The organism is Amycolatopsis sp. NPDC023774 (genome assembly GCF_040639695.1).
Lineage (GTDB): Bacteria > Actinomycetota > Actinomycetes > Mycobacteriales > Pseudonocardiaceae > Amycolatopsis.
Genome location: NZ_JBFAAJ010000010.1, coordinates 1 through 56,614, shown reverse-complemented (window position 1 = coordinate 56,614; position 56,614 = coordinate 1). Strand labels below are relative to the sequence as shown.

51 protein-coding genes and 5 pseudogenes (1 of these 56 cut by a window edge) are annotated in these 56,614 nt (G+C 71.1%); 17 read left to right on the top strand and 39 right to left on the bottom strand.

All coding sequences use genetic code 11. The features are described from left to right. From AB0F91_RS21880 to AB0F91_RS21775, 22 genes are all read right to left on the bottom strand, one after another. Positions 1–1,307, bottom strand: the 5' portion of a protein-coding gene (locus AB0F91_RS21880) for an MFS transporter (protein ID WP_360599853.1). Its footprint begins 670 nt before the window's first position; only the first 1,307 of its 1,977 coding nucleotides appear in the window; the start codon lies at positions 1,305–1,307; its stop codon lies beyond the left edge, outside the window. Further along, the gene (locus AB0F91_RS21875) at positions 1,304–1,738 is read right to left on the bottom strand and encodes a MarR family transcriptional regulator (RefSeq protein ID WP_360599851.1); all 435 of its coding nucleotides are present in this window, start codon (positions 1,736–1,738) and stop codon (positions 1,304–1,306) included. Before AB0F91_RS21875 ends, AB0F91_RS21880 begins: the two co-directional genes overlap by 4 nt. A gap of 358 nt (positions 1,739–2,096) precedes the next feature. Further along, on the bottom strand, positions 2,097–2,909 hold the full coding sequence (locus tag AB0F91_RS21870; RefSeq protein ID WP_360599849.1) for an alpha/beta fold hydrolase: 813 nt from the start codon (positions 2,907–2,909) through the stop codon (positions 2,097–2,099). 60 nt (positions 2,910–2,969) lie between these two features. Beyond that, positions 2,970–4,028, bottom strand: coding sequence for an NAD(P)-binding domain-containing protein (locus AB0F91_RS21865; RefSeq protein ID WP_360599847.1), 1,059 nt, complete (start codon positions 4,026–4,028; stop codon positions 2,970–2,972). A gap of 44 nt (positions 4,029–4,072) precedes the next feature. Beyond that, positions 4,073–5,368: a GGDEF domain-containing protein gene (locus AB0F91_RS21860; protein ID WP_360599845.1), complete on the bottom strand. Its 1,296-nt coding sequence runs from the start codon at positions 5,366–5,368 to the stop codon at positions 4,073–4,075. 535 nt (positions 5,369–5,903) lie between these two features. Next, complete coding sequence (locus AB0F91_RS21855) at positions 5,904–6,686, bottom strand: SRPBCC family protein (RefSeq protein WP_360599843.1); 783 nt, start codon at positions 6,684–6,686, stop codon at positions 5,904–5,906. 99 nt (positions 6,687–6,785) lie between these two features. Then, positions 6,786–7,640 (bottom strand): xanthine dehydrogenase family protein subunit M, encoded by an 855-nt coding sequence (locus tag AB0F91_RS21850; RefSeq protein ID WP_360599840.1) that lies wholly within the window; start codon positions 7,638–7,640, stop codon positions 6,786–6,788. After that, on the bottom strand, positions 7,637–10,075 hold the full coding sequence (locus AB0F91_RS21845; RefSeq protein ID WP_360599838.1) for a molybdopterin cofactor-binding domain-containing protein: 2,439 nt from the start codon (positions 10,073–10,075) through the stop codon (positions 7,637–7,639). Before AB0F91_RS21845 ends, AB0F91_RS21850 begins: the two co-directional genes overlap by 4 nt. Further along, complete coding sequence (locus tag AB0F91_RS21840) at positions 10,075–10,590, bottom strand: (2Fe-2S)-binding protein (protein ID WP_360599836.1); 516 nt, start codon at positions 10,588–10,590, stop codon at positions 10,075–10,077. The genes AB0F91_RS21845 and AB0F91_RS21840 overlap by 1 nt, the downstream gene beginning before the upstream one ends. A 476-nt stretch (positions 10,591–11,066) precedes the next feature. Further along, entirely contained in the window at positions 11,067–12,179 is a 1,113-nt protein-coding gene (locus AB0F91_RS21835) for an XdhC/CoxI family protein (RefSeq protein ID WP_360599834.1), read from the bottom strand. Continuing rightward, positions 12,172–13,287: a VWA domain-containing protein gene (locus AB0F91_RS21830; RefSeq protein ID WP_360599832.1), complete on the bottom strand. Its 1,116-nt coding sequence runs from the start codon at positions 13,285–13,287 to the stop codon at positions 12,172–12,174. Before AB0F91_RS21830 ends, AB0F91_RS21835 begins: the two co-directional genes overlap by 8 nt. A 939-nt stretch (positions 13,288–14,226) precedes the next feature. Then, entirely contained in the window at positions 14,227–15,147 is a 921-nt protein-coding gene (locus AB0F91_RS21825) for a MoxR family ATPase (RefSeq protein WP_360599830.1), read from the bottom strand. Next, positions 15,144–15,743: a nucleotidyltransferase family protein gene (locus AB0F91_RS21820; protein WP_360599828.1), complete on the bottom strand. Its 600-nt coding sequence runs from the start codon at positions 15,741–15,743 to the stop codon at positions 15,144–15,146. Before AB0F91_RS21820 ends, AB0F91_RS21825 begins: the two co-directional genes overlap by 4 nt. A 487-nt stretch (positions 15,744–16,230) precedes the next feature. Then, positions 16,231–17,037, bottom strand: coding sequence for an IclR family transcriptional regulator C-terminal domain-containing protein (locus AB0F91_RS21815; protein ID WP_360599825.1), 807 nt, complete (start codon positions 17,035–17,037; stop codon positions 16,231–16,233). Between the two features lie 10 nt (positions 17,038–17,047). Next, the gene (pcaC, locus tag AB0F91_RS21810) at positions 17,048–17,461 is read right to left on the bottom strand and encodes a 4-carboxymuconolactone decarboxylase (protein WP_360599823.1); all 414 of its coding nucleotides are present in this window, start codon (positions 17,459–17,461) and stop codon (positions 17,048–17,050) included. Beyond that, the gene (gene pcaD, locus AB0F91_RS21805) at positions 17,461–18,240 is read right to left on the bottom strand and encodes a 3-oxoadipate enol-lactonase (protein ID WP_360599821.1); all 780 of its coding nucleotides are present in this window, start codon (positions 18,238–18,240) and stop codon (positions 17,461–17,463) included. The genes pcaC and pcaD overlap by 1 nt, the downstream gene beginning before the upstream one ends. Positions 18,241–18,271: 31 nt before the next feature. Beyond that, positions 18,272–18,823 (bottom strand): protocatechuate 3,4-dioxygenase subunit alpha, encoded by a 552-nt coding sequence (gene pcaG, locus AB0F91_RS21800; RefSeq protein ID WP_360599819.1) that lies wholly within the window; start codon positions 18,821–18,823, stop codon positions 18,272–18,274. Then, on the bottom strand, positions 18,823–19,557 hold the full coding sequence (gene pcaH / locus AB0F91_RS21795) for a protocatechuate 3,4-dioxygenase subunit beta (protein WP_360599817.1): 735 nt from the start codon (positions 19,555–19,557) through the stop codon (positions 18,823–18,825). Before pcaH ends, pcaG begins: the two co-directional genes overlap by 1 nt. A 39-nt stretch (positions 19,558–19,596) precedes the next feature. Beyond that, positions 19,597–20,778: a thiolase family protein gene (locus AB0F91_RS21790; protein WP_360599815.1), complete on the bottom strand. Its 1,182-nt coding sequence runs from the start codon at positions 20,776–20,778 to the stop codon at positions 19,597–19,599. Then, complete coding sequence (locus tag AB0F91_RS21785; protein WP_360599813.1) at positions 20,775–21,530, bottom strand: CoA-transferase subunit beta; 756 nt, start codon at positions 21,528–21,530, stop codon at positions 20,775–20,777. Before AB0F91_RS21785 ends, AB0F91_RS21790 begins: the two co-directional genes overlap by 4 nt. Continuing rightward, the gene (locus AB0F91_RS21780; protein WP_360599811.1) at positions 21,527–22,336 is read right to left on the bottom strand and encodes a CoA transferase subunit A; all 810 of its coding nucleotides are present in this window, start codon (positions 22,334–22,336) and stop codon (positions 21,527–21,529) included. The genes AB0F91_RS21785 and AB0F91_RS21780 overlap by 4 nt, the downstream gene beginning before the upstream one ends. Positions 22,337–23,170: 834 nt before the next feature. Next, positions 23,171–23,629, bottom strand: a complete 459-nt coding sequence (locus AB0F91_RS21775; protein ID WP_360599809.1) for a carbohydrate ABC transporter permease — start codon at positions 23,627–23,629, stop codon at positions 23,171–23,173. Positions 23,630–23,664: 35 nt separating this feature from the next. Here AB0F91_RS21775 and AB0F91_RS21770 point away from each other — a divergent pair, with 35 nt between their 5' ends. The 5 genes and pseudogenes from AB0F91_RS21770 to AB0F91_RS21750 all read left to right on the top strand — a co-directional run bounded on the left by AB0F91_RS21770 (position 23,665) and on the right by AB0F91_RS21750 (position 28,505). Beyond that, complete coding sequence (locus AB0F91_RS21770) at positions 23,665–24,021, top strand: hypothetical protein (RefSeq protein ID WP_360600216.1); 357 nt, start codon at positions 23,665–23,667, stop codon at positions 24,019–24,021. Then, positions 23,946–24,146, top strand: a pseudogene (locus AB0F91_RS21765) (ROK family protein); the annotation flags it as partial. The gene AB0F91_RS21770 and the pseudogene AB0F91_RS21765, both read left to right, overlap by 76 nt. 101 nt (positions 24,147–24,247) lie before the next feature. Next, a pseudogene (locus tag AB0F91_RS21760) lies at positions 24,248–26,260 on the top strand (alpha-galactosidase); the annotation flags it as partial. A 30-nt stretch (positions 26,261–26,290) separates the two neighbouring features. Further along, complete coding sequence (locus AB0F91_RS21755; protein WP_360599807.1) at positions 26,291–27,247, top strand: D-glycerate dehydrogenase; 957 nt, start codon at positions 26,291–26,293, stop codon at positions 27,245–27,247. 97 nt (positions 27,248–27,344) lie between these two features. Then, positions 27,345–28,505, top strand: a complete 1,161-nt coding sequence (locus AB0F91_RS21750; protein ID WP_360599805.1) for a glycerate kinase — start codon at positions 27,345–27,347, stop codon at positions 28,503–28,505. A gap of 201 nt (positions 28,506–28,706) precedes the next feature. On the opposite strand, the gene AB0F91_RS21745 is transcribed toward AB0F91_RS21750, so the two are convergent. Beyond that, entirely contained in the window at positions 28,707–29,006 is a 300-nt protein-coding gene (locus tag AB0F91_RS21745; protein WP_360599803.1) for an iron-sulfur cluster biosynthesis protein, read from the bottom strand. 300 nt (positions 29,007–29,306) lie between these two features. Between AB0F91_RS21745 and AB0F91_RS21740 the strand changes: the two genes are divergently transcribed. The 4 genes from AB0F91_RS21740 to shbA all read left to right on the top strand — a co-directional run bounded on the left by AB0F91_RS21740 (position 29,307) and on the right by shbA (position 31,414). Next, the gene (locus tag AB0F91_RS21740; RefSeq protein WP_360599801.1) at positions 29,307–29,795 is read left to right on the top strand and encodes a GtrA family protein; all 489 of its coding nucleotides are present in this window, start codon (positions 29,307–29,309) and stop codon (positions 29,793–29,795) included. A gap of 56 nt (positions 29,796–29,851) precedes the next feature. Next, positions 29,852–30,190 carry a DUF202 domain-containing protein gene (locus AB0F91_RS21735; protein WP_360600197.1) on the top strand — a complete coding sequence of 113 codons (339 nt, stop codon included), beginning with the start codon at positions 29,852–29,854 and terminating at the stop codon, positions 30,188–30,190. Further along, the gene (locus AB0F91_RS21730) at positions 30,187–30,492 is read left to right on the top strand and encodes a DUF202 domain-containing protein (RefSeq protein ID WP_360599799.1); all 306 of its coding nucleotides are present in this window, start codon (positions 30,187–30,189) and stop codon (positions 30,490–30,492) included. Before AB0F91_RS21735 ends, AB0F91_RS21730 begins: the two co-directional genes overlap by 4 nt. A 253-nt stretch (positions 30,493–30,745) precedes the next feature. Next, positions 30,746–31,414, top strand: a complete 669-nt coding sequence (gene shbA / locus AB0F91_RS21725; protein WP_360599797.1) for an RNA polymerase sigma factor ShbA — start codon at positions 30,746–30,748, stop codon at positions 31,412–31,414. A 4-nt stretch (positions 31,415–31,418) separates the two neighbouring features. Here the strand turns inward: shbA and AB0F91_RS21720 are convergent, their stop codons facing one another. From AB0F91_RS21720 to AB0F91_RS21710, 3 genes are read right to left on the bottom strand one after another with little or no spacing between them, the layout of a single operon-like run. Next, a complete protein-coding gene (locus AB0F91_RS21720; protein ID WP_360599795.1) occupies positions 31,419–32,249 on the bottom strand; it encodes an amidohydrolase family protein in 831 nt (276 codons plus the stop codon). Then, positions 32,246–33,226, bottom strand: coding sequence for an aldo/keto reductase (locus AB0F91_RS21715; protein ID WP_360599793.1), 981 nt, complete (start codon positions 33,224–33,226; stop codon positions 32,246–32,248). The genes AB0F91_RS21720 and AB0F91_RS21715 overlap by 4 nt, the downstream gene beginning before the upstream one ends. Then, positions 33,223–33,561: an L-rhamnose mutarotase gene (locus AB0F91_RS21710; protein WP_360599791.1), complete on the bottom strand. Its 339-nt coding sequence runs from the start codon at positions 33,559–33,561 to the stop codon at positions 33,223–33,225. Before AB0F91_RS21710 ends, AB0F91_RS21715 begins: the two co-directional genes overlap by 4 nt. Before the next feature lie 80 nt (positions 33,562–33,641). On the opposite strand from AB0F91_RS21710, the gene AB0F91_RS21705 reads away from it, so the two are divergent. Continuing rightward, positions 33,642–34,373 carry a FadR/GntR family transcriptional regulator gene (locus AB0F91_RS21705; RefSeq protein ID WP_360599789.1) on the top strand — a complete coding sequence of 244 codons (732 nt, stop codon included), beginning with the start codon at positions 33,642–33,644 and terminating at the stop codon, positions 34,371–34,373. A 104-nt stretch (positions 34,374–34,477) separates the two neighbouring features. Here AB0F91_RS21705 and AB0F91_RS21700 read toward each other — a convergent pair whose 3' ends face one another. From AB0F91_RS21700 to AB0F91_RS21675, 6 genes are read right to left on the bottom strand one after another with little or no spacing between them, the layout of a single operon-like run. Further along, entirely contained in the window at positions 34,478–35,494 is a 1,017-nt protein-coding gene (locus AB0F91_RS21700; protein ID WP_360599787.1) for an ABC transporter permease, read from the bottom strand. Beyond that, on the bottom strand, positions 35,487–37,010 hold the full coding sequence (locus AB0F91_RS21695) for a sugar ABC transporter ATP-binding protein (protein WP_360599785.1): 1,524 nt from the start codon (positions 37,008–37,010) through the stop codon (positions 35,487–35,489). The genes AB0F91_RS21700 and AB0F91_RS21695 overlap by 8 nt, the downstream gene beginning before the upstream one ends. Further along, a complete protein-coding gene (locus AB0F91_RS21690; protein WP_360600195.1) occupies positions 37,007–38,044 on the bottom strand; it encodes a sugar ABC transporter substrate-binding protein in 1,038 nt (345 codons plus the stop codon). The genes AB0F91_RS21695 and AB0F91_RS21690 overlap by 4 nt, the downstream gene beginning before the upstream one ends. A gap of 43 nt (positions 38,045–38,087) precedes the next feature. Next, positions 38,088–38,846, bottom strand: coding sequence for an SDR family oxidoreductase (locus tag AB0F91_RS21685; RefSeq protein ID WP_360599783.1), 759 nt, complete (start codon positions 38,844–38,846; stop codon positions 38,088–38,090). Further along, on the bottom strand, positions 38,843–40,144 hold the full coding sequence (locus AB0F91_RS21680; RefSeq protein ID WP_360599781.1) for an enolase C-terminal domain-like protein: 1,302 nt from the start codon (positions 40,142–40,144) through the stop codon (positions 38,843–38,845). The genes AB0F91_RS21685 and AB0F91_RS21680 overlap by 4 nt, the downstream gene beginning before the upstream one ends. A 1-nt stretch (position 40,145) precedes the next feature. Continuing rightward, entirely contained in the window at positions 40,146–41,006 is an 861-nt protein-coding gene (locus AB0F91_RS21675; RefSeq protein WP_360599779.1) for a fumarylacetoacetate hydrolase family protein, read from the bottom strand. Between the two features lie 358 nt (positions 41,007–41,364). Here AB0F91_RS21675 and AB0F91_RS21670 point away from each other — a divergent pair, with 358 nt between their 5' ends. Further along, entirely contained in the window at positions 41,365–42,408 is a 1,044-nt protein-coding gene (locus AB0F91_RS21670) for a DUF2235 domain-containing protein (protein ID WP_360599777.1), read from the top strand. 193 nt (positions 42,409–42,601) lie between these two features. Here the strand turns inward: AB0F91_RS21670 and AB0F91_RS21665 are convergent, their stop codons facing one another. Further along, positions 42,602–43,828, bottom strand: a complete 1,227-nt coding sequence (locus AB0F91_RS21665) for an FAD-dependent oxidoreductase (RefSeq protein ID WP_360600193.1) — start codon at positions 43,826–43,828, stop codon at positions 42,602–42,604. Between the two features lie 202 nt (positions 43,829–44,030). On the opposite strand from AB0F91_RS21665, the gene AB0F91_RS21660 reads away from it, so the two are divergent. Continuing rightward, positions 44,031–44,234: a hypothetical protein gene (locus AB0F91_RS21660; protein ID WP_220237697.1), complete on the top strand. Its 204-nt coding sequence runs from the start codon at positions 44,031–44,033 to the stop codon at positions 44,232–44,234. Positions 44,235–44,315: 81 nt separating this feature from the next. Here the strand turns inward: AB0F91_RS21660 and AB0F91_RS21655 are convergent. Further along, positions 44,316–44,552 (bottom strand): annotated as a pseudogene (locus tag AB0F91_RS21655) (SDR family oxidoreductase); the annotation flags it as partial. A 167-nt stretch (positions 44,553–44,719) separates the two neighbouring features. Between AB0F91_RS21655 and AB0F91_RS21650 the strand changes: the two are divergent. Both AB0F91_RS21650 and AB0F91_RS21645 read left to right on the top strand, forming a co-directional pair. Next, positions 44,720–44,926, top strand: coding sequence for a hypothetical protein (locus tag AB0F91_RS21650; protein WP_360599775.1), 207 nt, complete (start codon positions 44,720–44,722; stop codon positions 44,924–44,926). A 491-nt stretch (positions 44,927–45,417) separates the two neighbouring features. Continuing rightward, positions 45,418–47,166, top strand: a complete 1,749-nt coding sequence (locus AB0F91_RS21645) for a hypothetical protein (RefSeq protein ID WP_360599773.1) — start codon at positions 45,418–45,420, stop codon at positions 47,164–47,166. Positions 47,167–47,170: 4 nt separating this feature from the next. On the opposite strand, the gene AB0F91_RS21640 is transcribed toward AB0F91_RS21645, so the two are convergent. Continuing rightward, complete coding sequence (locus AB0F91_RS21640) at positions 47,171–48,508, bottom strand: PLP-dependent aminotransferase family protein (protein WP_360599771.1); 1,338 nt, start codon at positions 48,506–48,508, stop codon at positions 47,171–47,173. A 126-nt stretch (positions 48,509–48,634) separates the two neighbouring features. On the opposite strand from AB0F91_RS21640, the gene AB0F91_RS21635 reads away from it, so the two are divergent. Together AB0F91_RS21635 and AB0F91_RS21630 are read left to right on the top strand one after the other, a co-directional pair. Then, positions 48,635–49,462: an ABC transporter ATP-binding protein gene (locus AB0F91_RS21635; RefSeq protein WP_360599769.1), complete on the top strand. Its 828-nt coding sequence runs from the start codon at positions 48,635–48,637 to the stop codon at positions 49,460–49,462. Between the two features lie 285 nt (positions 49,463–49,747). After that, positions 49,748–50,404, top strand: a complete 657-nt coding sequence (locus AB0F91_RS21630; protein ID WP_360599767.1) for an O-methyltransferase — start codon at positions 49,748–49,750, stop codon at positions 50,402–50,404. Between the two features lie 507 nt (positions 50,405–50,911). Here AB0F91_RS21630 and AB0F91_RS21625 read toward each other — a convergent pair. After that, positions 50,912–52,255: pseudogene (locus AB0F91_RS21625) on the bottom strand (transglycosylase domain-containing protein); the annotation flags it as partial. 241 nt (positions 52,256–52,496) lie between these two features. Further along, a complete protein-coding gene (locus AB0F91_RS21620) occupies positions 52,497–53,204 on the bottom strand; it encodes a GntR family transcriptional regulator (protein WP_360599765.1) in 708 nt (235 codons plus the stop codon). Between the two features lie 85 nt (positions 53,205–53,289). Here AB0F91_RS21620 and AB0F91_RS21615 point away from each other — a divergent pair, with 85 nt between their 5' ends. Next, the gene (locus AB0F91_RS21615; protein WP_360599763.1) at positions 53,290–53,889 is read left to right on the top strand and encodes a helix-turn-helix domain-containing protein; all 600 of its coding nucleotides are present in this window, start codon (positions 53,290–53,292) and stop codon (positions 53,887–53,889) included. Positions 53,890–55,118: 1,229 nt separating this feature from the next. Here the strand turns inward: AB0F91_RS21615 and AB0F91_RS21610 are convergent. Together AB0F91_RS21610 and AB0F91_RS21605 are read right to left on the bottom strand one after the other, a co-directional pair. Continuing rightward, positions 55,119–56,489: an L-serine ammonia-lyase gene (locus AB0F91_RS21610; protein WP_360599761.1), complete on the bottom strand. Its 1,371-nt coding sequence runs from the start codon at positions 56,487–56,489 to the stop codon at positions 55,119–55,121. Between the two features lie 17 nt (positions 56,490–56,506). Beyond that, positions 56,507–56,614 (bottom strand): annotated as a pseudogene (locus AB0F91_RS21605) (lipoyl synthase); the annotation flags it as partial.

Sequence of the window (56,614 nt, the reverse complement as noted above, 5' to 3'; positions counted from 1 at the left end):
AGGAACCAGGCCAGGTGATGGAGGCCGTCGGAGTCGGCCTGTGGGCCGTAGAAGCCGCCTTGGGCCGCGGAGGAGACGATGGCGCCGAGGTAGCCAAAGGTGCGCAGCAGACCCGCGGACGCGCCGACGTCGCCCGGGTTCGCCTGCCGGTACACCGCGTTCTGCAGCGCGAGGCTGTTGAGCCCTTGCGGAATGCCGAAGATCAGCACGATCCCGACGATCGTCCACAACGGACTGGTCGGCGCCAGGGTGAGCAGCAGCACGCACGCGACGAGCTGCGCGACCGCGGCGACGAACAGCTTGCCGCGCAAGCCTTGCCGACGTCTGGTGATCGCCGAGACGACGATGCCGGCGGCGAACATCGGCAGAGTGAGCAGGCCCGTGGTGCTCGCCGGCAGACCGCGGCCGTCCTCGAGCCACTGGGTGACGCCGTAGAGGAAGCTGTACGACACGACGTACGCGAGCAGGGCGCGGCCGTACGTGAGCAGCAGCGGGACGTTGCCGCCGAGCACGCGTAGGTCGATGAAGGGCCGAGGATGGCGCAACTCGCGCACCGTGAAGGCCGCCGCGGCGAGGACGGTGATCACGAGCAGGTACCACGAGCCGGCGTCCGGGTTCATGAGGAACAGCAGGAGCGCGACCAGCGTCGCCGCGAACAGGGCCATGCCGGGGTAGTCGAGGTTGAGCTCGCCCGGCGCGCGTTCGTCGCGCGGGAACCGCCGCCACCCGAGCACGAACGCCACGACCGCGATGGGGATGTTGACCGCCAGCGTGGTGCGCCAGCCGCCGAGGCCGATCAGCAGCCCGCCCAGCGGCGGGCCGATCACGGCGATGGTCTGCGTGGCGATCGCCAGGATGGTGAGCACCCCGGCGGGGCTGTCCTTGCCCGTGCGGCGGCCCTCGTCGCGGATCAGCCGCATCGCCGCGGGATAACCGGCGCAGGTGCCGAAGCCGAGGATCACGCGGGCGGCGATCAGCACCGCCAGGTTCGGGGCCAGCGCGCCGAGCACGCCCGCGACCCCGACCAGTGCCGCAGCGGGGAGGAACAGCCGGCGCGGACCGTAGATGTCGATCAGGCGCCCGACCACGGGCTGGCCGACCGCCGTCGCGAGATACAGCGCGGAGATCAGCCACGCCGTCTGCGCGGGCGGCGCGCCGAACGCGACGCCGATCGGCACCAGCGCGACCGAGACGATCGTGGAGTTGATCGGGTTCAGGATCGCGCCGGACACGAGCGGTGCGATGAGCCTGCGGTTGAACCCGTCGCCCGCGCCGGACCGCTCGCGCGCCTTCACGGGTGCGCTCATTCTTCGACCACGCGCTCCAGCAAGGTCAGCGCCTGGGCCAGCACCTGGCGCTCGGCCTCGGTGAAACGCTGCTCGAACGCGTTGGCCAGCCACTCTTCCCGGCTGGCGCGGGCCCCTTGGGCGACGGCGCGGCCCTCGTCGGTCAGGAAGAGCAGCTGGCGTCGCGCGTCCTCGGCGTCGGCCTCACGCCGGATCAGGCCCTGTTCGTGCAGCGCCGCGACCGTTTTGGCCATCGACTGCGGCCGGACCCGCTCCGCGCCCGCCAGCTGGCTGGCCGACGACGGTTCGGAAATCGCCAGCCGAGCCAGCGCCGACGCCTGCGGTGCGCTCAGGCCACGCACGGAAGACGCGTCCTGCAACCGCCGCCGCAGCCGGCCGAAGACGATCCGCAACCGCTGGGCCACGGCATCGGGAGAGCTCTGTTCGTTCACGATAGACAGCCTATACTGATCAGCCTTGGCTGTCTATTTTCGATCTACGCCAACCCCACGGCCACAGCACGCAGGAGCGGGCCGAGTTCGGGCTCGAAGTCGAGGCCCCGGTTCCAGCTCGGATTCGCGGCAGTGCTGAGGTTTCGGAGTTACTCGGTGGTCATGGTGCTCGCGAGGACGGCCGCGACCTGGTCCGGCCCCAGCCCGGCTCGGTCGAGGACTGCTGCGGTGACGGCGTCACGCCATTGCCTCCACCCGCGTACGGCCGGCTCCAGCAGCAGTTCCTCTGTGTTCGCGCAGGAGCGCCGCACCCCGGTCCGCCGCAGGCCCGTTCGGCAATTACGGCGTCCGGGGGAACTCAGCGTGGCCTGATGGCCGAGATCATCCGGAGCACGACCTTGGCCTGCATGGCAGACAGGTGGTCGAGCCCGTCGAGCAGCTCGACGATCCAGCCGTCGCGTTCCAGGGCCGCGCGATTGCGCACGAGCGGACCCGCGATGTCGACCGTGACGCCACCCCAGCGTTCGCCGTATTCGATGCGGTCTTCGGCGCCCGCGAAGCACAGGCGGGGGCACGTCAGGTGCACGGCGTGGTCGTCGAAGCCTTGCAGGGCCTCGTAAAGCGTGACGAACTGGCGGGTCTGCGCCGTGGACATCGTGAAGTCGACGGAGTCCCAGTCGCCCGGTGTCGCGGCGCCGCCTTCGGTACGGGGCATCATGTGCGTCGCCCGGGTGACGGCGAGCATCGCGTCGTACGGGCCGTCGAGCGGCGGGTAGCCACCCATCACCAGCGCGCTGAGGCGGTCGGTGCGCAGGGCGAGCTGCAGGCCGGCGAGGGCGAGCCAGGAGTAGCCGTAGTAGGCGAATCGGTCGGCGTTCACCGCTGCCGCGATCGCCAGCAGGTCGGCTGAGATTTCTTCCGGCGTAAGGGTTTCCGGCCGCGGATGGGCGAGGGTGTGCCCCTCGTAGTCGAAGGCGATCACGCGGAAGCCGGCGAGACCGTCGATGAGCGAGCGGCCCAGCGCGGGGTCGCCGCCCCACTGGCGCACGGACTCGGCCTGCTCGCCTTCCAGCGGGCGCGGGTTCACGGGTAGCAGCAGTGCCGGTCCGTCGCCGTGCACCTCGACGTCGATCGTGGCTCCCCCGGGCAGCGTGACCATGTCGGCCCCCATCTCTTTACGATGTAAGCGATTAGCGGGGACGATACTTTACGTCGTATGGAGTTGTCGAGCTCAGAGGCCGAGGTACCGGCGGATCTCCTGCACGGCAGCGCGTCCGGCGCGGTTGGCGCCGACGGTGCTGGCCGAGGGTCCGTAGCCCACGAGGTGCAGGCGCGGTTCGGCGACCACGCGCGTGCCGTCCATGCGGATGCCGCCGCCCGGCGCGCGCAGGTGCAGGGGGGCGAGGTGGTCGATCGAGGCGCGGAAGCCGGTGGCCCAGAGGATCAGGTCGGCGGGTTCGAAGGTGCCGTCGGCCCAGACGACGCCTTCCGGCACGAGGTGGTCGAACATCGGCTTGCGGTCGAGGTAGCCGGCGGCCTCCGCGGCGCGCACCTCGGGCGTCACGGCGAGGTCGGTGACGCTCACGACGCTCTGCGGTGGCAGCCCCTCTCGCACACGCTGCTCCACCTTCGCCACGGCCTTGCGGCCCCAGTCCTCGGTGAAGTCCTGGTCGTGCCAGATTGGCGGACGGCGCGTGACCCAGGTCGTGGACTTCGCGACGGGCCCGATCTCCATCAGCAGCTGCACGGCCGAAGTGCCGCCGCCGACCACGACCACGCGGCGGCCGCGGAACTCTTCGGCACCGGTGTAGTCGGCGGTGTGCAGCTGGCGTCCGGTGAACGTCTCCTGCCCCGGGTAGTGCGGCCAGAACGGGCGGTCCCAGGTGCCCGTCGCGCTCACCACACCGCGCGCGGCCCACGTCTCGGCGGGGGTCTCGACCAGCAGGCGGTCACCGGTTTTGCGCACGGCCGTGACGTCGACCGGGCGGTGCACCGGGAGGTCGAAGGTCTTTTCGAAGCGGCCGAAGTACTCGGACACGACCTCGCTGGCGGGCTTGGTCGTGTCGGGCGTGCCGAAGGCCATGCCGGGCAGGTCGTGGATGCCGTGGACCTTGCCGACGACGAGCGAGGGCCAGCGGTACTGCCATGCGCCGCCGGGGCGTTTGCCGTGGTCGAGGACCACGAAACCGCTCTCGTTGGCAAGGCCCGCGCGGCGCAGGTGGTACGCCGCCGTCAGCCCCGCCTGTCCCGCCCCGATCACCACGACATCAGTCTCGTGATCCGCACTCATACAACGTTCAACAACTTGGCGGAGCACCTATTTCGAGCGGTGACTCACACGGCGACGCGGTTGCGTCCGGCGTCCTTGGCTCGGTAGAGGGCGGCGTCGGCCGAGCGCAGCACCTGGTCGAGCGTGTCACCCGCCTCGGGGTAGCCGGCGACGCCGACGGACACCGACAGGCCGCTGACCCGCACCGTCCCGCCGACCACCACGCTCAGCTCCCCCACCGCGACGCGCACGCGCTCGGCGATGGCGAGCACGGGCGTGCCGCCGGTGGCCGGCAACAGCACCACGAACTCCTCGCCGCCGAAGCGCCCGACGGTGTCGCTCTGGCGCACGGCGTCCGAGATCGCCACGGCGACGGCGGCGAGGACCTCGTCGCCGGTGAGGTGGCCGTAGGTGTCGTTGATGCGCTTGAAGTGGTCGAGGTCGATCATCAGGACGGCGAACTCGCTGCCGGGGCCCCTTCGCCGGGCGCGCGTGAACTCGCGGGTGGCGAGGTCGTGCCAGCCGGCGGTGTTGAGCAGCCCGGTCTTCTCGTCCGTGACTGCGGCGACCTGCAGCTGCTGCTTCAGAAGCAGGTAGCGGTGCAGGAGAAGCAGCGGCGCCACCACGAAGACGACGAGCACGGGTTGCGCCACGAGCGCGAGCGAGGCGAGGCCGCCGAGGCACAGTGTCGCGATCTCGAAGGCGTTGTCCTCCCACGTGCCGATGAGGTCCGCGGCCTGGCGGCTGCCCGTGTAGAGGTAGATCCCGGCGGCGACGAGCGCCATGTTGACCACCTCGAACACGGCCGCCGCCGCGACGAGGGCGAGCACGCCGTGCCACGTGTTGAGCGTCGCGTCGTTGAGATGGTCGATGGTGAGCACGGAGGACGCCGCGAAGCAGCTGAGCATCGCCCACGCCGTGCTCGCGAGGAACCGGTGCGCGGGCCGCGTGCGGACGCTGCGCCACACCCTCAGCCACAGGTGCAGGTAGAGGACCAGCGCCAGCAACGCGACCCAGGCCGGCGGCAGCAGGAAGGCGCCTGCGAGGTACCAGACGGAGGTGACGTTGATGTGCGTCTGGCCGCTCATCCACCGCCGTAGCCGCTCGCTCCGCCGCGACATCTCCGCCTGCGCGATGCCGAGCACAACGAGCGTCGCGAACCACCCGAGCTGGACCCGGCCGCCGAAATCGGTCGCGAACCCGACCGCCACGGCCGTGACGGCGGCGAGCTCACAAATCACGGCATACGCGATCCACCTCCGCCGCGCCGCCACCCACATCCCCCACCGCGACGGCAGGCCGTCCCACTCCCGCCACGCCGCCAGCGCACCCCGGACGCCCCGGGGACCCGCTCCCAGCATCGTGACGCCCCTTCGGCCGACGAGGTGGCCTAGAGTAGCCGGTCAACCCTCCGCCGTCGCCGGACCGGGGGAATTCCTGGAGGTCCTCTGCCCGGCGGGCATGGTTAGAGTAGAGCGGGTGGGCAATTTCCGGGTTGGGTGAGGCTGTGGCCGGGCGCTTGGCTGGGTTGCCAGTTCGGGCGGGCGCTGCGCCGACTTGCTTGCCCAACCGCTCGGCCGGGTGCTTCGCCAGGTTCTGGACCCCGGTTCGCCGAGCTCGCGGCCGGGTTCCGCGAGCCGCCGCCCTGATTGTCCACAGCCGAGCCGAGTTGTGGACAACCAAGCGCTCCGGGCGGCTTTCGCCAGGTTTTGTCGGGGTGGGCCGATAGAATGGACATGGGCACGCCCCCTGGGGAGGGCGGGGGTTTCGTCGTCCGGTGGGCGGCGGTGCAACCCCACGACACGCCGGTAGAGGCTTGCCGGCATGCCTGCCGCCCGGGAGGAGATCGCCGGCGGGTCCGCGGGGCGACCCCGCGGACCCGCCGGCGTCACCGAGTCAGCGGCGGCGCAGGGTCCGGATGATCATGAAGACCACGAACAGCACCGCGGCGCCCGCGGCGACCGGGATGAGGCGCTTGGCCACAGACCGGCCCGCGTAGTCCAGGAGGTCGATGGCTTCGGTTTCGCCGGTCGAGCCTTCGGAGGGGACGCTGCGGAGCTGGGGCTTCGGGGCCGATGAGCCGGCTTCGGCGCTGTCGGCGGCGGATTGTTCGGCGAGGTCGCCCTTCGCGGCCGCTTCGGCCGCCGGAGCGGCCGCAGTCGCCGGCTGCGTCGACACCGAGCCCGAGCCGGCGGACGCCGCGGCCGAACCGGACGCAGCACCCGCACCGGAGTCCGTTCGCAGTGATTCGGCCAGGTTGCCCGCGAAGGTGTCCAGCAGTTTCCCGCCCACCTCCGAGATCAGGCCGCGGCCGAACTGCGCCGGGCGGCCCGTGATGGCGATGTCGCTGGCCACGTCACCGTGGGTGCCACCGTCGTCGGTCGAGCTGAGGGTCACGGTCACAGTGGCCGCCGCGGTGCCGCCGCCGCGGGAGTCCTTGCCGGCGGCCTTGATGACGACCTTGCGGGTCGCTTCGTCCTTTTCGAGAAACTCGCCGGATCCCTTGTACAGCAGGGAAATCGGGCCCAGCTTGACCTTCACCGTGCCCGTGAAGGAGTCGCCCTCCACCTTGGTGAGCGCTGCCCCGGGCATGCACGGGGCGACGCGCTCGGGGTCGATGACGGCCTGCCAGACCTCCTCCAGAGGTGCGGGGACGGTGAATTCGTGGTCGAGCCGCACGGGCCGACCTCCTCTCCTTCGAACCGCAGAACCAAAAGCCAAGAACCGATGAGGCCCACCTTACGGCCGTGACGGCCGAAAGGTGGGCCTCGTCGACAATCAGGCTCCGACCGCAGCCGTCAGGGCACGGCCAGTGAGCACCCGCGCGAGGTGCTGTCGGTACTCGACGTCGGAGTTGCTGTCCGCTGTCGGGCTCGTGCCGTCGGCGGCGTGCGCGGCGGCCGCGCGGATCACGTCGACGTTGGCCGAAGCGCCCACCAGCGCCTGTTCCACGGCGACCGCGCGCACGGGCGTCGAGCCCATGTTCGTGAGCGCCACGCGGGCCTCCTCGATCACGCCGCCCTCGGTGCGGACGGTCGCCGCGACCGCGACCATCGACCACGCCTGCGCCACCCGGTTGAACTTCTCGTAGTGCGCGCCCCAGCCCGTGTGCTTGGGCAGCCGCACCTCCACGAGCAGTTCGTCGGGCGCCAGCGCCGTGGTGAAGAAGTCCTGGAAGAACTCCGCCGCCGCCACCGTACGACGCCCGCCGGGGCCGGCGATCACCAACGAGCCGTCCAATGCCAGGACCGGGGCCAGCAGGTCGCCCGCAGGGTCGGCGTGCGCGATGGAGCCGCCGAACGTGCCGCGGTGGCGCACCTGCGGGTCGGCCACGGTGTCGGTGGCCGCTTTGACCAGCGCGGCGTGCTCGGCGACCAGCGGGTCGCGCTGCACGTCGTAGTGCGTGGTCATCGCGCCGATCACGAGGTCGCCGCCGTCCTCGCGCACGCCGCGCAGCTCGGAGAGCTTGCGCAGGTCCACGAGCGTGGTCGGCGCGGCGAGGCGCATCCGCAGCACCGGCAGCAGGCTCTGCCCGCCCGCCAGCACCTTCGCGTCCTCGCCTGCCGCCGCGAGCGCCTGCACGGCTTCGTCCACACTGGACGGGGCCACGTACTCGAACGGGGCCGGGATCACTGGGCACCTCCGGAGGGGTCGATCGAACCGAGGCCGCCACCGGCCTCCGAGCCGGCTCCCCCGGCTGCCGTGGTTCCGTGCTGGATGGCGTGCCACACGCGCATCGGTGTCAACGGCATCTCGATATCGTTCACGCCGAAGTGGCGCACGGCGTCGATCACCGCGTTGACCACCGCCGGCGTCGAGGCGATCGTGCCGGCCTCGCCGACGCCCTTGGCGCCCAGCGGGTTCGTCGTCGACGGCGTCTCGGTGCGCGCCGTGGTGAACGAGGGCAGGTCGGCCGCCGACGGCAGCAGGTAGTCGGCGAACGTGCCCGTGGTGAGCGTGCCGCTCTCGTCGTGCACGGCCTCCTCGAACAGCGCCTGCGCGATACCCTGCGCGAGCCCGCCGTGCACCTGGCCCTCCACGATCAGCGGGTTCACCGCCACGCCGACGTCGTCCACGCACACGTACGAGCGCAGGTTGATGCGACCCGTCTCCGTGTCCACTTCGGCCGCGCACAGGTGCGTGCCGTGCGGGAACGAGAAGTTCTCCGGGTCGAACGTGGCGTCGGAGTCGAGTGACGGCTCGATCCCGTCCGGCAGGTCGTGCGCGGCGAACACGGCGAGCGCGACGTCCTGCAGCGTCGTCGACGAATCCGTGCCCTTCACGGTGAACTTGCCACCCGCGAACTCGAGGTCGTCCTCAGCACACTCGAGCATGTGCGCGGCGATCGGCTTGGCCTTCGCGATCACCTTCTCGGCGGCCTTGATGACGGCGATGCCGCCGACCACCAGCGAACGCGACCCGTAGGTGTCCATGCCCTTGTGCGAGGACTGCGTGTCGCCGTGCAGGATCTCGACATCCTCGAAGGGGACGCCCAGCTGGTCGGCCACGATCTGGCTCCACGCCGTCTCGTGCCCCTGGCCGTGCGCGGACGCGCCGCTGGTGACCTCGACCTTGCCGGTCGGCAGCATGCGCATCGACGCGTATTCCCAGCCACCGGCCCCGTAGTCCAGCGAGCCGAGCACCCGCGACGGCGCGAGACCGCACATCTCCGTGAAGGTGGAGATGCCGATGCCGAGCTGCACCGGGTCGTTCGATTCACGTCGCTGCGCCTGCTCGCGCCGCAGGCCGTCGTAGTCGAAGAGCTCCTTGGCCTTCGCGGTGGCCGCCTCGTAGTTGCCCGAGTCGTAGGTCAGCCCGGCCACCGTGGTGAACGGGAACTCCTCGTGCTTGATCCAGTTCTTCTCGCGCAGCTCCATCGGGTCCATGCCGAGCTCGTCGGCGAGCTCGTCCATGATCCGCTCGACCCCGAACGTCGCCTCCGGCCGCCCGGCACCGCGGTAGGCGTCGGTGATCGTCGTGGTGGTGAACACGTTCGTGCAGGCGAAGTGGTATGCCGGGAACTTGTAGATGGCGTTGAACATGAACGCGCCGAGGATCGGCACCCCCGGACCGACGAGCCCGTTGTAGGCGCCCATGTCGGCAAGCAGCTCGACCTTGAGCCCGGTGACGGTGCCGTCGGCGTTGGCGGAGATCGTGATGTCCTGGATCTGGTCGCGGCCGTGATGTGCGGTGACCATCGCCTCGGACCGGGACTCGTTCCACTTCACCGGCTTGCCGAGTTTCTGCGCGATCAGCACGGTCATCATCTCTTCCGGCAGCACACCGATCTTGCCGCCGAAACCGCCGCCGACGTCGGGGGCGATCACACGCAACTTGTGCTCCGGGAGACCCAGCGTCAGCGCCGTCATCACCCGCAGGATGTGCGGGATCTGCGTAGCCGACCACATCGTGATCTGCGCGCCCGTCGGGTCGACCACGCACGCGCGCGGCTCCATGAACGCCGGCACCAGCCGCTGCTGCCGGAAGCGGCGCTTGACCACGATCTCCGACGACGAGATGGCGTCGTCGATCTTGCCGCCGGTGCCCGCTTCACCCGAGTCGAAGACCCAGAACGCGTTCTTGTTGGTGCCGAGGTCCTCGTGCACGAGCGGCGCGCCCTCGGCGAGCGCGGCCTCCATGTCGAGGACCACGGGCAGCTCGTCGTACTCGACGTCGATCGCCTCGAGCGCGTCGTGGGCTTCGGCGGCGGTGCGGGCGGCGACCACCGCGATGCCTTCACCGGCGAAGTTGACCTGGCCGTCCGCCAGTACCGGCCGGCGCGGCGCCTTCATGTCCGGCGTGATCGGCCACGCGCACGGCATGCCGATCGAGCCGTCCGGGTCCAGGTCCTTCGCGGTGTAGACCGCGACGACACCGGGCGAGTCCTTGGCCGCCGAAACGTCCAGGGACACGATCTTCGCGTGCGCCATCGGGCTGCGCAGCACGGCGAGGTGCAGCATGCCCGGCAGCACGATGTTGTCGGTCCAGCGCGTGCGGCCGGTGATCAGCCGCTCATCTTCCTTGCGGAGACGGGATTTTCCGACTTCCGGCTCAATGGTCGCGGTCATCACTCACCACCCACGCCGACGTGCTTGATCTGCTCGGCCTCGGGTCCGGCGCCCGGGCTCATGTGCTGCGCGGCGTCGCGCACGGCGCGCACGATGTTCTGGTAGCCGGTGCAGCGGCAGAGGTTTCCTTCGAGGCCTTCGCGTACGGCCTCCTCGTCCGGATCGGGGTTGTCGGCCAGCAGGTCGATCGACGCCATGATCATGCCGGGCGTGCAGAACCCGCACTGCAGGGCGTGGTTGTCGCGGAACGCCTTCTGCACGGGGTGGAGCTGCCCGTCGCGGGCGAGCCCTTCGACGGTGGTGACCTCGCTGCCGTCGGCCTGGACGGCGAGCACGGAACAGGATTTCACGCTGTGGCCGTCGAGGTGGACGGTGCACGCGCCGCAGTTGCTGGTGTCGCAGCCGACGACCGTGCCCACTTTCCCGACGCGTTCCCGCAGGTAGTGGACAAGCAGTGTGCGGGGCTCCACCTCATCGGTGTACTTCGTGCCGTCGACGGTGACGGTGATGCGCATCAAAGGCCTCCAAGAGCAAATGCCCGCCTGGCCCGGGTGGGGCCGGCGGGCCGGTTCGGGAACGGCCAAGGTCGATCGTGATCGGCCTCACACGGGAGCCTGCTACTCCTTTCGCGCGCGGACAAGTCCCGATGTCGCACATCCCGGCCGCGCTCCCGCATCTGCACGCTTATGTGCGAGGCCATTCCGCAGATGCGGACCTCCGTTAGGGTGATTTTTCCACCCGGCGGCAAAACTCGCCCGGGCTTCAGGAGGACGGTTGCGGCATGGTCGACTTCCGCCTGGGCGTGGGGATTTCCGGTCATTCGCCCACCGCGCGCCGAGTCGCTTGCGGATTCCTCGTTGGCTCACCGCGGATTCAGCTCTGCAGCGGGACATTTACCGCAAGTGCGGTTATTTGCCGCAGCTATCTCTGCAGATGCGGGGTCATGAAGAAGTCCCGCACACTACGGGGTGCGGGACTTCTTGAAAAACGCTCAGTTGTGGATCCGGCCGGACAACGCGGCCAGTCGTCGTCCGGTGCCGCTCCAGCGCAGCGAAATGATCTCCGCCGCGATCGACACCGCGGTCTCCTCGGGCGTTCGTGCGCCCAGGTCCAGGCCGATCGGCGACGAAAGCCGTTCCAGCTCGGATTCCGTGATGCCGGCTTCGCGCAGGCGGGAGAACCGGTCGTCGTGGGTCTTGCGGGAGCCCATGGCGCCGACGTAGCCGACGTCGAGCCGCAGCGCGATTTCCAACAGCGGCACGTCGAACTTCGGGTCGTGCGTGAGCACGGCGATCGCGGTGCGGCTGTCGATGCGGCCGGCCTCGGCCTCGGCGGCGAGGTAGCGGTGGGGCCAGTCGACCACGACCTCGTGCGCGTCGGGGAAGCGGCTGCTGGTGGCGAACACGGGCCGCGCGTCGCACACCGTGACCTGGTAGCCGAGGTAGGCGCCCATGCGCGCCATGGCGGCAGCGAAGTCGATGGCGCCGAACACGAGCAGCCGCGGCGGCGGCTCGAACGAGTTCACAAACACCGCCATGCCCTCGCCGCGGCGCTGACCGTCCGGCCCGTAGCGCAGGGTGCCGGTGCGGCCGTTGGCCAGCAGGCCGCGCGCGTCGTCGACCACGGCATCGTCCATGCGCGACGAGCCGAGCGAACCCTCGACGCGGTCGGGCCACACGATCATGCGCTCGCCGATCAGCCCGGGCGCCTCGTGCTCGACGATCGTGACGATGGCGACGGGCTCGCCACTGCGCACCGAGGCCACGACCTGGTCCAGCTCCGGCATCGACTCGCGGTCGAGGTGCTCCACGTAGATGTCGATGATCCCGCCGCAGGTCAGGCCCACGGCGAAGGCGTCGTCGTCGGTCACGCCGTAGCGCTGCAGCACGGGCTTGCGGTCGGCGACCACTTCCTGGGCCAGCTCGTACACGGCACCCTCGACACACCCGCCGGACACGCTGCCGGCGACGGTGCCGTCCGGCGCCACCACCATTGACGCGCCCGGTGACCGCGGCGCCGACGAGAACGTGGCCACGACCGTGCCCAGGCCCACCGTCTCGCCCGCCAGCCAGCGGCGGTACACGTCGTCCAGTACGTCACGCATCGGCAATCTCCCCGAGCAGTCGTTCCAAAGTCGCCAGGCTGTGCCCGGCCAGCAAGCGGTCGATGTGGGGCAGGGCGGCCACAATGCCGGACTGAACCGGAGCGTACCCCTCCCGCCCCGCGTGCGGATTCACCCAGAATACGGCGTGCGCGAGCCGGCGCAGCCTGCCGAGCTGCTCGGACAGCAACGTCACGTCGCCGCGCTCCCAGCCGTCGGAGAACACGGTGACCACGGAGCGGCGCGCGATCCCGCGCTGTCCCCAGCGGTCGAGGAACACCCGCAGCGTCTCGCCGAGGCGTGTGCCACCGGCGAAATCGGGCACCGCGTTGCCGGCCGCGAGCATGGCCTGCTCCGGGTCGCGTTGCCGCAGCTGGCGCGACACCCGCGTCATGCGCGTGCCGAGCGTGAAGACCTCGACGCTCGACGGCGCGGACTTGGTGAGCACGTGGGCGAAGCGCAGCAACGCGTCGGCGTAGGGGCTCATCGAACCGGAGACGTCGATGAGCAGCACTGTTTTCCGCGGGCGAGTGCCGCGGCGGCTCCGGACGAGGCGCACGGGTTCGCCGCCGTCGGCGAGCATGGCGCGCAGCGTGCGGGCGGGGTCCAGCCGGCCGCGGTGGGCTGGGTGGCGGCGCGCGGCGCGGCGTCTGGGCGGAACCGGTTTGAGGGTGGCCAGGAGCTCGCGCAGGTGCTCGCGCTCGGTTTTGGTGAGCTCGGCGAGGTCGCGGTGGCGCAGCACTTCCTGATCACTCGCGGCGACTTTGAGGCTGTCGGGCGCTTCCTCGCCTTCGCCGCTGCCGCTGGTGTCGGAGGTCAGCGGCGCGATGCGGGCGCGCTTCTGCGCGGGAGCGGACTGAGTGCCGCGGCGCGTCTCGTCGCCTTCGAACCAGCGGGCGAAGGCTTCTTCGTAGCGCGGCAGGTCGTCAGGATCGGAGCACAGCGTGAGCCGGCCGGCCCAGTAGAGCTGCGTCCGCTCCGCGATGTCCACCTCCGCGACGGCCGCCAGGTACGCCTGCACGCGGCGCGCATCGCAGGCAACGCCCGCTTCGCGCAGAGCCGCCGCGAACCCGGCGAGCCCGGCCAGCGGATCGGCGACCTCGGTGTCCATGCCTCCATTGTGCAACGGTTTCGCCCGCGGCGTGGCTTTCGCTCATGACGCGAGCGCGCACGCCACCCCTCCCCCGGGACGACGCGCGCGCTCGGCGGCTCCGCGCAGCGACCGCCCAAGGTAGCGGGAGGGCGGGCGCGCGGAGACTTTCGGTGAAAGATCGGGAACTTCGCGTACTGGTGGCTCGGGCCCGGTTTTGCGCTTCAGTGGCGCGGCGGGCTCGGTCGCCGGTCGGCAGGGCCCGGTTCGGCGCCGGGGTTCGGTCCCGGGCTCGCTGCCGGGGTTCAGAGCCGGGTCGCGTGCCAGGTCAGCGCACGGGGAAGACCGCGGCTGCGCGATCGATCTCGGTCATCCGCACGGTCTTCCTCCTCTCGGCTGCGTCTGTCGCGGTGGTGGGAAAAGCATGGCTCGCGGGCGGTGTTCCGGTCAACGCAATGACCGTTTCGTCCACTGTGGACGAATCGAGCGCGGGCAGGGCTGCCCGACGTTCCCGGAGCAGCGGCCGCACGGAACGGCCCTGTGCGCCTCGCGCGTGCACCACCACGCGGCGCCATTCACCGCGGTCGACTGCTTCGGCGCCGCTCGAACACTGGGCCGGGCGCTCAGCGTTCGGGCAGGGCAGGAGAGCAGCTTCGCGTTCGCGGAACGCGCGCTACTCGCTTCGCGCGAGCATCACCACTCCCCCGGCAGGCGTCGGGTGCTGCGCCGAGGCAGTCGGCACCGGACGCGGCAAGAGAAAGCAACGCGCTCGCGGAACACCGGCCCCGCTGAAAGCCACTGCCTCGCCTTGCAAGAGCACCGCTACGCGGCGCCACTCACCGCCGCGGACGGCCTCGGCGCTGGTCGAACGCCGCGCCGCGCACCAGCGAGCGGCGGTGGCAAGGTGCGACCGTGCGCGAGCCGGTACCGCCGCGCGGCCGAGCGCGGAGGCGAGCGGCGTCAGGAGAACAGCGTGTCCAGTTTGGCGCGCACGCGGTCCATGTCCTCGCTGTACTTGAGGACCGCGCCGAGGGTGCGGGCGGCGGTGGCGGCGTCGAGCTCGTCGCGGTCGAGGGCGAGGAGGGCGCGGGCCCAGTCGAGGGATTCGGCGACGCCCGGGGGTTTGAGCAGGTCCATGGCGCGGAGGCGGTGGACGGCGTCGGCGACCTGGCGGGCGAGGGTTTCGCCGATGCCGGGGATGCGGCGGCGCAGGATGGTGATCTCGCGGGCGAGGTCGGGGTGCTCGAGCCAGTGGTAGAGGCAGCGGCGCTTGAGGGCATCGTGGACCTCGCGCGTGCGGTTGGAGGTGAGCACGACGAGCGGCGGCTGCTCGGCGCGGACCTCGCCGTACTCGGGGATGGTGACGGTGTACTCGTCGAGCAACTGCAGCAGGAAGGCTTCGAACTCGTCGTCGGCGCGGTCGATCTCGTCGACGAGCAGCACGCACGGCGCGGTGGTCAGGGCCTGCAGCAGCGGGCGCGCGAGCAGGAAGCGCTCGGTGTAGAGCGAGCGCTCGGCGGTCTCGGCGTCGAGGCGGCCTCCGTCGGCCGCTTCGAGGGCGCGCAGGTGCAGGAGCTGGCGGGGGAAGTCCCATTCGTAGAGGGCCTGCGCGGCGTCGATGCCCTCGTGGCACTGCAAGCGCACGAGCGGCAGGTCGAGCGCGGCCGAGAGGGCCAGCGCCAGCGACGTCTTGCCCGTCCCCGGTTCGCCTTCGCAGAACAACGGCCGCCGCAGGCGCAGGGCGAGGAACCCGGCTGTCGCCAGTCCCTCGTCGGCGAGGTACCCGGTGGCGTCGAGCGCGGCGGTGAGCTCTTCGGGCGAAACGAGGGACTCGGTCACGCTCCCGATCGTAGGGCTCCCGGGCGTGGTTGCGCCGGTCATCCCGCCGCCTTCGGGGTCCGCCCCAGGTCAGCGGGCCGGTCGACGTCCTGGCCGCTGCCCAGATCCCCGCACTCGACCAGCACGACGTCCTCCCGGCCCCGCAACCAGTCCCGCGCCCCGCGGTCCCCCTGCGCCGACGCGGCGACCTCGCCCCACCACCGCCGCCCGAACAGCACGGGATGCCCGGGCACGCCGTCGTAAGCGGCCCGGACAACAGCCGTCGGCGACGCCTTCGCGACCACCCGCGCCAACGCCGCCGCCGGCACCCACGGCAGGTCCACCAGATGCACGAGCACCGCCACGGGGGCACTGTCGGCGCCGTCCGGGAACTGCGCGGCGAGCACCGCCAGCCCCGCCTTCAGAGACGCACCCATGCCGCCTTCCCAGCCCTCGGCGTAGATCGCCTGGCCCGGGTCGGGCAGCAGTTTCACCACGTCCTCGGCCGCTGCCCCGACCGCCACGCGCACCGGGCCGCAGCCGGCGTCGGTCAACGTCCGCAACGCCCGCCGCACCAACGGTTCCCCGTCCAGCTCGACCAGCGCCTTCGGCCCCCCGAACCGCCGCCCCGCCCCGGCGGCGAGCAGCAGCCCGGCCACGCGTGGAGCCGCACCGGTACCGGGGCCGGCCGGCGCGGCCCCCGGGTCGCCGCTCGCAGCGGTTGCCCGGTCGGTCGGCAGGCTTTCCGACGACTCGGTCGAGCCACCGGCTGCCGCAGCCGAGCCCGCGGCCCGCTGATGCGACGCCGAGGTCGTTTGCTGCCCGCTCACAGCCGCACCGGCGCCGGGCCCGCCGGCAGCGGACTTCGCCGCCTCGGCATTCGCGGTGGCCACTCCCGGCCCTGCGGTCACGAGTGCCCGAACCGCACCGGGTCCACCCGGCGCGACCTCGGAGTCGGTGCGCTCAGCAACCGGGCCTGCCGGGTCACTTCGTGCGGAGTCGGCCTGCTCGTGGCCTGCGGTGGCACCCGGCCGGCCGAAAGTGGAGTCGGTCGGCGCCGCGGCCGGGGCAGTAGTGAGCAGCTCAGCCACAGGCGACCAGCCCGACACACGAGCCGGCACCGCGGCCGGGACAGCAGTAAGCAGCTCAGCCACGGGCTGCCTGCGCGGGGCTCGAGCCGGCCAGGTCGGCGGCGATGGCTTGGGCCGTGTCCAGCAGGGGCGGGACCAGATCTTCGCGGACGGAGTGGGCGGGGGTGCGGCTGGCGTGCGTGGAGATGTTCACGGCGGCGACCGCGCGGCCCTGGCGGTTGCGAATCGGCGCGGCGACCGAGCGCAGGCCCTCCTCGAGCTCCTGGTCGACCATGGCCCAGCCCTGCTCGGCGACCTGCGCGAGCTCGGCCTCGAGGGCGGCGCGGTCGGTGAGGGTGTGAGACGTGAGGCGGTCGAGCTCGGTGATCATGAAGTACGCCTCGAGCTCGACCGGCGTCATGTCGGCGAGCAGCACGTGACCCATGGACGTCGCGTAGGCCGGGAACCTCGTGCCGACGTTGATGCTCACCGTCATGATGCGCGAAACCGCCACGCGCGCGACGTAGACGATGTCCGGCGGCTCCAGCACCGACACGGAGCTGGATTCCCGCACCTGCGCGGAGAGCCGCTCCAGGTGTGGCTGCGCGACCTCCGACAGCGACAGGCTCGACAGGTACGCGTACCCCAGGTCGAGCACGCGCGCAGTCAGCGAGAAGTACTTGCCGTCGGTGCGGACGTAACCGAGATCCACGAGCGTCAGCAGGAACCGGCGCGCGGCGGCGCGCGTGAGGCCCGTGATCCGCGCGACGTCGCTGAGCGTCGGGTGCGGCGCCTGGGCACTGAAGGCCTTGATCACCGCCAGCCCGCGCTCCAGCGACTGCACGTGGTGCGCGCCGCGTTCGGCCGGTTCGTCGGAGTCCATGCCGCGAACCCTATCCGGCGTCGGGGACCTGCGCGGTGGGCTCGCCCAGTTCGGCCAGCGTGCGCTGGGCGATGGCCATCGCCGTGTTCGCCGCGGGCACACCGGCATACACGCCGGTGTGCATCAGGACCTCGCGGATCTCCGCGGCGGTGAGGCCGTTGCGGATGGCCGCGCGCACGTGCATGGCCAGCTCGTCGTGGCAGTGCAACGCGGTGAGCGCGGCCAGCGTGATGCAGCTGCGCGTCTTGCGGTCCAGGCCGTCGCGCGTCCAGATCGAGCCCCACGCCGCTTCGGTGATGTACTCCTGGAACGGCTTGCTGAACTCCGTGGTCCGGGCCACTGACCGGTCCACGTGCTCGTCGCCCAGCACCTCGCGGCGCACCTTCATGCCCGCGTCGAAACGTTCGCCCGGAACGTCGACCATCACACTGCCTCCGTGATCTGCTCGAGGATCAGCCGCGTGAACTCCGCCGGCTGCTCGTAGTTGCCCAGGTGCGCAGCCGAGGCGACGACCTCGAAGCGCGCGCCCGGGATGCCTTTCGCGATGAGCTTGCCGTGGGGGTCGGGCGGGGTCGCGGGATCGTCGGCGCCGGAGATCACCAGCGTCGGAGTGGTGATCTTCGGCAGGTCGGCCAGCTGGTCCATCCGCTCGATCACGCCGCAGCAGGCCGCATACCCCTCGTCCGGGCAGTCGGTCATCATCCCGCGCAGGAACGCCACCTCATCCGGGTGCGACTGCGCGTACGCCGGCGTGACCCAGCGCCCCACCCCGGCCTCGGCGACGGCGCCGGTGCCCTCGGCCCGCACCAGCTTCGCGCGGTCGGCCCACATCTGCGCGGGGCCGAGCTTCGCCGACGTGCAGCACAACGTCAGGCTCCGCAGCCGCTCGGCCGCGTGCACGCCCAGCCACAGCCCGGTCATCCCGCCGAGCGAAAGCCCGACGAGGTGCGCCCGCTCCACACCCAGGTCGTCCAGCAGCGCCAGCACGTCACCGCCCAGGTCGGCCAGGTCGTACGGACCGTCCGGCACGGGCGAAGCGCCGTGGCCGCGCGTGTCGTACCGCACGACCCGGTAGCCGCGCTCGACGAGCGGCGCCACCTGCGGCTCCCACATGCGGAGGTCGCTGCCGATCGAGTTGGAGAACACCACCACCGGGCCGTCGTCGCGACCCTCGACGACCCGGTGCACCGCCACGCCGCTCACGCCTGTACCTCCAAAGTGGACAGTGAATCGATCAGAGCGCGAAGAAGACCGTCTCGCCCTCGCCCTGCAGCCGCACGTCGAAGCGGTAGCCGTCTTCGGACTTCTTGGCCACGAGCGTGTCCCGGCGCTCCGCCGGCACGCTCGCCAGCACCGCGTCGCCCGAGTTGTCCTGGTCTTCGAAGTAGATCCGCGTGACGACCCGGTTGAGCAGCCCGCGCGCGAACACCGACACGTCGATGTGGCGCGCCTGCTCACCCTGCTCCCCGGGCAGGACACCCGGCAGCAGCGTGAGGATGCGGTACTCGCCGTTCTCGTCGGTGGGGCACCGGCCGAACGCGCGGAAGCCCGACTCGCTGCGGCCCCGTGGATCGTCCGGGTGGTCGAACCCGCCCTGCGGGTCGGCCTGCCAGGTCTCGATCAAGGCGTCGGGCACGACCTCGCCCGCGCCGTCGGTGACGGTGCCGCGGATCCAGAACGCGCCTTCGGTGCCCTCGGGCACCACGAACGGCCCGTCTTCCCACGGCAACCCGATCGACAGGTACGGGCCGACGGTCTGCGACGGCGTCGTGAGCAGCTCGCCCATCAGTCCTCGTCCTCCTCGTCCTCGAACACCGACTGCTCACGGCCGCGCACGACGATGTCGAAATCGAACGCCAGCGCCCACTCCGGCACCGTGCGCTCCAGGTTGAAGCGTGAGATCATCCGCTGCCGCGCCTTCTCGTCGGGGATCGAGTTGTAGATCGGGTCCTGCGAGAACAGCGGGTCTTCCGGGAAGTACATCTGCGTGACCAGCCGCTGCGTGAACGCCGAGCCGAACACGGAGAAGTGGATGTGCGCGGGGCGCCAGGCGTTGTCGTGGTTCTTCCACGGGTAAGCGCCGGGCTTGATGGTCGTGAACTCGTAGCGCCCGTCGTCGTCGGTCAGCGCGCGGCCGAGCCCGGAGAAGTTCGGGTCGATCGGCGAGGGCCAGCGGTCGCCGGTGTGCCGGTAGCGTCCGCCTGCGTTGGCCTGCCAGATCTCGACGAGCGAGTTGCGGATCGGGCGGCCGTCGCCGTCGAGCAGGCGGCCGGTGACGATGATGCGCTGGCCCTGCGGCTCGCCGTCGTGCTGGCGGGTGAGGTCGTTGTCGAGCTCGCCGAGGCGGCCCGGCCCGAGCAGCGGCCCGGTGACCTCGGTGAGCATCTGCGGGAGCAGCACCAGCGGCTGCGACGGGTGGCGCAGCTTCGTGGAGCGGTACCCCGCGAAGTCCAGCGGGGCGTTGGCGTCCTCCGGCTCCCGCGGGTAGCGGGGCAGGCGGAGATCGGTGGGAGCGGCCACGGTTCCTCCTATCCGGTCGGTGGTTTCAGAGCAGGGGTGTCACTGGCGTTCGAGGACGACGGCGAGCCCCTGGCCCACGCCGATGCAGATCGCGGCGACGCCGTAGCGCCCGCCCGTCTGCTGCAGCCGGTAGGCGAGCGTGCCGAGGATCCGGCCGCCCGACGCGCCGAGCGGGTGCCCGATCGCGATGGCCCCGCCGTGGACGTTCATGAGCTCGGGGTCGAGCTCCTTCCACTCCTTGAGGCACGCCAGCGACTGCGCGGCGAACGCCTCGTTGAGCTCCACGGCCGCGACGTCGCCCCAGCCGATGCCGGCGCGCTCCAGCGCGATCTCGGCCGCGCGCACCGGGCCGACGCCGAAGATGTTGGGCTCGACGCCCGCCGCGCCCCGGCCCGCGATCCGGGCCAGCGGCGCCTTGCCGAGCCGCTTGCCGGCGGCCTCGTCGCCCAGCAGCAGCGCCGACGCGCCGTCGTTGATCGGCGACGAGTTGCCGGCCGTGACCGTGCCGCCGTCGCGCTTGAACGCCGGCTTCAGCTTGGCCAGCTTCTCCATGGTGGAGTCGGGCCGGATGCCTTCGTCGCGGGTCAGCTCGACACCCTCGACCGGGACCACGTGGTTGTCGTAGAAACCCTCGTCCCACGCGCGGGCGGCGTTGATGTGGCTGCGCACCGCGAACTCGTCCTGCTCCTCGCGCGTGATGCCGTAGCGCTCGGCGAGGTACTCGGTGGAGTCGCCGTTGGAGATCACGTACTCCTGCGGCATCGCCGGGTTGACCATGCGCCAGCCCAGCGCCGAGTTGTACAGCGTCTGGTTCGCGGCCGGGAACGCCTTGTCCGGCTTGGCCATCACCAGCGGCGCGCGGCTCATGGACTCCACGCCACCGGCGGCGATCAGCGACGCGTCGCCCACCTGGATCGTGCGGCTCGCCTGCATCACGGCGTCGAGACCCGAGCCGCACAGGCGGTTGAGCGTGCCGCCCGGCACGGTCACCGGCCAGCCCGCGAGCAGCGTGGCCATGCGCGCGACGTTGCGGTTGTCCTCGCCGGCGCCGTTGGCGTCACCGAGCAGCACCTCGTCCACAGTGGACGGGTCGAGGTCGTTGCGCTCGGCCAGCGACTTCAGCACGGTGGCCGCGAGGTCGTCGGGACGCACCTTCGCCAGCGCGCCGCCGTGGCGGCCGAAGGGGGTGCGGATCGCGTCGAACAGGAATACGTCGCTCATTCGCCGGCCTTCTTCAGGGAACGGAGCAGGGTCAGTTCTTCGTCCGTCGGCGCCGGGGTGGTCTTCAGGTCCGCCGCCACCTTCAGTTTCCACCCGGTGGCCGCGACCACCTGCTCCACCTCGATGCCCGGGTGCACTTCGGTGAGGGTGAGCTCGGCGGTCTCCGGGTCGGGCCGCATGAGGCCGAGGTCGGTGACCACCAGCGTCGGGCCCGCACCGCGCAGACCGAGCTTCTCGCGGTCGCCCTTGCCGGTGCCGTGGCCGAACGAGGTGATGAAGTCGACCTTGTCCACGAACGCGCGCGGGCTCTGCCGCAGCACGATGAACACCTCCTTGCAGGAGGCGGCGATCTCGGGCGCGCCACCCGCACCGGGGAGGCGGACCTTCGGGTCGTGGTAGTCGGACCCGATCACGGTGGTGTTGATGTTGCCGAACTTGTCGAGCTGCGCCGCGCCGAGAAAGCCGACGTCGATGCGCCCGGGCTGCAGCCAGTAGTTGAAGACCTCGGGCACGCTCACCACGGCATCGGCCGTGTCGGCCAGCTCGCCGTCGCCGATCGACAGTGGCAGCTGGGTCGGCTTCGCGCCCAGGCAGCCGGATTCGTAGATCAGCGTGAGGTTCGGCGCGTGCGTGCGCCGCGCCAGGTTGGCGGCGGTGCTCGGCAGGCCGATGCCCACGAAGCAGGACATGCCCTCGCCGAGCGCGCGCGCCGCGGCGATGCTCATCATCTCGTCGGCGGTGTACTCGCTCATGCCTTCACCCCGGTCAGCTCGTTCAGCCACTTGGTGAATTCGTCGCGGTCGCGTCCGATCCGATCCCACGCCTGGTAGGCCGAGTTGTCACGCTCGTAGTAGCCCGCGGCGTACGACGGCTTCGCGCCGCCCGGCACCTCGGCGACGGCGGTGACGGCCCACGTGGGCAGCACCAGCGCGCCCGGCTTGGGCTCCAGCTCGTCGACGACCTCTTCGACGGTAACGAGCGACCGCTTCGCCGCCAGCACCGCTTCCTTCTGCACGCCGGCGATGCCCCACAGCTGCACGTTGCCCGCGCGGTCGGCGCGCTGGGCGTGCACGATCGTGACGTCGGGGTTCAACGCCGGGACCGCAGTGAGCTGCTCACCGGTGAACGGGCACGTGATCGACTTGATCGTGTCCGTCTGCGCCGGCAGGTCGGTGCCCGTGTAGCCGCGCAGCACCGCGAACGGCAGCCCGGAGGCGCCCGCGACGTAGCGGTTGGCCATGCCCGCGTGGCTGTGTTCCTCGATCTCCAGCGGTACCGGCCAGCTGTGCTGCACGGCGTCGCGGAACCGGTGCAGCGAGCCGACACCCGGATTGCCGCCCCACGAGAAGATCAGCTTGCTCGCGCAGCCCGCGCCGATCAGCTGGTCGTAGACGATGTCGGGGGTCATCCGCACCAGCGTGAGGTTCCTGCGCCCCTGCCGGATGATCTCGTGCCCGGCCTCGACCGGGATGAGGTGCGTGAACCCCTCCAGCGCGACGGTGTCCCCGTCGTGCACCAGCTCGGCGACCGCCTCGCCGAGCGACAGCACCCTAGCCATCGCGAGCCTTTCCGTCCTGGGTCTCGACCGCGCTCGCCAACACCGGGAAAGCTCCCGCCCTCGGTGTTCGCATCGCGCACACAAGTTCTTGATATGAACATAGCACGAACCGGTGCCCCGGCGCGAGGCCCGAAACCCGCCCGAAAGCGCAAGGAAACGTAGAAAGACTCCTCCCCCGACCACGTCGGGGGAATAGCCGCCAGCGGGAAATTCAGCCGACCGTGGTCAATCGCGACGCGTGGGCCGGCACCGCGGCCGCCGTCTACGAACCCGAAACGACCCCGGATCCGTCCGCGCCACCAGGTCACGCACCGCGCGCAACCCGACAGCCCGAGCGACGACCAGCTCACCGGGATGTTCGCCACCGAGGAGCCCAGGCGGTAGATCGCCTCCCCCGGCTTCCCGCCCCCGCGACTGCGCCGGGCACGTGCCCGAGGTTCTGCCACTCCGCGTCGTCGAGCCGTCCTGGATCCCGCTGCCGGTGTTGTTCGAGATCGGCAGCGAGTCCAGGGCCGGCCGGTAGCCGGCGTTGAACACGCCCTGCCACGCCGGCGGGTCGTCCCAACGCTTCTTCACCGAGCTGTCCCACGAAGACACCGTCTCGCAGCAGCACTCCACGGCGCCAGCCCCCGCCCCGCATGGCGCGGCACCGGCCATGCGCACGACAGGAGGTGCCGACGACGGGTGCGTTATTGTCGTGGACCTCGTCGAGCCCGGTCGCCGCGTACAGGCCGATCTTCAGGCCCAGCTCGTGCCGTACTCAGCAGACGGCGGTAACCGTCCACAGTCGACGAAGTGTGGACTTCGTCGGTCACGCTCCCGGTGGGGTGAAGGTCACTCCTTCATCCCGCTCGCCGCGATGCCGCGGACGATGAACCGTTGCGCCACCAGGAACATCGCCACGAGCGGGGCGATGGTCACGAGCGCGCCGGCGAACAGGGCGGGCAGGTTGATCGTCTGCGCGGTGAGGAACGTCGAGAGCGCGATCTGGGCCGTCCACGACGACGGGTCCTGCCCGATGACCAGCAGCCACAGGAAAGAGTTCCAGCTCTCGATGAACATCAGCGCGCCGAGCGAGGCGATCATGCTGCCGGAGTTGGGCAGCACGAGCCGGCGGTACACCCCGAGGTAGCCGAGCCCGTCGAGCCGGCCCGCCTCCTCGATCTCCGCGGGGAACCGCAGGTAGAAATTGCGGAAGAGGATCACCGTGAACGCGCTGAACAGGTTCGGCGCGATGATGCCCCACTCCGTGTTCACCCCGCCCATGGCGCCGACGACCACGAACGTCGGCACGAACGTGACCGCTTCCGCGCGCCGGGGACGAGCCGTTGCGGGCCGTCTTCGCGACCGCGGGCCACGCGATCGGGCTCGGCCTCGGTGCGCTGGTCAACCTCTTCGGGCCGGAACGGGTCGTCGTCTCGGGCGAGGGCGTGGCCACCTACGACCTGTTCGAGGACCAGATCCGCCGCACGTTCGCGGAGCAGGCCTTCGGCAGTGCCGCGCGGTGCGGCCTGGTGATCCGGCCGCTGCCGTTCGAGGAATGGGCACGGGGCGCCGCCGCTGTCGCCGTTCAGAGTCTTTCGTGTCCGACCGTTTGTGAGGAGAAGTCATGGCCCCGTCCCCAAACCTGTCGCGCAGCGTCGGTGCCTCGTCGTTCGCGCTGGTCACCGTGGGTACCGGCATAGGAAGCGCCCTCGTGCTCGACGGCCGGCTGGTCGGCGGCGCGCACGGGGTGGCCGGCGAGATCGGGCACGTCCCGGTCGCCGGCATGGGAGCCGACGGCCCGGCCTGCCACTGCGGCGGCACGGGCTGTGGGGAGGCGATCGCGTCGACCGAGGCGATCGTCGCGAGTGCACGCCGGGTCGCGGGGGATCCGGCGCTGACGCTGGACGAGGCCGTCGCGCGGGCTGCGCGCTGCGACTCGACGAAGCCGGCCGGCCGCGGCACGTGCACTGGGGCCCGCCGCTCACGCTGGAACAGGCCACGCAGGTCGCGCGCCGGCGCAACCCCGTGGACTCGAGCTTCGACGAACCCGGCGACGACCGGGCGGAGCTGGCGACCGAGGGCGGCGCGTTCTTCGGCGTCGCCGGGCTGTCGGTGCGCTTCGCGGACGGGACGCAGGCGCTCGAGTGGGAATTCAGCCGACACGACGCTTCGGCCGACACGCTGGTCGTGCGGCTGCGCGACCGGCACTACCCGCTGGAAGCCGAGCTGCACTACCGCGTGTGCGGCGAAGTCGTCGAGCGGCGCGCGGTCCTGCACAACTCGGGAACCGACCCGATCTGCTTGCTGCGCACGGATTCCGCGGCCTGGACACTCCCCCGCCGCGACGCCTACCGGGTCTCCCACACGACGGGCGCGTGGAGCGCGGAAGCCGGCCTGCTGCGGGAAAACGTGCCCGTCGGTGAGACGACGCTGACGAGCCGGCGCGGGGTTTCCAGCCACCAGGCCCAGCCCTGGGTGATGCTCGACGACGGCACCGCCACCGAAACCCGCGGTGAAGTCTGGAGCACGGCGCTGGCGTGGAGCGGCAGCTGGCGGATCACCGTCGAGCGCTCGCACACCGGGCGCGTGACGTGGACCGGCGGGTTCGGGCACGAGGGCGTGCAGTGGTCGCTGAACCCGGGCGAGACCTGGGAAACGCCCGTGTTCGCCGGGTTGTACGCGGCCGACGGCTTCGGCGGCGCGAGCCGGCGGTGGCACTCGTACGTGCGCACGTACGTCCAGCCGCACCCCGAAGAGCTGCGCCCGGTCGTCTACAACTCGTGGGAGGCCACGGGCTGGAACGTCGACGAGCGCGGCCAGCTCGAGCTCGCCGCCATCGCCGCCGAGGTGGGCGCGGAGCTGTTCGTGGTCGACGACGGCTGGTTCGGCGCGCGCACCGGCGACAGCGCGGGCCTCGGCGACTGGACCGTGAACCGCCAACGCTTCCCCGAGGGCCTCGGCCCACTCGTGGCCGAGGTGCACCGGTTCGGCATGGGCTTCGGGCTGTGGGTCGAGCCGGAGATGGTCAACCCCGAGAGCGACCTCTACCGCGCGCACCCGGACTGGGTGCTGCACATGCCGCACCGCGCCCGGACCACGCTGCGCAACCAGCTCGTGCTCGACTTCGGCCGGCCCGAAGTCGCCGACTGGGCATACAAGTGGCTGCACCGGCTGGTCGCCGAGCACGGCATCGACTACCTCAAGTGGGACATGAACCGTGCGTTCACCGAGGCGGGTCCCGGCCGCGTCTGGGTCGACCACGTGCGCGCGGTCTACGGCCTGCTCGACCGGCTGCGCGCCGACCATCCGGCACTGCGGATCCAGGCGTGTGCGGGCGGCGGCGGGCGCACGGACCTGGGGATTCTCGCTCGCACCGACGAGATCTGGGCCTCGGACAACACTGACGCCGCCGATCGCGTCAAGATCCAGCACGGCTTCTCGCAGGTGCTGCCCGCGGGCGCGATGGCCGCGTGGGTCACCGACAGCCCCAACCCGCTGACCGGCCGCGAGGCGCCGCTCGAGTTCCGCTTCCACGTCGCGATGGCCGGCGTGCTCGGCCTCGGCGGCGATCTCACCCAGTGGACCGACGACGAACTGCGCCACGCGGCCGAACTCGTGGGGCGGTACAAGGAGATCCGGCCCGTCGTGCAGCACGGCGAAGCCTGCCGGCTGGCTGACCCCGCAGTCTCCCCGCTCACCGCGGTGCAGTTCGTGCTCGGCGACGACGTGGTGGTGCTGTTCGCGCGACGCCCGCACGACCACGGCCGGCCGATCGTCACCCCGGTGCTCCAGGGGCTCGACCCGGCCGCGCGGTACCGCGATGCGGAAACCGGCTGCGTGCACCACGGTGCGGTGCTGCTGACGCACGGCGTGCCGCTGGAGTTCGCGGGCACGGGACCCGCGAGCGGGCTCGTCCGGCTGCGCCGCGAACCTCGCTAGAGGGGCGGTTAGCCCACTAGGCTGCCCGACGTGCCCGATCGACCTCTCATCGCCGTGACGCGCTGGATTCCCGACGACGCGGTGAAGGTGCTCGCCGACGTGGGAGAAGTGCGGGTGTCCGAACTCGACCGCCCGCTCACCCCCGAGGAGCTGCGGTCGTTCGTGGCCGGGGCGTCGGCGATCGTCTCGATGCTGCACGACCGGATCGACGCTTCCGTGGCCGAAGCGGCCGGGCCGCAGCTGGCCGTGGTGGCGAACGTGGCCGTGGGCTACGACAACGTCGACGTGCCGGCGCTGGCCGCGCGCGAGGTGACCGTGACCAACACCCCCGGCGTGCTCACCGACGCGACGGCGGACCTGGCGTTCGGGCTGCTGCTTGCCGTCACACGCCGGCTCGGCGAGGGCGAACGGCTGCTGCGGGCGCGGCAGCCGTGGTCGTTCCACCTGGGGTTCCTGCTCGGTTCGGGCTTGCAGGGCAAGACGCTCGGCATCGTCGGGCTCGGGCAGATCGGCCGGGCGATGGCCACGCGCGCCGCGGCGTTCGGGCTGCGGTCCGTGTACTCGGGGCGGTCGGCGAAACCGGACTTCGACGGCGAGTTCGTGCCGTTCGACGAGCTGCTGCGCCGTTCGGACTTCGTCTCGCTGCACTGCCCGCTCACGCCGGAAACCCGTCACCTGATCGACGCGACGGCCCTGCGGGCCATGAAACGCACCGCGTACCTGGTGAACACCACCCGCGGTCCGGTCGTCGACGAGGCGGCGCTGGCCGACGCGCTGGAGGCCGGCGAGATCGCGGGCGCCGCGCTCGACGTGTTCGAGCGCGAGCCCGAGGTCGAGCCGCGGCTGCTGGAGCGCGACGACGTCGTGGTCATGCCGCACCTGGGCTCGGCGACCGTGGAGACGCGCACCGCGATGGCCGTGCTGGCCGCACGAAACGTGACCTCGGTACTCACTGGGGAAGCACCGCTGACGGAGGTACTGTGCTGATCGTCACCCATCCGATTCCGGCCACGGCGGGAGCAGTTGCCCGACGCGGTACCGTCCGGTTTCGTGCCCGCCTGCTTCTGGTCGGATCGGTGACCCCGTGACTCGCGTCGTCATCGCCCCGGACAAGTTCAAGGGCAGCCTCACCGCGGTCGCCGCGGCCGAGGCCATCGCCCTCGGAGTGCGCGACGCGCTGCCCGACGCCGACATCGCCGCCTGCCCCGTCGCCGACGGCGGCGAGGGGACGCTCGAAGTGCTGGAGAACGCGGGCGGCGAGCTCGTGCGGCTTTCGGTGCGCGGTCCCCTGGAGGAGCACGTCGACGCGCGGTACGTGGTGCTCGACGGCACGGCCTACATCGAGTCGGCCCGCGCGTGCGGCATCGAGTTCGTGGACCCGACGCCGGAGACCGCCCTGGCCGCGCACACGTGGGGCGTCGGTGAACTGCTCGGCGACGCACTGTCCCGCGGTGCTTCCCGGCTCGTGCTGACGGTCGGCGGCACCGCGAGCACCGACGGCGGCGCCGGCATGCTGGCCGCGCTGGGCGCCGGGGTCTTCGACGCGTTCGACGCCCCCATCGGCCTCGGCGGCGGCACGCTCTCGCGTGTCGCGAAGGTCGAGCTGGGGCCGGCGCGCGAACGGCTGGGCTCGGTTCCGGTCACGGTCGCGACGGACGTGACCAACCCGCTTGTCGGCCCCGACGGCGCCGCAGCGGTGTTCGGCCCGCAGAAGGGCGCGCGGCCGCACGAGGTGACGGAGCTGGACACGGCGCTCGGCCGCTGGGCTCAGGCCCTGGTCAACGCAGGTGCGGCGGACATTTCGGCGATCCCCGGCGCGGGTGCCGGCGGTGGTGTCGCGGGCGGTGCCATCGCGGGTCTCGGCGCCACGGTCGCGTCGGGCTTCGACCTCATCGCCGGTCTCACCGGCGTGGACACGGCTCTGGCCGGCGCCGACCTCGTCATCACGGGCGAAGGGTCACTCGATTCGCAGAGCCTGTCGGGCAAGGCGCCCGCGGGCATCGCCGCCCGGGCCGCTCGCGCGGGCGTACCGCTGATGGTCCTGGCCGGGCGTATCCAGCTCGACGCCGCCGGCCTCGCCAGCCTGGGCGTTGTCGGCAGCAGCGCGCTCATCGACCACGCACCGTCACTGGACCACGCGCGCACGCACGCGGCCGACCTGCTGCGCGCACGCGCCAGCGACCTCGTGCGCACCTGGGCGGCGTCTTCGGCGCCGGCTCCGCCGGGGCGGCGAGATCGCCGTTGAGCCGGCTTCCGGATGGGGTGGTCGGATCGACCGGGGTCCGATCACACCGCCCCATCCGGAAGCCGGCGCGATCTCGCGCTGGGGTCGCCTAGGCGCCGGTCCGGGTGTGTGTCTGAGTCGCGCCGGAGGTCGTTCTCGCCGCCGGCTCCCCACACCGGCGCGATCTCGCGTTGGGTGCGGTGGGGAAGCGGGGCCGGAAACTCAATCGGTTTTTTGCGGCAGCACCGCGAACGCCACGTCGCCGGTTTCGTCCTGCTGGACGTCGAGGACCTTGTCGTCCAGGAGGGCGGCGGCCTGGGGTTCGAGGAAGACCTTCGCGCCGTCGTCGGTGCCCACTACGCGGTCGCCGTCCTGGGGAGAGGGGGCGACGGAGAGCGCGAGCTGTGCGCCCTCGCCCTCCTGCACGCTCTGGAGGGCGAACCGCAGCCCGCTCTCCTCGGCGCCCTGTTGAGCCGTCAGCGCGGAGATCGCCTCGGCTGCGGCTTCGGTCACGGTCAGCATCTTCGGCCTTCCCTTCGTCGCGGTCGGATGCGATGGGTTTTCACGCTAGGGGCGCCCGTTCGGCAGCGCAGCGTGAGCGACGCACCTGGGAAGCAGCCGTGGGACCGGTCACAAACACGTTTGAAAACCGGGCATTGTGCCCATGCGCGGGCGCGGGTGCGCGCGAACACCCAGGAACACGGAATAGCCGGGGCGCCGGAGCGGCTGAACTGGAGGAGCGGAGCCCTGTCGGCGGGATCACAAGTGTTCATCGGCTTCATCAGGTTCACAAGTTTGTGAAGCAGAGGTAGCGTCACGATCATGACCACCACCAGGTGGACGCACCGGCCGCCGCTTTTCCATCGGGACCCGCAGCGTCACCACGAGGACCACGAGCTCGGCGGACACGCCGCCTGGTACCTCGTCGCAGGCGGCGTCACCACAGGCCTGCAGGCCGTGCTCTTCCTCCTCCTGCGCCCCGAGCTCGGCTCGCAGTGGGCGAACCTGGTGGCCATCGCGCTGACCACGGTCGGCAACACCGAATTCCACCGTCGCGTCACGTTCGCCGGGCGCGCGAGCAAGGCCGGTCAGCGCCACCTGCAGGACTTCCTCACTTTCGTCTTCTACGCCGGCTACGGCTCGATCGTCCTGGCCACCCTCGACGCGGTGGTCAGCCGCCCGACGGCGTGGGAAGAGACGGCCAGCCTCCTCGCCGCCAGCTTCCTCGGCGGGGTCGTGCGGTTCGCCGTGCTGCGGTGGTGGGTCTTCGCCCGCGCCAAGCCCGAAGCGTCCGCCGCGGACCACGACTAACGTCCGGGATCGTGTCGGAAGAGAAGCTCGACCCGCCCCACGACGAACCTCCCAGCATCGGCCCCCACAGCGGCGGCACCGAACCGGACTACCGGTTCACCCTCGCCAACGAGCGGACGTTCCTCGCGTGGCTGCGCACGGCCTTGGGCCTGCTCGCCGGCGGCGTCGCGGTCCACCAGCTGGTGCCAAGACCCGCCGCGATGAGCTCGGTGCTCGCCGGGCTGTGCGTGGTGCTCGCGGCGATCCTCGCGGCCGGCGCCTACCCGCGCTGGCGGCGCGTGCAGATCGCGATGCGCGCCGGGCAGCCACTGGCCCGCAGCTCGATGATCCTCGTGCTCACCGTGGGCGTGTTCCTGCTGATGGCGGCCGCCGTGGTGCTGGTGATCGTGTCGTGAGCCGTCCCTTCGCGAACGGCGCCCAGCCCGAACGCACCGGCCTAGCGTGGCGCCGGACCGCGCTGTCGGCCGCGGCGTGCGCGGTGCTGATGCTCGGCGCCGCGGTGCGCAACGAAGGCGCGTGGGACATCGTCCCGGCAGTGTTCGCGGCCCTCACCGCGCTGGCGCTCGCAGGGGTCGGCCGGCACCGGGAGCGATCACTCCGCACCGACCCCGAGCCGCCCGCACTGAAACCCGTTCTACCCGCTGTGGTGGCCACCCTCTGTTGCGCTACTGCGGTATCACTTTTGGTGACGTACTGAGTGGACAGTCCGCACATCCTGCGAGCAGCGAATCGTACTGTGCGTTGACTGGTCTCGTTTTTATCAAGACCACTGCTGCTAACGGGGTATTCGTAGTTGAAATCTGGACTGTCAGCCCGCGAGCCGCATAGGGTTACGGAGCGTCGCAACGGGAGCGGCAACTACCCGATCATCCGGAGTAGCTGCGACCGCAACATCACAGAGTGTTGACCCCAAGACCAGCGACGGTCGCAGGGTCGCCGGGGAGACGACCATGACAGCACCGTCGAAGACGTCCCGCACCGCAGCAGCCGACGAAGCCGACGTGCCAGGCTACGTCACGCCCGAGACGCTGCCGAGGCCCGCGGGACGGCTGACGAAGGAAGATCTCGACCCACTTGTGGTCGCGGCCGGCCGGGGAGACCAGCGCGCGATCACCGAACTGCTCCACGTGCTGCGGCCCGTGGTGGCCCGCTACTGCCGGGCGCGCATGGGCGGGCGCGACCTGTCCTACCTCTCGGCCGACGACGTGGCCCAGGACGTGAGCATGGCCGTCCTCAAGGCCCTGCCCGACTACCAGGACCGCGGTGGTTCGTTCCTCTACCTCGTGCACGCGATCGCGGCGAACAAGGTCGCCGACGCCTACCGGGCCGTCGCACGGGACCGGTCCGAGCCGGTGCCCGAGCTGCCGGAACGCCCGCTGTCGGGGGGCGGCAACGAGCCCGAGTCGTATGCGCTGCGGCTCGACCTCGGTTCCCGCCTGCAGGAGATGCTCACCCGCCTCGCGCCGCTTCAGCAGGAGATCCTGACCCTGCGCATCATCGTGGGTCTGAGCGCCAACGAGACCGCCGAGACGCTCGGCATCTCCGCCGGCAACGTCCGAGTCACTCAGCACCGCGCGCTCACGAAGCTGCGCGACATGGTCCAGGGTCAAGACTTCTGACGCGTCAATCGAGTCCGTACACGCGCTTCGCCGTGTACTCGAAGACGTCGAGCCGTTCCGGGTCCGTCAGCGGGCCTGTGAGGGACAGGGCCGCGTCGAGCACGACCTCGTAGGCCGCCGCCAGCTCGCACACCGGCCAGTCCGTGCCGAACAGCACGCGGTCGGCACCGAACGACGTGAAGACGTGGTCTGCGTAGCGGCGCAGATGCCCGACCTGCCACTGCTGCCAGTCGGCCTCCGTGACGAGCCCGGAAAGCTTGCACGCTACGTTGTCGCGCGCACCGAGTGACGCGATCCCGCCCGCCCACGGCTGCCACTCCCCCGCCGCGATGGCCGGCTTCGCCGCGTGGTCGAGCACGAGCCGCAGCTCCGGCAGCTGCTCGGCGACCTTCCTGGCCGCCGCGACCTGCGCGGGCGCCACCAGCAGGTCGTACACCAGCCCCGCCGCCCCGACGGCCGCCAAGCCGCGCAGCACGTCCGGGCGCAGCAGCCACTCGGGGTCCGGCTCGCTCTCGACCTGGTGCCGGATGCCCACGAGCGGGCCCAGTTCCTTCAGCCGCGCCAGCCGGTCGGCGACGTCGGGCGCCGTCAGGTCCACCCAGCCCACCACGCCGGCGATCACCGGCTCGGCCGCCGCGGTGGCCAGGAACTCCTCCGTCTCGCTCTGCTCGGAGACCGTCTGCACCAGCACGGTGGCGTGCACGCCCGCCGCGTGCGTCACCGTGCGCAGATCGTCCACTGTGTACGGACGGCGGATCGGGTCCATCGCCGCGCCGGCGAGCCACGGGTAGTCGCGGCGGGTCGGGTCCCACAGGTGGTGGTGGGCGTCGATCACTGCGGTCCTCCAGAGGTCACGGGCCGGCCGACGGCGTCCGCGCGCAGCAGGCCCGCGTCGACGAGGTCGGTCCACAGTACGGCGGGCACGACCTTGGCCGCGCGGCGCGCGTTCGCTGCCACCTGACCGGCGTCGTGCGCGCCGACGACCACCGACACCACGGCCGGGTGCGAAGCCGGCAGCGCGAGCGCGGCCTCTGGCAGCTCGACGCCGTGTAGGGCGCAGATCTCCGCGATCCGCCGCGCCTTCTCCACGAGTTCCGCCGGTGCGGCCGCGTAGTCGTAGATCGCGCCCGGTTCCGCGGTGGCGAGGATGCCCGCGTTGAACACGCCACCCGCGACCACGCCGACGCCGCGTTCCAGGCACAGCGGCAGCAGGTCGTCGAGCGCCGGCTGGTTGAGCAGCGTGTAGCGCCCGGCCATGAGCACGTGGTCGAGGTCGAAGCGACGGACGAACTCGGTCAGCATCGGCGTCTGGTTCATCCCGGCGCCGACCGCGCCGACCACACCTTGCTCGCGCAGCTCCAGTAACGCCGGGAACGCACCGCGCACGGCCTCGGCGAAGTGGTCGTCCGGGTCGTGCACGTACACGACGTCGACGCGGTCGAGTCCGAGCCGGTCGAGACTGGACTCCAGCGACCGCAGCACGCCGTCGCGGCTGAAGTCCCAGCGCCGCAGGTAGGTCGCCGGCACGTCGAAGCCCTGATCATCGCGCTCGCCCGGCGCCGCGGCGCGGGGTTCGAGCACCCGGCCGACCTTGGTGGACAGCACGTACTCGTCGCGCGGGTACGCAGCGAGCGCCGCGCCGAGGCGCCGTTCGGAGAGCCCGAGCCCGTAGTGGGGGGCGGTGTCGAAGTAGCGGATGCCCTCGTCCCACGCGCACCGCACCGTCGCGGCCGCCGTGTCGTCGTCGATCGCCTGGTAGAGGTTGCCGAGCTGCGCGCCACCGAGCCCGAGCGGGGAGAGCTTCACGTTCACTCCTTCACCGGAAGTTCCCAGACGAGCCCGAGGGTCGTCGAAGTCTCGGACTGGTCGTAATCCGTGTCGAGCAGCCGGTTGATGCGGATCTGCCACTCGATGTCGGCGGGATCGTCGGCGAGCGCGGCCTTCATCGTGTCGAAGTCGTCGACCTCCACGAAATGGAACAGGTCGAGCCCGCTGCGCCAGATCCGCCACGTGCGCACGCCGGCGCGGCGCAGCGCGGTGTCGAGCTCGGGAGGGATCACGGCGTGAACGGACTCGTACGTGGCCTCTTGACCCGGTTTGAGCCGAGTGCGCAGAGCAACACTTTGAGGTGCCGAGCCGTGGGTCATGGTTCCTCCTGACGAGTTACGTGGCACTCTGTCCTCAGAACACCGAAACATCCGAGGTCTCTTGAGGGAGGGCGGTCTCGATGCCCGTCACCGATGTCGCGATCGACAAGATCAAGGACATGATCATCTCGGGGGAGCTCGCGCCGGGAGACCGGCTGCCCAAGGAAGCCGAGCTCGCCCAGCGGCTGGGGCTTTCGCGCAGTTCCCTGCGCGAGGCCGTGAAGGCGTTGTGCCTGATCAGGGTGCTCGACGTGCGCCAGGGCGACGGCACGTACGTGACCAGTCTCGAGCCGAACCTGCTGCTCGACGCCATGACGTTCGTGGTCGACTTCCACCGCGACGACACCGTGCTCGACTTCCTGGCCGTGCGCCGGATCCTCGAGCCGGCGGCCACGGCGCTGGCCGCGCTGCACATGAGCGAGGACGACATCACCGAGCTCGGTGCGCTGCTCGACGAGCTGGCCGACGCGCCGACGGTGGAGGCGCTCGTGGCCAACGACCTGCAGTTCCACCGCAAGATCGCCGACGGATCGGGCAACCCCGTGCTCTGCTCGCTGCTCGACAGCCTCTCCGGGCCCACGGCGCGGGCGCGGATCTGGCGCGGCCTCACGCAGGAGGGCGCGGTCGCCCGCACGCGTGAGCAGCACACCGCCATCTACGAGGCCATCGCCGCCCGGGAGCCGGAGCTGGCCCGGTCGTGGGCGACCGTGCACGTCGCGGGCGTCGAGCAGTGGCTGCGCAGCACGCTCACGCAGACCGGCACGGACGCCGAGGGCCCGGCCGATGAGAGCCCCCAAGCCGCCGCCTCCTGAGCGGCGCCACGCCTCCGTGAAGGGCACCTCGAGGGGCTCCGCAGCCCTGAGGGTGCCCGCCACGAAACGGCGAGAAGGTCGGATGATCACGGCCCCGGCGCCGATCAGGTCTGCGGCTTTCCGCCGGCGTAGCGGCTGATGATCAGGGCGATCAGGATGATGCCGCCATAGATCGCCTTGAGCCACTCCGCCGGGACCTGCGCGATGCGCAGCAGGCTGTCCACCGACTGCAGGAGCAGCACCCCGGTCAGTGCCCCGACGAGCGTGCCCTTGCCGCCGTCGAGCGAGACGCCGCCGATCACCGCCGCGGCGAAGACCTGCAGGATCAGGCCGTCACCCTGGTCGGCGCCGAGCGCGCCGACGTAACCGGTGTAGGCCAGGCCGCCGATCGCGGCCAGCACACCCGCGACGATGAACACCGCCCACGAGATCCGGTCCACTCGGATGCCCGCCGCGCGCGCCGCCTCGCGGTTGCCGCCGATCGCGTAGAGCGAGCGGCCGACGCGGTGGTAGCGCAGACCCAGCCCGAAGAGCAGGAACAGCACCGCCGCGAGCCACACCGACATCGGCAGCCCGGCGAACGTCGTGGTCGCCAGCGCCGTGAACGCGTCGAGCTGGTCGAACAGCGTCTTGCCGTTGGTGGAGCCGATCTGCGTGCCGCGCAGCACCGTGAGCATCGCCAGCGTGACGATGAACGCGTTGAGCTTGAGCTTCACGATCAGGAAGCCGTTCACCAACCCGATCAGCGCGCCCACCACGGGGATCGCGAGCAGACCCAGCGCGGCCGGCCAGCCCGTGCCGAAGCCCGACGACGTCGCCGGGATCACCAGCATCGCGCCGATCGCGGGCGCGATGCCCATCGTCGATTCCAGCGACAGGTCGAACTTCCCGGTCAGCAGCACCAGCGACTCGCCCAGCACCACCAGCGACAGCGCGGCGGCGGCCGAGAGGATGCTGATCACGTTGTCGAACGTGAAGAACGAGTCGCTGATCAGCCCGCCGATCACGAACACGACCACGAGCGCCGGCAGCAGCGCCAGCTCGCGCAGCCACAATGACTTCCGCCGTTTCGGGGGCGCCGCGGGCAGCGCCGTCTGCGGATCGCTCATCAGCTCAGTCATGGAGCCCGACTCCTTCGATGTCGGCCACGAGGTCTCCGTCGGACCAGCCGGCCTGGTGTTCGGCGACGACGGCCCCGGCGCGCAGCACCAGCACCCGGTCGGCCAGGCGCAGGTCGTCGAGCTCGTCGCTCACGATCAGCACCGCCTTGCCTTCGGCCCGCACCCGGTCGACGACCGCGAGCAGGGCCTCCTTCGACTTCACGTCCACACCCGCGGTGGGGTTGATCAGCACGACCACGCGCGGGTCGCTTTCCAGCGCGCGGGCCAGCACGACCTTCTGCTGGTTGCCGCCGGACAAGTCGGCCACCGGCTGTTCCGGCCCGGCCGCCACGATGTCGTACGCGGCCAGCGCGCGGACCCCGCGGTCGTGCCGCGCCTTGGGCGACGCGAACCCGGCCGGGCCCATGCGGTCGAGCACGGACAGCGTGGCGTTGTCCATGATCGAGTGCTCCAGCACGAGGCCCTCGTGGTGGCGGTCGCGCGGCACGCAGCCGATGCCGGCGTGCACCGCGGCCGGGATGTCGCCGGGCGGCAGCGGTTTCCCGTCCACGGCCACGGTTCCCGCCGAAGGCGAGCGCAACCCGTACACCGTCTCGGCCACCTGGTGCTTGCCGCTCGCGTTGCTGCCGGCCAGCCCCACCACCTCGCCGCGGTGCACCCGCAGCGACACGTCGTGGAAACCGTCACCGGACAGTGCGTCGACGGTGAGCACCTCGGCGGCGTCCACCGCCAGCGGATCACGGCTCGCCGCGTCACGCACGGACAGCCCGCCCTGCTCGCCGGTCATGGCGTCGACCAGCTGGGGCCGGCTGACGTCGGAGACCGGTGCGGTGAGCACGTGCTTCGCGTCGCGCAGCACCGTGACGGCCTGGCACACCTCGTACACCTCATGCAGGTGGTGGGAGATGAACAGGAACGTCACGCCGCTGCGTTGCATCTGGCGCATGCGCTCGAAAAGCCGCTCGATGGCCTGGCTGTCGAGCTGCGCCGTCGGCTCGTCCAGCACGATGAACCGCGCGCCGTAGCTGAGCGCGCGGGCGATCTCCACGAACTGGCGGTCCTCCACCGAAAGCTCGCCCGCGGGCGTGTCCACGTCCACGCGGACGTCCCACGAGTCGAGCAGCTCCCGGGCCTGCCGGCGCAGCTTGCGCCAGCCGATGGCGAAGCCGCCGCGCGCCTGCCGGTTGAGGAACAGGTTCTCGGCGACCGTCAGCTGGGGCACCACCATGGCGTGCTGGTACACGCACGCCACATGGGCCTTCCAGTCATCCTGTTTGGACAGCGGCGGCGCGGGCACGCCACCGAACTCGACACTGCCGGTGTCCGGAAGGGACAGACCGGTGAGGATCGACACGAGCGTGGACTTGCCCGCCCCGTTGCGGCCGACCAGCGCGTGCGACTCGCCGGCGTGCACGGTGAGGCTCACGTCGTGCAGGGCCACGGTGGGCCCGTAGCGCTTGCCGACGCCGTGGGCGGTCACCACCGGCGCGGCCGTCTCGGGGGCGGGCGCGCTCACAGGTTGTTACCCCACAACGCTTTGTCGTCCACGTTGTCCTTCGTCACGACCGGGGCCGGCAGCTGGTCCTCGAGGATGCCGGGGCTGATCTCGACGATCGTCGAACCGTGGTCGGTCGGGCCGGGCTGGAACTTCTCCCCCGCCATGGCCTTCTTGAGCCAGTACATGCCGTACTTGGCGTAGGCGTCGGCCGGCTGCGACACGGTGGCGTCGAGCTCGCCCGCCCGGATCGCCGCGAGCTCCTGCGGGATGCCGTCGTTGCTCACCAGCACCACGTGGCGCGGGTCGCTCGTCGGGAAGAACAGGTTCTTGCGCTTGAGCGCCTGCTCGGTCGGCGCGAGGTACACGCCACCGGCCTGCATGTAGACGCCCTTGATGTCGGGGTTCGCGGTGAGCAGGCTGTCGAGACCCGAGGACGCCTTGTCGGCCTTCCACTCCGCCGCGATCTCCAGCACCTTGATGTCCGGGTACTTCTGCTTCATGCAGTCGCGGAACGCGGCCGAGCGGTCGCGACCGTTCACGGAGGCGAGGTCACCCATCACCTGCACGACCTTGCCGCTCTTCACGCGCTTGCCGATCTCGTCGCACGCCTTGGTGCCGTAGGCCTTGTTGTCGGCGCGCACGACCATCGCGACCTTGCCGCTCTCGGGCGCGACGTCGACCGCGACCACCGGCACGCCCTTGTTCTCGGCCTGCTTCAGCCCGGCGACCACCGCGGCGGAGTCGATCGGCGTCACGACCAGGCCCTTGACACCCTGGTTGAGCAGCGTCCCGATGTCGGTGATCAGCTTCGCCGGGTCGTTGTCGGCGTTCACCGTCGGCAACGCGTCGAGGCCCGTCTCCTTCGCCATCTGCGGCACGTAGTTGTTGTAGGCCTGCCAGAACGGCGAGGTCAGCAGCGGCAGCGTGGCCCCGACCTTCCCACCGGTGTCGCCGCCGCCGCCCCCCGCCGAGGCGGCCGGCTTGTCCTTCGTGGACCCGCACCCGGTCAGGACCAAACCACACGCGGCCGCCGCGGCGGCGAGCCGGATCACCTTCGTACGCACCGCATCCTCCTTGATGACATGCAAACGGGCACTAGTTCTGCACAGGTCCCCGCGGGCGCAGGCCGTGCATGCCGCCGTCGACCGCGAGCGCGGTGCCGGTGGTCGACGCGGACAGCGGGCTGGCGAGGTAGGTGATGGCGCTCGCGACCTCGTCGGCGGTCACCAGCCGGCCCATCGGCTGGCGCGCGGCCAGGGCCGCGCGTTCGGCGGCCGGGTCGGCGGCCGCGTCGAGCAGGCGCCCGACCCACGGCGTGTCCGCCGTGCCGGGGCACACGCAGTTCACGCGGATGCGGTCGGGCAGGTGGTCGGTGGCCATCGCGAGCGTGAGCGAAAGCACCGCGCCCTTCGTCGCGGAGTACAGCGCGCGCTGCGGCAGGCCGGCCCACGCGGCGATGGAGCAGGTGTTGACCACGGCCGCCGAAGGCGAGGCTTTCAGGTGCGGCAGCGCGGCGCGCGTGACCCGGACCATGCCGACCACGTTCACGTCGTACACGCGGTGCCACTCGTCGTCGCTGTTGTCCGCCACGTCGCCGGCTGCGCCGATGCCGGCGTTGTTGACCAGCACGTCGATCCGGCCGAAGCGCTCGGTGACGGCGTCGATCGCGGCCCTGACCTCGGCGTCGGCCGTGACGTCGCACCGGAAGCCGGCCAGCGGCTCGGGCACGTCGTCGGTCTTGAGGTCCAGCACGGCCACCCGCGCGCCGCGCTCGGCGAGCAGCGTGGCCGTGGCCAGGCCGATCCCCGAAGCGCCGCCGGTGACCACGGCGACCAGGCCGTCGAACTCGCTCACTGGGCGTCCTCCGTCCACTCTGGACCGTCCGGGAAGCGGAACCGGCGCAGGGTCGCGTCGTGCATCCGCGCGGAGAACCCGGGTGCGGTCGGGGCCAGGTAACGGCCGTCGCGCACGACAGCCGGGTCGGTGAAGTGCTCGTGCAGGTGGTCGACCCACTCGATGGTGCGATCGGTGTCCTCGCCGGAGACGGCCACGAAGTCGAACATCGACAGGTGCCGCACCAGCTCGCACAGCCCGACCCCGCCGGCGTGCGGGCACACCGGAACGCCGAACTTGGCCGCCAGCAACAGGATCGCGAGGTTCTCGTTCACCCCGCCGACGCGCGCGGCGTCGAGCTGCAGCACGTCGATCGCGCCGGCCTGCAGCAGCTGCTTGAACACCACGCGGTTCTGCACGTGCTCGCCGGTCGCGACCTTGATCGGCGCCAGAGCCTTGGCGATGGCCGCGTGGCCCAGGATGTCGTCGGGCGAGGTCGGTTCTTCGATCCAGTACGGATCGAACGGCGCGAGCTCGGTCATCCAGGACACGGCCGTGGCCACGTCCCAGCGCTGGTTGGCGTCCACGGCGATGCGTATGTCCGCACCCACGGTCTCGCGTGCCAGCTTCATGCGGCGCACGTCGTCGGAGAGGTCGCCGCCGACCTTCAGCTTGATCATCTCGAAGCCGTCGGCCACGGCCTGTTCGGCCAGGCGCACCAGCTTCGCGTCGGAGTAGCCGAGCCAGCCCGGCGACGTGCTGTAGGCGCGGTAGCCCTCGGCTTCGAGCTTCGCGATGCGCTCCTCGCGGCCGGGCTCGGCGGCGCGCAGGATGTCGAGCGCCTCCTGCTCGGTCAACGCGTCGGACAAATAGCGGAAGTCCACGAGCGACACCAGCTCTTCCGGCGTCATGCGCGCCGCGAATTTCCACAGCGGCAGGTCGGCCCGGCGCGCGGCGAGGTCCCACGCGGCGTTCACGACCGCGCCGATCGCCATGTGCGCCACGCCCTTTTCCGGGCCCAGCCAACGGAACTGCGAGTCGCCGATCAGGTCACGCGACAGCTCGCCCAGCGCCTTGGCATTCTCCGGTACGTCGCGGCCGACGACGTGCGGCGCGAGTGCGCGGATCGCGGCGGCCTGCACGTCATTGCCGCGGCCGATGGTGAAAGCGAGCCCGTAGCCGTCGGGGCCGAGGTCGGTGTGGAGCTCGACGTAGGCGGCCGAGTAGTCGGGGTCGGGGTTCATGGCGTCCGAGCCGTCGAGCTCGCGCGAGGTCGGGAACCGGACGTCGAGCACCTCCATGCCGATGATCTTCGCCATGTCAGGCCTGCCTCAGCGTCTGGCGCTGGCGGCCGAGACCGTCGATCTCAAGCTCGACGACGTCGCCCTCGCGCAGGTACGGCTTCGGCTCCGGCTGCCCGAGCGCGACGCCTTCGGGGGTGCCGGTGTTGATCAGGTCACCGGGGCGCAGCACCATGAACTGGCTCAGGTAGTGGATGATCTGCGCGACGGTGAAGACCATGTCCTTCGTCGAGGAGTCCTGCACCTTCTTGCCGTTGACCCACGTGCGCAGCCCGAGGTCCTGCGGGTCGGGCACCTCGTCGGCGGTCACGAGCGCCGGGCCGAGCGGGTTGAACGTCTCGCAGTTCTTGCCCTTGTCCCACTGGCCGCCGCGGTGCAGCTGGAACTCGCGCTCGGAGACGTCGTTGGACACGACGTAGCCGGCCACGCAGGCCAGCGCGTCGTCGACGCTGTCGAGGTAGCGGGCCTGCCTGCCGATCACGACGCCGAGCTCGACCTCCCAGTCGGTGCTGGTCGAACGGCGCGGGATGAGCACGTCGTCATCCGGGCCCACGATCACGTCGGGGGCCTTCATGAACAGCACGGGTTCCGTCGGCACGGCGGCGCCCGTTTCCTCGGCGTGCCGGCGGTAGTTCATACCGATGCAGAGGACCTTGCCGGGTGAGGCCAGCGGCGGGCCGACGCGCAGGCTCGCGGTTTCCGGGCCAGCGGCGGGCAGCTCGCCGGCTTCGAGCGCGGCGGCGGCGCGGGCGATGCCGTCGGCCGCGAGGAACGCGCCGTCGACGTCGGACGTGAGGCCGGAGAGGTCGTACAGAGTGCCGTCACCGGCACGCACGAACGGTCGCTCTTCTCCTGCGGCTCCGAGACGCACAAGCTGCACGGACGTTCCCCTCTCACCACAGCCACATCAAGACATCCGATGTATAGCGCATGGGCGGCGTGGGATCCAGAGGTCTGGAGGATTTGTTGCCAAGGTTGATCGGATCACCGGGAAGGGCACCACACGGTGCACCGGTGCCGATCGGGCCCCCGCCCGGCAACGGACGCACGCCGGAACGGGTGCGCTTTCGTCGGATCTTTCCGCGTGAGCACCGGCGAAGGGTGAACACCCCGTGGTTTCCCGGTGTTTTCCTTGCCACACCTCCGCGTCGGTACCGATTCCGCCGAACCCGTTGAAAACGCCGCCGGGTCGTGACTTGATGAGCTGGCGACCCAACGACGCAGTGAACGAGGTGCTGATGCCCAAGCGGATCCTGATCTGCTGCGACGGCACGTGGGACTCGGCGGACCTGGCCGACGGCGGCGTGCCCGCCCCGAGCAACGTCACGCGGCTCGCGCTGGCCACCGCACCGGCCGACGAAGCCGGCACCGAGCAGCTGGTCTTCTACCAGTCGGGCATCGGCACCAAGCGCCAGCGCCTGGTCGGCGGCGCGTTCGGCGTCGGGCTCTCGCGCAACGTCCGCGAGGTCTACACCTATCTCGTCCGCACCTACGAGCCGGGTGACGAGGTCTTCTTCGTGGGCTTCAGCCGCGGCGCGTACACGGTGCGCAGTGTGGCCGGCTTCATCCGCAATTGCGGGCTGCTGCGCCGCGAGCACGTCGGTCTCGTCAAGCGCGCGTACGGCCTCTACCGCAACCGCAGCGACAAGTCCCACCCGCGCAACACCGAGGCCACGCTCTTCCGCCGCACCTATTCGCACGAGCCGCGGATCCGGTTCATCGGCGTGTGGGACACGGTGGGCGCGCTCGGCGTGCCGCTGACCGGCTTTTGGCCGGTCGACGTGTTCAACCGCCGCTTCCAGTTCCACGACACCGCGCTGAGCTCCACGGTGGACGCCGCGTTCCAGGCGCTGTCGATCGACGAGCACCGCAAACCGTTCGTGCCCTCGGTCTGGGCGCCACCCACCGAGCCGGGCACCCGGCAGATCGAGCAGGTCTGGTTCGCCGGCTACCACTCCGACGTCGGCGGCGGCGGGCAGACGCAGCACAGCCTCTCCGACGTCCCGCTGCGCTGGCTCGCGAGCCAGGCCGCGCTCAACGGCCTCGCACTCCTGCCGGAATTCTCGTGCGAACCCGACGCGCTGGGCCCGATGTTCCCGTCCCGCACGGGTTTCTACCGCTTGCTGCCCTCCGTGACGCGCGGCATCGGCACCACGGACCCGAAGCACGAGTTCGTGGCCTCCAGTGCGGTCACCCGCCACAAGCTGGCGGCGGACTACGCGCCGCCGAACCTGGTGGGGTACCTGGCGTTGGACGGAAGGGTCATCCCGGTGGAGGTCTGAGCCGACCTCCATGCCACTCGGCACGGACCTCCCGTCCCAGGCACAGGCCGACAGCTTCGGCGGCGAAGCGCGCAAGGCCACCGGGGTCCAGGTCGGGACCAAAGCCGGATTGCCGGCATTCAGGCCAGACTTCTCGGAGCTGGTCGAGGGCGCCCATCCCCCGTCCCCCGTGCCCCGGCGACCGGTCCGAGCCTCACCCGATCTCGGCCAGCTTGCCCGACTTCAGCTCCTCGTCACTCACCTTCATGCGCCCATCCACCAAGCGCTGCAACGCGTCCCCGTCGTCCCATTGGTTCACGTTCATCGCGGCGTGCACCTCGCCCTCGGCGCCGACCCAGAACGCCGTGAAGTCGCGCGCCGCGAGGTCGCCGCGGACCACCACCCGGTCGCGGTCGAGGTCGGCGAGGCCGCGGTACTCCATGCCGAGGTCGTACTGGTCGGAGAAGAAGTACGGCGAATCCAGGTAAGGCTCGTTCTCTCCCAGCAGGTTTCCGGCCACGTGGGCGCCCTGCGTGCGCGCGGTGGCCCAGTGCTCGACGCGCACGCGGTGCCCGTAGCGGGGGTGGAAGTGTGAAGCGATGTCACCGACGGCGTAGACGTCCGGGGCGGCCGTGCGCAGGCCCGCGTCGACCGCGACGCCGCCGTCGTCCGACAGCTCGAGGCCGGCCGTGTGGGCGAGTTCTACGCGCGGGGCGGCGCCGACGGCCACGAGGACCACGTCGGCCAACAGCTCCTCACCGCTGCGCAACCGCACGCCGCGCACGCCGCTCGGGTCGCCCGTGACCTCCGCGACGCGCTCGCCCAGCCGCCAGTGCACGCCGTGTTCTTCGTGCAGGGAACGGAAAACCCCGGCCACCTCGGCGCCGAGGACCTTCCCGAGTGGCAGGCGCCCGGGCGCCACCACGGTCACGTCCGCGTCGTGCGAACGCGCGGCCGCCGCGGCCTCGGTGCCGATCCAGCCGGCGCCGATGACCACCACGCGCCGGGCATCGACGAACGCCGTGCGCAGGCTGAGCGAGTCGTCCAGCGTGCGCAGGGTGTAGAGGCCCGGGAAGTTGCCGCCCGGCGCGGCCAGCGGACGCGGGCGCGAACCCGTCGCGAGCACGAGCCGATCGAAGCGGTGCTCGCCGCCGGCGTCGTCGAGCACGAGGCGCGCGCCGAGCTCCAGGCGGGTGGCCGTGAGGCTGGAGGTGAGCCGGATGTCGTGGGCGGCGTAGTAGCCCTCTTCATGCACCCAGTCGGGTTCGTCGGTGGTGCCCAGCAGCACGCCCTTCGACAGCGGCGGCAGCTCGTAGGGCCGGTGCGGGTCTGAACCCATCAGCAGCACGTCGCCGCCGAAGCCCTGCTCCCGCATGGCGGCGGCGGCCGAGGCCCCCGCGAGACCGGCTCCGACGATCACGATCTTGCGCGGCTGTGCCATCCCGGACATCCCGACCTCCCGAGTCCCCGCCACCTGCCGCGTGGACGCTACTCCCGTTGCGCGGGCGGCACATCCCAGGTGAACCCGCCGGGAGAACTCTTCGGTAGGCAATTCGGGTGAACCCGCGTAAGAGCCGCGTGAGGTGCCGGTCCCATCCCCGCACGAAGCACGACCGCAACGCGGAATCGGGAGGGCGAGAGCCGTGACAGACCGGGACGAGTGGTCCATCGGCTGCCGGGATCTGGCAGGCAGGCGCAGGGATGTGACGGTGTTCGTGAGCAGCGACGACAAGATCGTGCTCGTGGCACCGCCAGGCGAAGCGGCCGTGCTCGGGCCCCTCGACGTCGGACGGCTCAGGGCCGCGTTGCGCGACGCCGTGGTGGCCGTGGCGCAGCACCCGGAGTGACAACCACCGTTCCTACTTCCGAGTAGGCAGAGTCGGCGCCGACCTCGGGCAGGTAGTGCCCGGTCATGACCACCTACTTCGTGCCGGCGGCAGGCGCTTCGGCAGCGCGGCGAGCCGCGAGATCGCGGGGAGACAGAAGTACGGCCCGCCGGCGGTGTCCATCTCACCTGTGCGCGAACGCCGACGACGGCCGAGGGCCCGTACACGCGAACCGGCGTGGCGCTCTGCGCGCGCGAGCTTCTCGGCTTCGAACTTCGTTGCGTGAAAAGGAGAGCTGAAGGTCTGGCCCAGGTCGAAGTCGGTTTCGGTGAAGCGCCCGGTTCATCGCGGCCACCGCGATTAGCCGAAGCAGCTCACCAGTGTCCCGTTCGTGGTCAGCTGCACCAGCCCGCCGGATCCTGCAGGTGACCACGGCGCGAGATCGCCCCGGTGGTGGGCGTGGCCTTCTCCTCCGTGTGCATGCCGCTGGTGCGCACCCGATGCTCATGCCCACCGGCTCCCACGGCCTTCACCACGAGCCCCCGCGAACGGGCGACTCGCTCGTGGCGAAGGCGCTCGAAGGGCGGCCGCCGATCATGTCCCTGCCGGAGGGCCGCGCGGCCGAACTGGTCACGCGCGTCGCCCTCGCCTTCCCTCGGCTCGTCGCCGACCTGGCCTTCCCCTGCTCGTCGCCCACCTGGCCTCCCGCGTGATGCCCGAATCGGCCTTGAAGCCCGCGGCCTGCCGCGGCCTCCCCCCACCGGCTTCCCGCCTACTACCCTGGCGCCAGGCCCGACCCACCGCCGCCGCGCCCGGCCACCCTGCCTCGACCGCACCTCTCGCCTCTCGCCACGACGGCAACCCTGCCCACCCCGGCTCCACCGCACCCACGACCGCACCCCCACCTGGCTCCGCCGCCCTCACCCCACGACCACAACCCCGCCCACTTAGGCTCCACCGCACCTCACCCCACGACCGCAACCCCGCTACCCTGGCTCCGCTACACCGGACTCACCGCGACCGGTGCGGCCGCAACCACCGCGCGAGATCGCGCCGGTGTTGGGAGCGAGCAGTGCGATCGGCCGCCAGGCCGATCCGACCGCTCGCTCCCAACACCGGCTCAAAGGCGATCTCGCCTCGCCTCGGCGAAGCCGAGGCAGACAACACAGCCGAGGCAGACAACACAGAGGCGAAAGGACACGCAGTGGACGTCGCCGGGGCGGCCGCAGAGGGCGTCCGGTGGCGGCGGGTCGCCCTGCGATGGGGCGCGCACGCCGCGTGGGTGCTCGTGCTCGCGGTGGCGACGGAGCTGCGGGTGGGCCGGTTCGGCTTCCACCCGTCCGATCAGGGCTTCATCCTCGCGCAGGCGTGGCGGGTGCTGCAGGGTGAGGTGCCGCACGCCGACATCATCTCCGCGCGGCCGCTCGGGTCGGCGATCCTGCACGTGGTCGACTTCGCACTGCCGGGGCCGCTGTTCTTCGCCTCCAGCTGCTTGGCGATGGTGCAGATCGCGCTGACGACGATCGCGTTCGCCGTGCTCGTCATGCGGCGGCCGGTGCTGTCGTGGGGACCCGGCCGCACGGCGCTGGTCGCGGCGGCGGCCCTGCTGAACCTCAACGGGTTCCCGCTCATGGCGTGGCACACCATCGACGGGATCACGCTCACCGCGTGCGGCGCGTGGGCTCTGGATTCCGGGCTGCGTAAGCGGAATCCGTACGCGCGGCTCGGCGGGCTCGCGCTGCTGGGTGCGGCGGTGTTCGTGAAGCAGAGCTTCGTGCTCGCCGCGGTGATCGGCTTGGTCTGGACCTTGTGCTACCCGCATCGGCTTCGCCGCCTGCCGGGTGACCTACTGGCGTTGGGCGCGTTCGGGATCGGCTACGTGGCCTGGGTGAGCGGCGGCGGCGGCTTCGGCGAGATGGTCGGCCAGGTGACCGGCGGCGTGCCCACGTACGGCGAACGGCTGCTCGGCCTGTGGCTGGAAGACCCGCAGGTGCTGCTGCGCCCGCCGGTGCGGGAGTTCACGTTCTTCGCCGCCATCGCCGTGGCGCTGCTGGTGCTCCGGCTCGCGGGCGAACGTCTCGGTGTGGCCGGGCGTGTCGCGTCGTGGGTGCTCGCGCTCGGCGGGGCGGCCGCGGTGGCCTGGACCGTGGTCGACGGACGGCTCACGGCTTCGTCGCGCTGGGCCGACGTGCTGTGGTGGATTCTCGCCGTCGCCGCAGTGGTGCACGCGACCGTGCGGCGCAACGTTTCCCGGGCCGCGCTGCTCGTGCTCGCGACGGGCTTCATGACGAGCCTGTCGTGGGGCAACGACACCCCGACGCTGCTCACCGGCTCGCTCGCGCTCACGGCGTTGCTGCTGCTGGGTTTCGTGCTGCCGGACCTCTCTCCGGTGCTGCGCCGCACGTGGTTGACCACGACGGCGGGCCTTGTGACGGTGGCGCTGTGCGGCTGGGCCGTTGTGGCCCACCACGACGAAGCCGCATACCTCGATTTGTCGCACGACGAGCTCACCGCCGACCTCGGCACGGTCAGCCCGGCCATGCGCGGCATCCGCACGAACCCGGCGACCTACACCTACGTCGCCCAGATCCGCGACTGTCTGCAGCGCTACCCGACTTCCCGCGTCGCCGTGCTGCCCGACAACCCGTTCGCCTACCCGGTTTTCGGGCTGCGCAACCCGTTCCCGCTGGAGTGGCCGTTGCCGTTGGAGATCGTCGGTGACGCGCCGCAGCGCATGCTCGCCACCGCGGCGGATCTCGATCGTGAGGGCGACTACCTGGTGTTGTTCGAGACCGTGCCGAACGAGACGCTGGCGCAGGGCGGGCCGGTGCCCGCTCAAGTGGCGGTGGATGCCCCGATCGTCGACTACCTGGGGCTGGAGAACGCGTTGCGCGCGCGGCTGGCCGGGCAACCGGTGGCGTGCGGGAGTTTCGTCGGCAAGTGGGTGCGCTGAGGCGTCAGTCCGGCAACGTGTCGTCGGGCGAGCCGGCCGCCAGCGCCGCGAGCACGTCGAGCGCGGCGGCCAGGGTTTCCTTGGGTGGCGCGGAAACCGCGAGCCGCACGGCGTTCGGCGCGTGGCCCGGCAGCACGGCGAACGAAGCCGCCGGCGACAACGCGATGCCGTGGCGGGCGGCGGCAGCCACGAACGTCTCCGCGCGCCACTGCTCCGGCAGCTCCCACCAGCGGTGGTACGCCGCCGGATCGCCGACGACCGTGAAGCCGGCGAGCCGTTCGTCGAGAATCGTGGCGCGTTCGGCAGCATCGGCCCGCTTCGCGGTCTCGACCTCGGCCAGCGCGCCGCCGGTGATCCAGCGCGTGGCGGCCTCCATCGCGAACCGCGTGCAACCGCAGCCACCCGAACGGACAGCGCCCGCGAGCCGCGCGGTCCAGGCCGCCGGCGACACCACGAACCCCGCGGTGAGACCGGGCGCAACCCGCTTCGACAGGCTGTCGACGAAAACCGTGCGCTCGGGCGCGAGCGCGGCCAGCGGCTCGACGTCGGGGCGCAGGAACGTGTAGATCCCGTCCTCGATCACCGGCAGATCGAGGCGCCGCACGGTCTCGGCGACCTCGGCGCGGCGCGCGGGCGACATGGTCGGGCCGAGGGGGTTGTGCAGCGTCGGCTGCACGTACAACGCGCGCACGGGCGCCGCCGCGTGGGCGGCTTCGAGCGCGGCCGGGACGAGGCCGTCGGCGTCGGTTTCGATGGGTACGAGTTCGGCGCCCAGCCGCGTGGCCAGCGCTTTCACCACCGGGTAGGTCAACGCTTCGACCGCGAGCCGCTCCCCCAGTGGCACGAACGCGGAGATCGCCGCCGCGATGCCCTGGCGGCCGTTTCCCGTCACCAGAACCGTCGCCGGGTCGGGTGCCCAGCGGCCCCGGGACAACATTCCCGCCGCGGCCTCACGCACCGCTTTCGTCCCTGCGGCGCCGACGGGGTGCAGTGCGTCGGTGAAGACGTCGGCGCGAAGCAGTGGCTCCAGCGCGTACGCGAGCCTTGCGGATTGGCTCGGCAGCACGGCGAAGTTGAGCTCGAGGTCCACGCGCGCGTCGCCGGGTTCGGCCAGCGCGGGCTCGGGCGCCGGGCGCGCGGCCCGCACGAACGTGCCCCGGCCGACTTCCCCGACGGCCAGGCCGCGCCGGATCAGCTCGCCGTAGACGCGGGCAGCGGTGGAGCCGGCGATGCCGCGGTCGCGCGCGAACCGGCGCTGCGGCGGGAGGCGGTCACCCGGCCTCAGCCGGCCCGCTTCGATTTCTGCGGCGAGCTCGTCCGCGACGACCCGGTAGTCGTCCATCGTCACCTTCGCTTACGCCGTGAACGGCACACAACCCCGTCCGCATGATGACACCGGCTGGTCACGTTCGGCGAATGCGCCCCAGGGGACCCCCCGAACGAGGGTCACTAGGTTAGCCTAACCTGTGTGGAACAGACGATCGCGGAAGCACCGGGCCGGACCGAGCCCCGGCTGCACGCCGAGGACCTGACTCTCGCGTACGACGGGCGCACCGTCGCCGAAGACCTCGGCGTGGTCATCCCGGACAAGTCGTTCACGGTCATCGTCGGCCCCAACGCGTGCGGCAAGACCACCCTCCTGCGCGCGCTCGCGCGGATGCTCAAGCCCCGCAAGGGCTCCGTCTACCTCGACGGCTCGGTGATCTCCAGCTACGGCGCCAAGGAGGTCGCTCGCCGCCTCGGCCTGCTGCCCCAGAGCTCAGTCGCGCCCGACGGCATCACCGTCGCCGACCTCGTCGCCCGCGGCCGCTATCCCCACCAGCGCCTGCTGCGCCAGTGGTCCCGCGACGACGACGCCGTGGTCGCCGAATCCATGGCCGCCACCGGCGTGTCCGACCTCGCCGAGCGGCTCGTCGACGAGCTCTCCGGCGGGCAGCGCCAGCGCGTGTGGATGGCGATGGCCCTGGCCCAGCAGACCGACTTGCTGCTCCTCGACGAGCCCACGACCTACCTCGACATCGCGCACCAAATGGACATCCTCGACCTGTGCGCACTACTGCACGCCGAACAAGGCCGCACGCTCGTCGCCGTGCTCCACGACCTCAACCACGCCGCCCGCTACGCCACCCACATGATCGCCATGCGCGACGGTCAGGTGCTCGCCACCGGCGCGCCCGAGGAGGTCGTGACGGAGGAGAACGTGGAGAAGATCTTCGAACTGCCGTGCCGCGTCATGCCCTGCCCCGAAACCGGCACCCCACTGGTGATCCCGAAGGCGGGCCGGCGCGCGGCGTAGTCGCGGGCCGGCCTGGACGAGCGGTTCGGCGCGCTGCTTGAGCTCGGTGTTGTTCTTCCCGGTGTCGGGAAGAGCGAAGTCGGGCTCGTCCGGATGAACGATCCCGGGCACCGGCCGGCGGGCTTCCCGGGCCAGGTCGGGAAGCCCACCGCGGGCACCCTCGCCCGCAGGACGCGGCGGCCCGGGAACCGGCCGCGGTACCACGTATCGCCCGGCGACAGGCAAGGCACATTTTCGCGTCGCCACTTCACATCCCGCCTCCGTTAGATTGGTGCCGGAGGTGCCATGACCCGCGAACTCTGGACCGCAGTCGACGACTACCTGGCCGAAGCCCTGCTCCCCGCCGACCCGGTGCTCGACGCCGCCCGCGCCGAGTCGAGCGCGGCGGGCCTGCCGGCCATCGCCGTGTCGCCCACGCAAGGCAAACTGCTCTACCTGCTCGCCCTCATCGCCGACGCCCGCTCGATCCTCGAGATCGGCACACTCGGCGGTTACAGCACGATCTGGCTGGCCCGCGCCCTACCGCCCGACGGCACGCTGGTGACCTGCGAATACGATCCGAAGCACGCCGCCGTGGCCCGCACGAACCTCGATCGCGCCGGCTTCGGCCCCGACATCGCCGACATCCGCGTCGGCGCCGCTCTCGACACCCTGCCCACGCTGACCGGGCCGTTCGACTTCGTCTTCATCGACGCCGACAAGGCCAACCTCGCGCCCTACGTCGCCGAAGCCGTGCGGCTTTCGCGGCCGGGCACGACGATTGTGGTCGACAACGTCGTCCGCGACGGTGCCGTCCTCGAAGCCTCCGGCACCGACCCGTCGGTGCGGGGTGTGCGGGAGATGTTCGAGGCGCTCACCGGCGACGACCGCCTCGAAGCCACCGCGATCCAAACGGTGGGAGACAAGGGTTACGACGGTTTCGTCCTCGCCCGCGTGCGCTGACCTGATCGTTTCCGTGGCGGGCCCCGGTAAAAGGCGCCCGCCACGAACGATCAGCCACCCGGCGTCTGCTTCGCGAGCGGAGGAGCGAACCGCGGCTCGACCCCGCCGTTGCCGTTCATCGGCTGCCCTTGCTCCGCTTGCACCATGAACGACCGCCAGATGTCGGCGGGAACGGTCGAGCCCATCAGTTTCCGGCTCTGCGCGTCGAACAGCCGCCGCTCGTCTCGGAGCCGACCCAGACGGCCGTCGCCAGCTGCGGGGTGTAGCCGATCGCCCAGGCGTCCTGGTTGTCCGACGAGTTGCCGTGCTGGAACTCGCCCGTGCGCAGAGCGGCAGGGCGGCAGGGCGGCCGTCGGGCAGGAACGTCTGCAGCACGTTCGTCACCTCGGCGGAGATCTTTGCGTTCACCCCGGGGTCGTCGGAGAACGCGGGATGCGGCTCGTTGTCGTGCTGCCACACGACGCTGCCGTCCTGGCCGAGCACCTTGTCCACGAGGTGCGGCGTCACGCGCATCCCGTCGGCCGCGAAGGTTCCGTACGCCCCGGCCAAGTCCAAGGGCCGCAACGGATACCGTCCGACCGCGAGGCCCGAGCCGATCAGGAACCCGTCCTTCTCGCGCAGGGTCGGCGCGCCGTCGACCGCCTCCGGGATGCCCGCGTCGCGGGCCGCCGCGCTCACCGCGTCGGAGCCGACCCGTTCGGCCAAGCCGATGTACGGCGTGTCCGCGCCCGAGGTCATCGCCGTGCGCAAGGTGCAGGTGGACGGGCATTTCCGTGGGTACTCGAAGTGCTCACCGAGGAAGTCGACCGCGCCCGGCGCGGCCACGGGTTCGTCCGGCGACACGCCGGCGCGCAGTCCCGCGGTGAGCGTCAACGGGTAGAACGCCGAGCCCACCGCGTGTTCCGTGCCGGCGTAGTCGCGAACGCCGTTGTCGCCGCCGTCGTACGCGCGCACCGCCCCCGTGGCCGGATCGACGGACACGAGCGCGCCCCGGAACTCCTGGGGCTCGCCGTTCAGGCGGCCGGCCAGCGTCGAGCGCGCGGACGCCTGCGCCGTGCGCTCGAGCGTGGTCTGCACGACCAGGTTTCCTTGCTGCAGGCGGGAAAGCGAGAAGCCGTCCTGTTCGAGCTCGCTGAGCACCTGCTGCTTCACGTGGTACTCGTCGTAGGTCACGCTCGCGCGCGTCTCCGACGGCGCCAGGATTTCCTTGTCGGGATAGGCCATCGTGGCGGCGTCGGCGGGCTTGACGTAACCGCGCTGCACGAGCTTGTCGCGCACGTACGTCCAGCGTTTGGCCGCGTGAGCGTCGCCGGAAACGGCGGGGTCGTGCACCGACGGTGACTGGATCATCCCGGCCAGGAACGCGGCTTGGCTCCAGGTCATGGAGTCGTCGAGCGGGCGGCCGAAGAAGGCGTTCATCGCCGCCGACGGGCCGAAGGTGCCGCGGCCGAAGGAGATGATGTTCACGTAGCTGGTGAAAATCTGTTCCTTGCTCTGCTGCTGGGTGATCTTCGTGGCGAGCACCAGCTCCTGCAGCTTGCGCCCGAGCGTCGCGTCGTCGTCGCCGGTCGACTTCTTGATGTACTGCTGCGTGATCCCCGAGCCGCCGCCGACGCCGGTGAGGAACGCGCGGCCGATGCCGGTGGGGTCGAAGCCCGCGTTGTCCCAGAACGTCGGGTCCTCGGTGGCGATGATCGCGTCACGCAGCTTCGAGGGCACCTTGTCGTAGGGCACGAAGGAGCGGTCGCCGTCGGCGGGCAAGACCTTGAGCAGCTCGCTGCCGTCGGAGTACTTCAGCACCACGGTCTTGTCGAGCGAGGCGAGCACGTCCTGCGGGCTGCGGACGTCCATCAGCAGGTAGGCGATCCAGAACGCGATCAGCGGCAGGCCGACGAAGACGCCGAAGCAGCAGTACGCGATGCGCCGGATCTTGCGCCACCGGCGACGACGACGGGCACGGGGATCGTCGGGCTGCTCGTTCGTGGCACTGCTGGTGGCTCCATCCGTCTCGGCATCCGTGTCGGGTAGCACGATGGGACGACGGCCGGACGGGTGAAAAGGTTGTGCGGTTCGGTGAGAAATTCACCGCGGGTCACGACAGGAACGCCCGCAGCAGCGAAGCCGTGCCCTCGATGTGCTCGGCCATCGCGTGGCGCGCGGCCACGGGATCGCCGGCGAGGATGGCGTCGACGATCGTCTCGTGCTGCGCGTTGGAGTGCTCCAGGTTGGGCTCGAGCAGGGGGATGCGGTCGAGCAGCTGGTTCACGCGCATGCGGGCGTCGGCCATCGCGGTGGTGAGCGAGCTCGACGCCGTGACCTCGGCGATCGCGAGGTGCAGGCGGGAGTCCTTGCGCCGGTAGTCGACGAGGTCGGCGGCCGCGGCCTCGGCGAGCGTGGTCTTGAGGTGCTGCCGGTCGGCCGGGCTGAGCGTCCGTGCGGCGGCAGCCTCGGCGGCGCCGGTCTCGAGCACGTGGCGCAGGCACAGCGTGTCTTCGAAGGCGGCCGTGTCGATTTCCCGCGTGTTGCTCTGCGCCGGCGCGGGCAGGTTCTCGTTGACGAATGTGCCGCCGTAACGCCCTCGTCGTGACTCCACGTAACCCGCGTCGGCCAGCGCGCGGATGGCTTCCCTGAGCGTCACCCGGCTCACGCCGAGCCGCTCGGCCAGCTCGCGCTCCGACGGCAGCCGCTCCCCCGCGTCGACCACGCCCAGGCGGATGGCCTGCAGCAGGCGCTCGACGGTTTCCTCGAACGCGTTGCCCGCGCGCACCGGCCGGAACAGCGCCTCGTTCGCGCTAGCCACCGACGTCTCCACGACGGCGAGTCTAAGCCCGGTCAATCGCAGAGCCCTCTTTGCAAAGGATTCTCTGCGGTGTAGTTTGTGGTTCATGAGCTCCGCCGACCGCACCGAACGGATCCTCGACGCACGCACCCTGCGCGCGCTCGCCCACCCGCTGCGGATGCAGTTGCTCGACCTGCTGGAACAGGACGGCCCGGCCACGGCCACCGGCCTGGGCAAACGCGTCGGCGAGAGCTCCGGCACCACGTCCTGGCACCTGCGCCGGCTCGCCGACGCCGGTCTCGTCGCGGAGGACCCCGACCGGGGCTCGAAGCGCGAACGCTGGTGGAAGGCCGCGCAGGACTACACCACCATCCGCACCGGCGACTTCGTCCGCGACCCGGAGCTGGCGGGTCCGATCTCGACCGTCCTGCACCAGCTCGTCGAAAAGCGCTACCAGGAGGAGGCGCAGTTCGTCGCCGAACTCCCGCGGTGGCACGACCGGTGGGCGGAAAAGGCCACCCTGACCAGCGAACACCTCTCCCTGACCCCCGACGAGACCCGCCGGATGACCGACGAGATCACCGCCGTGGTCGACCGCTACCGCCGCCGGAGCCGACCGGGCGACGACGCCGTCGTCACCCACTGGGCCGCCTTCCCGCGCACCGCCCGCCCCGAAGAACCGACCGACGCCCTGGGGACGCCATGATTCCGCACCACTTCACGGAGCACTTCGTCGCCGCGCGCCAGTCCGAACTCCGCGCGGTGTCTCGCCACGGCGTCGCCGCCTGGCCCCGGCACCGCACGCGCCCCACGGCCACAGCCCGCCAGCGCCTCGGCTGGCTCCTGGTCCACGCGGGCTTGCGGTTGGTGACCGACCGGGGTCAACGACCGCGGATCACTTAGCCGGCTTGAGGATTGTTCGGGCTTCGGTCTACTGAGGACTGCCGGGTCCCCGGTTCCGGCATCCGTCCGCCGAGGACACCGTCCGCCTTGCGCCCGGCTTAGGGCTTCTCCCCAGCCGCCGCCTCTCTGCGCGGCGGGTCCATTCGCCCAGCGAACTTCCCGGCCGCAACCCACCCACCCGTGCTCAGCGCGACAACCAAGTCTCGACGGAACTGTTCGTCTGGCGAAGGCCCGTACGCGCCGAACCCACCGCGTCCCACCGCCCGCGCCGGCGCGGCGGTCCATTCGCCCGGCGAAGGTCCCCGCCGCACAACCCATTCCACACCACCGGCGACCAGCCTGGCGCAACGGGAACCTTCCCAGCGAAAGGCGCGCCAACACCTGCCGCCACGCACCACTCGCCAACATGCCCCGCGCCGATCCCGGGTGATCTCTTCGCCCAGCGAAGAGACCCATCCCACCTTTTCACCGGTCCAGTCACACCCAGACCGAGTGCCGCGTGCAACAAACCAGCACCGCGGGGCCGTTCACCCAACGAAGGGCGCGTGAGCGCTGGACCCACCGCGCACCACCGCACACGCCAGCGCGGTGGGACCGTTCGCCCAGCGAAGATCCCGGCCGCACCCCACCCACCCATGCTCAACCACAACCAAGTCTCGGCGGAACCGTTCGCCTGGCGAAGGGCAGGTACGCGCGGCGCCACCGCGCACGCCAGGGCGGCGGGGCCGTTCGCCCAGCGAACAGCAGCCCGCCCGCACCAACCGAGAGAGCCATGGAGATCGCGATCAACAACCTGGCGATCGCCGCGGGAACGTTCGCGCGGAGAACGTCGCGCAAGCACCCGCTGCCCACCGCCACCAAGGTACTGCACTGATGCCGCGGGCCCGGCGAAAGAGTCACCGGCGCGAAGGGCGAGATGCCACCGAGTCAGACGCAACACCCGGCCAGTGAGCTGAAAAGCAAGGGCGGAAAAGCAAGGTGGGACCGTTCGCCCTCCGAACGGCCCCACCCAACCCACACAAAGCGAGCGCCTCAGCACTCGATGACGTTCACCGCCAGCCCACCACGCGCCGTTTCCTTGTACTTGACCGACATATCGGCCCCGGTCTCGCGCATGGTCTTGATCGCCTTGTCTAGCGTCACCACATGGCTGCCGTCTCCGCGCATGGCCATCCGCGCGGCGTGGATTGCCTTCGAAGCCCCCACGGCGTTGCGCTCGATGCAAGGGATCTGCACCAGACCACCAACCGGGTCGCAAGTAAGACCCAGATGGTGCTCGACGCCGATCTCCGCCGCGTTCTCCACCTGGGCCGGCGAGCCGCCCAGCACCTCGGTCAACCCGGCCGCCGCCATGGCCGAGGCCGAACCGACCTCACCCTGGCAACCGACCTCGGCACCCGAGATCGAGCCCGTCTGCTTCAAGATCGAGCCCAAAGCGCCGGCCGTCAAAAGAAAGGTCACGATGCCGTCGTCCGAAGAGCCGCGGATGAACCGCTGGTAGTAGTGCAGCACCGCTGGGATGATCCCCGCGGCACCGTTCGTCGGAGCCGTGACCACGCGGCCGCCGGCGGCGTTCTCCTCGTTGACCGCCAGCGCGTACAGGCTGACCCAGTCCATGGCGTACAACGGATCTCCGACGCCGTCCTCGGCGATCAGCTTGTCGTGCAACGCCTTGGCGCGCCGCGGGACCTTCAGACCGCCCGGGAGCACGCCCTCGTGCGTGATGCCCGCCGAAACGCACGCGGCCATCACGTCCCAGATTTCCAGCAGCCCGGCCCGAACCTCGGCAGCCGAACGCCACGAAAGCTCGTTCGCCAGCATGATCTCGCTGATCGGCAGCCCCGTCGCCGCGCAGTGCGCGAGCAGGTCGGCGCCCGTGCGGAACGGGTACGGCACCGGCGTCGAGTCCTCGACGAACACCGCGTCGGTCTCGTACGACTCGTCGCGCACGAAGCCGCCGCCCACGGAGTAGTACGTCCGCGCCCGCAGCTCCGAAGCACCGGCGAAGGCCCGGAACACCATCCCGTTCGGGTGCGCCGGCAGCGACTTGCGCCGGTGCATCTTCAAGTCGCCATCCTCGTCGAACGCGATCTCCCGGACGCCACCCAGCAGCAACCGCCCCGAAGCACGCATATCGGCGACCCGCTCAGGCACCGTCTCCGTGTCGACCGACTCGGGACGCTCCCCCGACAGCCCCAGCAGCACGGCTTTGTCGCTGCCGTGCCCGAACCCGGTCGCGCCGAGCGAGCCGAACAGCTCGGCCTGCACCCGCGTCACGCGGTCCAGCAGACCCTCGTCGACGAGACCGTCCACAAAGGTCCGCGCGGCCCGCATCGGGCCGACCGTGTGGGAGCTCGACGGCCCGATGCCGATCGAGAACAGATCGAAGACGCTGATCGCCATTGACCCGCCCCTTCCCTCTAGTGTCTGGCCAGCAGTGAGCTGGCTTCCTGTGCGGCGGGGCCCTGCTCGGCCAGGTGCGCCAGGTTCTCCGGCAGCTCCTCACCGCGGTGGGCCTTGGTCTGCGC

Coding starts and splice junctions, on each gene's coding strand:
- AB0F91_RS21870 (WP_360599849.1), bottom strand. CDS start 2,909: ATGGGGGCCGACATGGTCACGCTGCCCGGGGGAGCCACGATCGACGTC.
- AB0F91_RS21865 (WP_360599847.1), bottom strand. CDS start 4,028: ATGAGTGCGGATCACGAGACTGATGTCGTGGTGATCGGGGCGGGACAG.
- AB0F91_RS21860 (WP_360599845.1), bottom strand. CDS start 5,368: ATGCTGGGAGCGGGTCCCCGGGGCGTCCGGGGTGCGCTGGCGGCGTGG.
- AB0F91_RS21845 (WP_360599838.1), bottom strand. CDS start 10,075: ATGACCGCGACCATTGAGCCGGAAGTCGGAAAATCCCGTCTCCGCAAG.
- AB0F91_RS21840 (WP_360599836.1), bottom strand. CDS start 10,590: ATGCGCATCACCGTCACCGTCGACGGCACGAAGTACACCGATGAGGTG.
- AB0F91_RS21835 (WP_360599834.1), bottom strand. CDS start 12,179: ATGCGTGACGTACTGGACGACGTGTACCGCCGCTGGCTGGCGGGCGAG.
- AB0F91_RS21830 (WP_360599832.1), bottom strand. CDS start 13,287: ATGGACACCGAGGTCGCCGATCCGCTGGCCGGGCTCGCCGGGTTCGCG.
- AB0F91_RS21825 (WP_360599830.1), bottom strand. CDS start 15,147: ATGACCGGCGCAACCACGCCCGGGAGCCCTACGATCGGGAGCGTGACC.
- AB0F91_RS21815 (WP_360599825.1), bottom strand. CDS start 17,037: ATGGACTCCGACGAACCGGCCGAACGCGGCGCGCACCACGTGCAGTCG.
- pcaC (WP_360599823.1), bottom strand. CDS start 17,461: ATGGTCGACGTTCCGGGCGAACGTTTCGACGCGGGCATGAAGGTGCGC.
- pcaG (WP_360599819.1), bottom strand. CDS start 18,823: ATGGGCGAGCTGCTCACGACGCCGTCGCAGACCGTCGGCCCGTACCTG.
- AB0F91_RS21790 (WP_360599815.1), bottom strand. CDS start 20,778: ATGAGCGACGTATTCCTGTTCGACGCGATCCGCACCCCCTTCGGCCGC.
- AB0F91_RS21785 (WP_360599813.1), bottom strand. CDS start 21,530: ATGAGCGAGTACACCGCCGACGAGATGATGAGCATCGCCGCGGCGCGC.
- AB0F91_RS21780 (WP_360599811.1), bottom strand. CDS start 22,336: ATGGCTAGGGTGCTGTCGCTCGGCGAGGCGGTCGCCGAGCTGGTGCAC.
- AB0F91_RS21745 (WP_360599803.1), bottom strand. CDS start 29,006: ATGCTGACCGTGACCGAAGCCGCAGCCGAGGCGATCTCCGCGCTGACG.
- AB0F91_RS21740 (WP_360599801.1), top strand. CDS start 29,307: ATGACCACCACCAGGTGGACGCACCGGCCGCCGCTTTTCCATCGGGAC.
- shbA (WP_360599797.1), top strand. CDS start 30,746: ATGACAGCACCGTCGAAGACGTCCCGCACCGCAGCAGCCGACGAAGCC.
- AB0F91_RS21710 (WP_360599791.1), bottom strand. CDS start 33,561: ATGACCCACGGCTCGGCACCTCAAAGTGTTGCTCTGCGCACTCGGCTC.
- AB0F91_RS21705 (WP_360599789.1), top strand. CDS start 33,642: ATGCCCGTCACCGATGTCGCGATCGACAAGATCAAGGACATGATCATC.
- AB0F91_RS21700 (WP_360599787.1), bottom strand. CDS start 35,494: ATGACTGAGCTGATGAGCGATCCGCAGACGGCGCTGCCCGCGGCGCCC.
- AB0F91_RS21680 (WP_360599781.1), bottom strand. CDS start 40,144: ATGGCGAAGATCATCGGCATGGAGGTGCTCGACGTCCGGTTCCCGACC.
- AB0F91_RS21670 (WP_360599777.1), top strand. CDS start 41,365: ATGCCCAAGCGGATCCTGATCTGCTGCGACGGCACGTGGGACTCGGCG.
- AB0F91_RS21665 (WP_360600193.1), bottom strand. CDS start 43,828: ATGGCACAGCCGCGCAAGATCGTGATCGTCGGAGCCGGTCTCGCGGGG.
- AB0F91_RS21650 (WP_360599775.1), top strand. CDS start 44,720: ATGCCCACCGGCTCCCACGGCCTTCACCACGAGCCCCCGCGAACGGGC.
- AB0F91_RS21640 (WP_360599771.1), bottom strand. CDS start 48,508: ATGGACGACTACCGGGTCGTCGCGGACGAGCTCGCCGCAGAAATCGAA.
- AB0F91_RS21630 (WP_360599767.1), top strand. CDS start 49,748: ATGACCCGCGAACTCTGGACCGCAGTCGACGACTACCTGGCCGAAGCC.
- AB0F91_RS21615 (WP_360599763.1), top strand. CDS start 53,290: ATGAGCTCCGCCGACCGCACCGAACGGATCCTCGACGCACGCACCCTG.
- AB0F91_RS21610 (WP_360599761.1), bottom strand. CDS start 56,489: ATGGCGATCAGCGTCTTCGATCTGTTCTCGATCGGCATCGGGCCGTCG.